Origin of the sequence: Methylomonas defluvii (genome assembly GCF_033949435.1) — a bacterium.
Classification (GTDB): domain Bacteria; phylum Pseudomonadota; class Gammaproteobacteria; order Methylococcales; family Methylomonadaceae; genus Methylomonas; species Methylomonas defluvii.
The window spans coordinates 1-57,671 of record NZ_JAXARY010000029.1 but is presented as its reverse complement, the minus strand read 5'-3'; the positions used below and the strand labels follow the sequence as shown (position 1 = coordinate 57,671).

50 protein-coding genes, 2 pseudogenes and 1 riboswitch (1 of these 53 running past the window's edge) are annotated in these 57,671 nt (G+C 49.5%); of the genes and pseudogenes, 30 read left to right on the top strand and 22 right to left on the bottom strand.

Annotation, left to right across the window (positions count from 1 at the left end; all coding sequences use genetic code 11):
• Nucleotides 1-1,016, bottom strand: partial view of a bifunctional diguanylate cyclase/phosphodiesterase gene (locus QLH52_RS22140; RefSeq protein WP_319962982.1) — the start only. The gene continues 2,005 nt to the left of window position 1, outside the view; 1,016 of the gene's 3,021 nt are visible here — the first part of the coding sequence; its start codon is at nt 1,014-1,016; the stop codon falls past the left edge of the window.
• A gap of 92 nt (nt 1,017-1,108) precedes the next feature.
• On the opposite strand from QLH52_RS22140, the gene QLH52_RS22135 reads away from it, so the two are divergent.
• Nucleotides 1,109-2,356 carry an IS256 family transposase gene (locus QLH52_RS22135; protein ID WP_319962979.1) on the top strand — a complete coding sequence of 416 codons (1,248 nt, stop codon included), beginning with the start codon at nt 1,109-1,111 and terminating at the stop codon, nt 2,354-2,356.
• Here the strand turns inward: QLH52_RS22135 and QLH52_RS22130 are convergent.
• The 3 genes from QLH52_RS22130 to QLH52_RS22120 all read right to left on the bottom strand — a co-directional run bounded on the left by QLH52_RS22130 (nt 2,310) and on the right by QLH52_RS22120 (nt 8,387).
• Complete coding sequence (locus QLH52_RS22130) at nt 2,310-3,401, bottom strand: MASE1 domain-containing protein (RefSeq protein ID WP_319962978.1); 1,092 nt, start codon at nt 3,399-3,401, stop codon at nt 2,310-2,312. The two genes, QLH52_RS22135 and QLH52_RS22130, sit on opposite strands and share 47 nt — an antisense overlap.
• Nucleotides 3,402-3,606: 205 nt before the next feature.
• Complete coding sequence (locus QLH52_RS22125) at nt 3,607-5,457, bottom strand: GGDEF domain-containing response regulator (protein WP_319962977.1); 1,851 nt, start codon at nt 5,455-5,457, stop codon at nt 3,607-3,609.
• Nucleotides 5,458-5,459: 2 nt separating this feature from the next.
• Nucleotides 5,460-8,387: a hybrid sensor histidine kinase/response regulator gene (locus QLH52_RS22120; RefSeq protein WP_319962976.1), complete on the bottom strand. Its 2,928-nt coding sequence runs from the start codon at nt 8,385-8,387 to the stop codon at nt 5,460-5,462.
• A gap of 239 nt (nt 8,388-8,626) precedes the next feature.
• Here QLH52_RS22120 and QLH52_RS22115 point away from each other — a divergent pair, with 239 nt between their 5' ends.
• Nucleotides 8,627-9,922 (top strand): methyl-accepting chemotaxis protein, encoded by a 1,296-nt coding sequence (locus QLH52_RS22115; RefSeq protein WP_319962975.1) that lies wholly within the window; start codon nt 8,627-8,629, stop codon nt 9,920-9,922.
• Between the two features lie 351 nt (nt 9,923-10,273).
• Nucleotides 10,274-13,588, top strand: coding sequence for a bifunctional diguanylate cyclase/phosphodiesterase (locus QLH52_RS22110; RefSeq protein ID WP_319962974.1), 3,315 nt, complete (start codon nt 10,274-10,276; stop codon nt 13,586-13,588).
• Between the two features lie 159 nt (nt 13,589-13,747).
• Here the strand turns inward: QLH52_RS22110 and QLH52_RS22105 are convergent, their stop codons facing one another.
• Both QLH52_RS22105 and QLH52_RS22100 read right to left on the bottom strand, forming a co-directional pair.
• On the bottom strand, nt 13,748-14,584 hold the full coding sequence (locus tag QLH52_RS22105; RefSeq protein ID WP_319962973.1) for an HDOD domain-containing protein: 837 nt from the start codon (nt 14,582-14,584) through the stop codon (nt 13,748-13,750).
• 16 nt (nt 14,585-14,600) lie between these two features.
• On the bottom strand, nt 14,601-16,496 hold the full coding sequence (locus QLH52_RS22100) for a GspE/PulE family protein (protein WP_319962972.1): 1,896 nt from the start codon (nt 16,494-16,496) through the stop codon (nt 14,601-14,603).
• 620 nt (nt 16,497-17,116) lie between these two features.
• Between QLH52_RS22100 and QLH52_RS22095 the strand changes: the two genes are divergently transcribed.
• On the top strand, nt 17,117-17,326 hold the full coding sequence (locus tag QLH52_RS22095; protein WP_313731092.1) for a cold-shock protein: 210 nt from the start codon (nt 17,117-17,119) through the stop codon (nt 17,324-17,326).
• 58 nt (nt 17,327-17,384) lie between these two features.
• Here QLH52_RS22095 and QLH52_RS22090 read toward each other — a convergent pair whose 3' ends face one another.
• Together QLH52_RS22090 and QLH52_RS22085 are read right to left on the bottom strand one after the other, a co-directional pair.
• On the bottom strand, nt 17,385-17,699 hold the full coding sequence (locus tag QLH52_RS22090; protein ID WP_313731090.1) for a type II toxin-antitoxin system RelE/ParE family toxin: 315 nt from the start codon (nt 17,697-17,699) through the stop codon (nt 17,385-17,387).
• Nucleotides 17,699-17,971 (bottom strand): ribbon-helix-helix domain-containing protein, encoded by a 273-nt coding sequence (locus QLH52_RS22085; RefSeq protein ID WP_313731089.1) that lies wholly within the window; start codon nt 17,969-17,971, stop codon nt 17,699-17,701. Before QLH52_RS22085 ends, QLH52_RS22090 begins: the two co-directional genes overlap by 1 nt.
• An 836-nt stretch (nt 17,972-18,807) precedes the next feature.
• Between QLH52_RS22085 and QLH52_RS22080 the strand changes: the two genes are divergently transcribed.
• The 5 genes from QLH52_RS22080 to QLH52_RS22060 all read left to right on the top strand — a co-directional run bounded on the left by QLH52_RS22080 (nt 18,808) and on the right by QLH52_RS22060 (nt 21,974).
• Entirely contained in the window at nt 18,808-19,428 is a 621-nt protein-coding gene (locus QLH52_RS22080) for a recombinase family protein (protein WP_319962971.1), read from the top strand.
• A gap of 3 nt (nt 19,429-19,431) precedes the next feature.
• Nucleotides 19,432-19,674: a WGR domain-containing protein gene (locus tag QLH52_RS22075; protein ID WP_319962970.1), complete on the top strand. Its 243-nt coding sequence runs from the start codon at nt 19,432-19,434 to the stop codon at nt 19,672-19,674.
• Between the two features lie 151 nt (nt 19,675-19,825).
• The gene (locus QLH52_RS22070) at nt 19,826-20,212 is read left to right on the top strand and encodes a type II toxin-antitoxin system RelE/ParE family toxin (RefSeq protein ID WP_319962969.1); all 387 of its coding nucleotides are present in this window, start codon (nt 19,826-19,828) and stop codon (nt 20,210-20,212) included.
• Nucleotides 20,193-20,510, top strand: a complete 318-nt coding sequence (locus QLH52_RS22065; protein ID WP_054761722.1) for a helix-turn-helix domain-containing protein — start codon at nt 20,193-20,195, stop codon at nt 20,508-20,510. The genes QLH52_RS22070 and QLH52_RS22065 overlap by 20 nt, the downstream gene beginning before the upstream one ends.
• A 78-nt stretch (nt 20,511-20,588) precedes the next feature.
• Nucleotides 20,589-21,974, top strand: a complete 1,386-nt coding sequence (locus QLH52_RS22060) for a hypothetical protein (RefSeq protein ID WP_319962968.1) — start codon at nt 20,589-20,591, stop codon at nt 21,972-21,974.
• Between the two features lies 1 nt (nt 21,975).
• Here the strand turns inward: QLH52_RS22060 and QLH52_RS22055 are convergent, their stop codons facing one another.
• The 4 genes from QLH52_RS22055 to QLH52_RS22040 form a co-directional block, all read right to left on the bottom strand.
• Nucleotides 21,976-24,657, bottom strand: a complete 2,682-nt coding sequence (locus QLH52_RS22055; RefSeq protein ID WP_319962967.1) for a DEAD/DEAH box helicase — start codon at nt 24,655-24,657, stop codon at nt 21,976-21,978.
• Nucleotides 24,658-24,675: 18 nt separating this feature from the next.
• Nucleotides 24,676-26,127, bottom strand: coding sequence for a site-specific DNA-methyltransferase (locus QLH52_RS22050; protein WP_319962966.1), 1,452 nt, complete (start codon nt 26,125-26,127; stop codon nt 24,676-24,678).
• Nucleotides 26,128-26,217: 90 nt separating this feature from the next.
• The gene (locus QLH52_RS22045) at nt 26,218-26,589 is read right to left on the bottom strand and encodes a type II toxin-antitoxin system VapC family toxin (protein ID WP_319962965.1); all 372 of its coding nucleotides are present in this window, start codon (nt 26,587-26,589) and stop codon (nt 26,218-26,220) included.
• Nucleotides 26,586-26,924, bottom strand: coding sequence for a CopG family ribbon-helix-helix protein (locus tag QLH52_RS22040; protein WP_319962964.1), 339 nt, complete (start codon nt 26,922-26,924; stop codon nt 26,586-26,588). Before QLH52_RS22040 ends, QLH52_RS22045 begins: the two co-directional genes overlap by 4 nt.
• Nucleotides 26,925-27,142: 218 nt before the next feature.
• Between QLH52_RS22040 and QLH52_RS22035 the strand changes: the two genes are divergently transcribed.
• Complete coding sequence (locus tag QLH52_RS22035; RefSeq protein WP_319962963.1) at nt 27,143-27,766, top strand: tyrosine-type recombinase/integrase; 624 nt, start codon at nt 27,143-27,145, stop codon at nt 27,764-27,766.
• Nucleotides 27,767-28,172: 406 nt separating this feature from the next.
• Here QLH52_RS22035 and QLH52_RS22030 read toward each other — a convergent pair whose 3' ends face one another.
• Together QLH52_RS22030 and QLH52_RS22025 are read right to left on the bottom strand one after the other, a co-directional pair.
• Nucleotides 28,173-28,919 carry an endonuclease NucS domain-containing protein gene (locus tag QLH52_RS22030; protein ID WP_319962962.1) on the bottom strand — a complete coding sequence of 249 codons (747 nt, stop codon included), beginning with the start codon at nt 28,917-28,919 and terminating at the stop codon, nt 28,173-28,175.
• Nucleotides 28,920-29,110: 191 nt separating this feature from the next.
• Nucleotides 29,111-29,476, bottom strand: coding sequence for a hypothetical protein (locus QLH52_RS22025; RefSeq protein WP_319962961.1), 366 nt, complete (start codon nt 29,474-29,476; stop codon nt 29,111-29,113).
• A gap of 340 nt (nt 29,477-29,816) precedes the next feature.
• Between QLH52_RS22025 and QLH52_RS22020 the strand changes: the two genes are divergently transcribed.
• Nucleotides 29,817-29,996 carry a hypothetical protein gene (locus QLH52_RS22020; protein WP_319962960.1) on the top strand — a complete coding sequence of 60 codons (180 nt, stop codon included), beginning with the start codon at nt 29,817-29,819 and terminating at the stop codon, nt 29,994-29,996.
• Here the strand turns inward: QLH52_RS22020 and QLH52_RS22015 are convergent.
• The gene (locus tag QLH52_RS22015) at nt 29,993-30,772 is read right to left on the bottom strand and encodes a hypothetical protein (RefSeq protein ID WP_319962959.1); all 780 of its coding nucleotides are present in this window, start codon (nt 30,770-30,772) and stop codon (nt 29,993-29,995) included. The two genes, QLH52_RS22020 and QLH52_RS22015, sit on opposite strands and share 4 nt — an antisense overlap.
• Nucleotides 30,773-30,871: 99 nt before the next feature.
• Nucleotides 30,872-31,459 carry a hypothetical protein gene (locus tag QLH52_RS22010; RefSeq protein ID WP_319962958.1) on the bottom strand — a complete coding sequence of 196 codons (588 nt, stop codon included), beginning with the start codon at nt 31,457-31,459 and terminating at the stop codon, nt 30,872-30,874.
• Between the two features lie 1,218 nt (nt 31,460-32,677).
• Here QLH52_RS22010 and QLH52_RS22005 point away from each other — a divergent pair.
• The 3 genes from QLH52_RS22005 to QLH52_RS21995 all read left to right on the top strand — a co-directional run bounded on the left by QLH52_RS22005 (nt 32,678) and on the right by QLH52_RS21995 (nt 35,662).
• Nucleotides 32,678-33,373: a DUF2231 domain-containing protein gene (locus tag QLH52_RS22005; protein ID WP_319962957.1), complete on the top strand. Its 696-nt coding sequence runs from the start codon at nt 32,678-32,680 to the stop codon at nt 33,371-33,373.
• Between the two features lie 229 nt (nt 33,374-33,602).
• On the top strand, nt 33,603-34,070 hold the full coding sequence (locus QLH52_RS22000) for a hypothetical protein (RefSeq protein WP_319962956.1): 468 nt from the start codon (nt 33,603-33,605) through the stop codon (nt 34,068-34,070).
• Entirely contained in the window at nt 34,067-35,662 is a 1,596-nt protein-coding gene (locus QLH52_RS21995) for a hypothetical protein (protein ID WP_319962955.1), read from the top strand. The genes QLH52_RS22000 and QLH52_RS21995 overlap by 4 nt, the downstream gene beginning before the upstream one ends.
• Before the next feature lie 785 nt (nt 35,663-36,447).
• Here the strand turns inward: QLH52_RS21995 and QLH52_RS21990 are convergent.
• From QLH52_RS21990 to QLH52_RS21970, 5 genes and pseudogenes are all read right to left on the bottom strand, one after another.
• Complete coding sequence (locus tag QLH52_RS21990) at nt 36,448-36,597, bottom strand: hypothetical protein (RefSeq protein ID WP_319962954.1); 150 nt, start codon at nt 36,595-36,597, stop codon at nt 36,448-36,450.
• Between the two features lie 379 nt (nt 36,598-36,976).
• The gene (locus QLH52_RS21985) at nt 36,977-37,468 is read right to left on the bottom strand and encodes a GNAT family N-acetyltransferase (protein ID WP_319962953.1); all 492 of its coding nucleotides are present in this window, start codon (nt 37,466-37,468) and stop codon (nt 36,977-36,979) included.
• Entirely contained in the window at nt 37,469-37,768 is a 300-nt protein-coding gene (locus tag QLH52_RS21980) for a type II toxin-antitoxin system TacA family antitoxin (protein ID WP_319962952.1), read from the bottom strand.
• A 136-nt stretch (nt 37,769-37,904) separates the two neighbouring features.
• Nucleotides 37,905-38,102: pseudogene (locus QLH52_RS21975) on the bottom strand (IS3 family transposase); the annotation flags it as partial.
• A gap of 236 nt (nt 38,103-38,338) precedes the next feature.
• On the bottom strand, nt 38,339-41,416 hold the full coding sequence (locus QLH52_RS21970; protein WP_319962951.1) for a Tn3 family transposase: 3,078 nt from the start codon (nt 41,414-41,416) through the stop codon (nt 38,339-38,341).
• Between the two features lie 152 nt (nt 41,417-41,568).
• Here QLH52_RS21970 and QLH52_RS21965 point away from each other — a divergent pair, with 152 nt between their 5' ends.
• The 16 genes from QLH52_RS21965 (at nt 41,569) to QLH52_RS21890 (ending at nt 54,779) form a co-directional block, all read left to right on the top strand.
• Nucleotides 41,569-42,174: a recombinase family protein gene (locus QLH52_RS21965; RefSeq protein WP_255187873.1), complete on the top strand. Its 606-nt coding sequence runs from the start codon at nt 41,569-41,571 to the stop codon at nt 42,172-42,174.
• A 109-nt stretch (nt 42,175-42,283) separates the two neighbouring features.
• Nucleotides 42,284-42,412, top strand: a riboswitch (cobalamin riboswitch).
• A gap of 84 nt (nt 42,413-42,496) precedes the next feature.
• A complete protein-coding gene (locus QLH52_RS21960; protein WP_255187874.1) occupies nt 42,497-42,673 on the top strand; it encodes a CbtB domain-containing protein in 177 nt (58 codons plus the stop codon).
• A gap of 1 nt (nt 42,674) precedes the next feature.
• On the top strand, nt 42,675-43,325 hold the full coding sequence (locus QLH52_RS21955) for a CbtA family protein (protein ID WP_255187875.1): 651 nt from the start codon (nt 42,675-42,677) through the stop codon (nt 43,323-43,325).
• A gap of 8 nt (nt 43,326-43,333) precedes the next feature.
• Nucleotides 43,334-44,638 carry a cobyrinic acid a,c-diamide synthase CobB gene (locus QLH52_RS21950; RefSeq protein WP_319962950.1) on the top strand — a complete coding sequence of 435 codons (1,305 nt, stop codon included), beginning with the start codon at nt 43,334-43,336 and terminating at the stop codon, nt 44,636-44,638.
• Nucleotides 44,622-45,431, top strand: coding sequence for a precorrin-4 C(11)-methyltransferase (gene cobM, locus QLH52_RS21945; RefSeq protein ID WP_255187877.1), 810 nt, complete (start codon nt 44,622-44,624; stop codon nt 45,429-45,431). The genes QLH52_RS21950 and cobM overlap by 17 nt, the downstream gene beginning before the upstream one ends.
• 2 nt (nt 45,432-45,433) lie before the next feature.
• Complete coding sequence (locus tag QLH52_RS21940; protein ID WP_255187878.1) at nt 45,434-46,255, top strand: sirohydrochlorin chelatase; 822 nt, start codon at nt 45,434-45,436, stop codon at nt 46,253-46,255.
• A 7-nt stretch (nt 46,256-46,262) separates the two neighbouring features.
• Complete coding sequence (locus tag QLH52_RS21935; RefSeq protein ID WP_255187879.1) at nt 46,263-46,931, top strand: precorrin-8X methylmutase; 669 nt, start codon at nt 46,263-46,265, stop codon at nt 46,929-46,931.
• A 4-nt stretch (nt 46,932-46,935) separates the two neighbouring features.
• Nucleotides 46,936-48,039: a cobalt-precorrin-5B (C(1))-methyltransferase gene (locus QLH52_RS21930; RefSeq protein WP_255187880.1), complete on the top strand. Its 1,104-nt coding sequence runs from the start codon at nt 46,936-46,938 to the stop codon at nt 48,037-48,039.
• 2 nt (nt 48,040-48,041) lie between these two features.
• Entirely contained in the window at nt 48,042-49,349 is a 1,308-nt protein-coding gene (gene cbiE / locus QLH52_RS21925) for a precorrin-6y C5,15-methyltransferase (decarboxylating) subunit CbiE (protein WP_319962949.1), read from the top strand.
• Nucleotides 49,339-50,115: a precorrin-2 C(20)-methyltransferase gene (cobI, locus tag QLH52_RS21920; protein WP_255187882.1), complete on the top strand. Its 777-nt coding sequence runs from the start codon at nt 49,339-49,341 to the stop codon at nt 50,113-50,115. Before cbiE ends, cobI begins: the two co-directional genes overlap by 11 nt.
• Entirely contained in the window at nt 50,108-50,842 is a 735-nt protein-coding gene (locus tag QLH52_RS21915; RefSeq protein ID WP_255187883.1) for a cobalamin biosynthesis central domain-containing protein, read from the top strand. Before cobI ends, QLH52_RS21915 begins: the two co-directional genes overlap by 8 nt.
• A complete protein-coding gene (locus QLH52_RS21910) occupies nt 50,839-51,231 on the top strand; it encodes a cobalamin biosynthesis protein (protein WP_255187884.1) in 393 nt (130 codons plus the stop codon). Before QLH52_RS21915 ends, QLH52_RS21910 begins: the two co-directional genes overlap by 4 nt.
• On the top strand, nt 51,228-52,589 hold the full coding sequence (gene cobJ / locus QLH52_RS21905; RefSeq protein WP_255187885.1) for a precorrin-3B C(17)-methyltransferase: 1,362 nt from the start codon (nt 51,228-51,230) through the stop codon (nt 52,587-52,589). Before QLH52_RS21910 ends, cobJ begins: the two co-directional genes overlap by 4 nt.
• On the top strand, nt 52,582-52,929 hold the full coding sequence (locus QLH52_RS21900; RefSeq protein WP_255187886.1) for a (2Fe-2S) ferredoxin domain-containing protein: 348 nt from the start codon (nt 52,582-52,584) through the stop codon (nt 52,927-52,929). Before cobJ ends, QLH52_RS21900 begins: the two co-directional genes overlap by 8 nt.
• Nucleotides 52,930-52,947: 18 nt before the next feature.
• Nucleotides 52,948-54,333 (top strand): siroheme synthase CysG, encoded by a 1,386-nt coding sequence (gene cysG / locus QLH52_RS21895; RefSeq protein WP_255187887.1) that lies wholly within the window; start codon nt 52,948-52,950, stop codon nt 54,331-54,333.
• 149 nt (nt 54,334-54,482) lie between these two features.
• On the top strand, nt 54,483-54,779 hold the full coding sequence (locus QLH52_RS21890) for a type II toxin-antitoxin system RelE/ParE family toxin (RefSeq protein ID WP_319962948.1): 297 nt from the start codon (nt 54,483-54,485) through the stop codon (nt 54,777-54,779).
• 36 nt (nt 54,780-54,815) lie between these two features.
• Here QLH52_RS21890 and QLH52_RS21885 read toward each other — a convergent pair.
• A pseudogene (locus QLH52_RS21885) lies at nt 54,816-57,548 on the bottom strand (Tn3 family transposase); the annotation flags it as partial.
• Nucleotides 57,549-57,671: the final 123 nt, after the last annotated feature.

Below are 57,671 nucleotides of genomic sequence, written 5' to 3'. Positions count from 1 at the left end.
GCTTCTCCAAACACCCTCGCCGCTAACCGTTGACTTTCTTCGGCTCGTTTTCGTTCAGTGATATCGCGCGTCACCGAAAGCATGGCAATAATATCGCCAGTGGTATTGCGCATGGGTACGGCATGGGATTCCAGCCATCGACGCCTGCCTTTTAGCGTGCTGATCTCAAACTCAGTAATCACGGACTGCCCAGAAAATACCCGTTGAAGCATACCGGCAAATGCGGTTCTATAGTTTGGGAGTACCCTCTCGGCAAGGCATGTCGCTTTTAGTTGCTGTAAATTGTCCGCTTCAAGCATATTAAGTCCTGCTTGATTCATTTGTAATAAAGAGCCGTCAAGCGCAACAACCTTGACACATTCTGGTTGAGATTCCACGACTGTGCGTAATTGTGCTGCTGATTCACGTGCTGATTTTTCGGCGACTCTTAATTCCGCGGTGCGGATATCGACCAATGCTTCGACATGCGCCCTTTTCCCACTGATAGTCAACAATAGTACGCTCAACAAACTGGAAAAAAATAGGCCACCCGATAAGGTCATCCACGGCAAAGCAGTGCCATGCACTGCCAGAAAATGATTGTCGGGACTGATTACTATTTTCCATGTCCGATCGCAAAACTTAAATTGGTGTTCCCAAATTTTTAAGCCATAGCTAGCATTCAAGTCACTCGTCGTGTTTTTATTGTATAGATTGGTTTCCTGGGTGGCTGGGTTAATATCGTCGATTCGAATAGAAAAATTCTGGCTATCAAGTCCTTTCAAAGCGGTTTCGACCAAATTAGCCGTTAATATAACAGCAGAAATGAAACCGGTAAGCTGCCGAGTCGGTGAACTTTGAAGGTGGGTGTACACCGGTATGGAGAGTAAAACGGCAATACTGGCATCCGTGCGCTGCATTAAAAATAATGCATTGGACAGGCTGGGTTTGTCGTATTTTTGAGCTAATAGTTTCGATTCACGACTGATAGGATTGGTTAACGAATCAAAGCCAAAGACTTTTTCATTCCGAGCTATAACTGAATCTGGTGTTTGGGGTTGAAGAGAAGCGGCGTATCTGGTTGATTATTTGTGACCAAACAAAACGATCAACCGAGGAATACGCCACGATGAAGAAGAGTAATGTAATCGACTTATCGAGTCGAGAAGAGAACACCGATCCATTGACCGATCTGATCCGACAAGGAGCTCGCAAGCTGATTGAACAAGCGATCGAGTCCGAGTTAGTGGCCTATCTGGAAGCCTTCCGAGAAAGGAAGCTGAGCGATGGACGGTCAGCAGTGGTTCGCAATGGATACCAACCGGAACGTGAGATACAAACAGGCATCGGCCCGGTATCGGTGAAAGTGCCAAAGGTCAGGGCGAAAGATGGGCAGGCGACGACATTCCGTTCCGCACTGGTACCTCCTTATGTGCGCAAAACCCGCTCCTTGGCAGCGGCCTTGCCCTGGCTGTACTTAAAGGGTATCTCGACCGGCGAAATGGACGCGGCGCTGGAAGTGTTGGTGGGCACGGAAGCCAAGGGTTTGTCGGCCAGCACCGTGGCGCGTTTAAAACAGGAATGGGCGGCAGAATATGACGTTTGGCGAACCAGTCGTCTGGACCGCGACCAATGGGTTTATATATGGGCCGACGGCATTTACAGCGGCCTGCGGGCGGAAGATGCCAAACTGTGTGCCTTGGTCATCATCGGTGTTAACGAACGCGGCGAAAAACGCTTTCTGGCCATCGAAGACGGCGTCCGTGAGTCCACCCAGAGTTGGCGGGAAGTGTTGCTGGGGTTGAAGGCGCGAGGCATGAACAGTCCCAAGTTGGCTATTGGCGATGGCGCGATGGGTTTCTGGGCGGCGCTGGACGAAGTCTACAGCGACACCCGGCAACAACGCTGCTGGGTGCATAAAATGAACAATGTGCTGAATCGCGTTCCGCAATCGGTACAACCCAAGATGAAACAGTCGTTGTACGATATTTGGCAGGCGGACAGCCAGAAGAACGCAGAACGCGCCTTCGACCAGTTTGCCACGCTGTATGAGGCCAAATATCCCAAGGCTGTTGAGTGTTTGAATAAAGATCGGTACGAACTGCTGGCGTTCTATGATTTTCCGGCCCAGCATTGGCAAAGTATCCGAACGACCAACCCCATTGAGTCGACCTTCGCCACTATCCGCCATCGGACGACGCGCGCCAAGGGCTGTTTGTCGCGGAATGGGATGCTGCACATGCTGTTCAAACTAGGACAAGCCGCTGAAAAAACCTGGCGACGCCAACGGGGATTCGATTATCTTGCCAAGGTGATTACTGGTGTCCCATTTAAGGATGGCATTGAAGTAGAAAACACAAACCGGATCGCCGCTTAATCAATGCTTGAACACCACTTTTGACAATAGCTCTTTCATTCCCTTTCATAGGTTCAACAAAAGTGATTGGAAAATATTCGGCGCGATTCTCTACCGCCCGGAGCGACCCATCAATAGTTTGCTCAACAACTTTAAAGTGAGGGTAACCTTCTGCCTGAACAGTTGATTCAAATTGTGAGAGTTGATCTTGGCGGACTCGTGGCAACCATTCCAATGCTTGGATCTCTGGATGGCGTTCGAGTATAGATTGCGTAAATAATCCGAATTGATGTCGAGTAACTTGATTCGAAGCCATGTAAAGCCCTTTAATTGTCAGGGCGTTATCGATGATATTATTGCCGTATTCAATCAGTAAACGATCAATTTTATCGGCCTGATTGTCGAAAATCATTTGTATTCTGATCTTTTCGGCTTGATAGACTTGTATAAAAACTAAAGCCAAAGCAAGTAGGGTTGCTAGAAGTGGTAATGCGACTTGAATCCGGCGCGCACGCCATATTTCTCGAGGGAGGGCGAACACACAAAAAACTAAGGGGCAGACGATCAATACGCCTAAGCTATCGCCTACCCACCAGTTCAACCAAGCGCTTGCGATCTGACTCTTGGGTAGCAAATCGACGGCAATAATGCTGCAGACACCAACACTAGCGGCTATTAGGCAAGATAGTGGACCCGTCAAACTAAAAAACAGTAGTGTTTGCCGCGCATTATCCAATTTAGGCACACCGGGGCCGATCAATGTTGCAGAAAGCCAGTGCCCCACACAGGCTTGCAGGGTTGAACCTAAAGAAATCAGGCAAAATGAGATTAGAACGGCAGGGGTGAAATTGGCATTGGCCAAATAACCGGCCAAAAATTCATTGGCCATTGATCCAATCAAAATTGCCGGCCATAATTTTCGCCCCCATAACATCATCGCCGCCAATGCGAAGCCAGCCGGAGGCCAAAGCGGGCTGGCGTAACCTGGAGGCACTGCCATTTTCAAACCCAACCAACCGGACAAAAAAATTACAATGACGAGCGCAATCAATCGTAAAACTATCACAGGTATATTATTGTAATTATTGAGGTATATAGAGTGCAGTGACTAATGACTCACGATCTATTCTATGGGAATAGTACCCCATTTAAACCACAGGTAATCGCCCTATTTTCAAGATTGGAAGAAAGCATTCATCTCATCTTTCTTGCCTGTTTTAAATGCTCAGTTCTGAAATTGTGGGGCTGACACTACATACTATTAAGTGTATTTAGTAGGACGCTAACTGGGTCGCGTTACGGCCACTCGACTTCACTTGGTATAAAGCCTGATCCGCGAATTTGATCAGTTCATTCCAGCCGGTTTTATGCCCCACGGAACAGGCAACACCAATACTGACGGTAATACGCCGGGGCAAGGCCAGGTTTTTAGGCTGACAGGTTTGAATGAGCTTGCGGATGCGTTCGGCTACCAGTACCGACGCATTTGCATCCGTATTTGTGGCGATCACCAAAAACTCTTCCCCGCCGAAACGACAGACAATATCCGAAGCCCGTGCAGCCGATTTCATGAGTTTGGCGGAATGAACCAATACTTCATCACCTGCATCATGCCCCAAAGTATCGTTAACCGTTTTGAAATAATCCAGATCCAGCACTAAAACGCTGATGGGGCGTTTGTAACGTTTTGCAGTCTCCCATTCCTGATTTAGACGTGATAGAGCATAGCGGCGATTGGGAATTCCGGTCAGTATGTCGGTGTTGGCCATGATATTCAAACGGCGATTGGCGGTTGCCAACTCGGCATTGGCGCGTTGAATATCTTCCTTGTCCTTTTCCAAGGCGAGTTGCATATTAGCAATACGTTGCCCCGCGCGAATCCGAGCTAATAGTATTTTGAGATTGACCGGTTTAGTGACATAGTCGTCAATGCCGTTGTCGAACGCTTCTACTAATTCATCTTCGGTTTCGGCAGACGTCAACATGATAATGTATAGGTTTGTACCTATTTCAGAACTACGCAGGATTTTGCAAAGCGCTAGTCCATCCATGGGTTTCATGCGCCAATCAGTAATTAGCAGCTGTGGTTTATGCTCAAGCACCTGTTTTAATGCCGACGCTCCGTCACGACAGGTTTCGACGCGATGCCCAGCCGAAACCAATTGCTTGGATAAACGGGTCAACATCAAGGGATCATCATCCACCAACAACAAATCTAACCCCTGCAAAACAGGCTCTTGCACAGCTTTGACTTTAGGAAAGGCTTTGCGTACGTCGGTTTTAATATCGATGAGCTTGCCCCATGCATGCCATTCCTGCAGGGTATCGTTTAGGAATTGGGTAAACGTTTCGCCTTCAAGGTTATGTGAAACTGCGGCCTGTTGTAGCGCGTCCATTAATTGAGTACGCGTGTCATCATCTGCCACGCAATAGTGTGTCAGTTGCCGCGCAAAACCCAATTGACTCGCAAAACGTGTGGTTCGGGTCACCTCGGCCAAAGCGGGACCAAAGCTCTGTTGCAAGGCATCAATAAATATACCCGGCAAGCCCCAATCTTTTAGTAGCATGATGGATAGCTGTTTGTGATTGACGGCAAACCGATCATACTCCAGCCTCAGTAACTCATCCCCATGCGCAGTCGTTAAGCATTCGGCGAACTCGACCGGCCAAACTGTGGCTAAAGCCAGTTCGCCAATATCCGCCAACAATCCCAAGGTAAAAGCTTCTTCGGGCGATACCGTGCGTTCACGGGCAGAAATCGCTGAAATGGCAACCGCCATGGCAAGTGACTTCATCCAATAAGAGGTATAATCAAACGCCGTGCATTGCCCTTTTTGATTCTTACTAACCAATGACAAACTGAGAGCGAAATTACGGACCGGTTGCATCCCCATCATTTGTACGGCGTCGGCAATATTGGCAATGGGGCGATGTGCACCGAAGGCAGCCGAATTGGCGAAACTCAATATTCTCGATGTTAAGGCGGGATCAGTTTTCACTGTTGCCGCGAGTTGCTGTAACGTGCAATCGTCTTTTTGGACCAATTGCATGATGGTTAACGCAACTCCGCTAGGAGACGGTAGACGTTCACCCGATTTGAGTTCATCAAACTTGAATTCCATGGTCACAGCAGGATCCCTTGTTTTTGTTGTAAAGCGTTCTGCAAACGATTAACCCCATCGATTAATTGTTGCGTCAGCGGTTGGATGTCGATCAACTCGCTTTGGCGTGCACACTCTTCCAAGGCGGCTGCGGCTAACATTATAGTGCTGGCAGAAAAATGCCCCGCCATGCCTTTAATCGCGTGGGCAGCATCGGCCAAGGCAGGCAAATCCTGTCGAGCTAAAGCGTCAGCCAATACTTCCAGCCTAGAAGGCATATCCTGCTGAAATAAGGTGATCAGCTCCTGGAGAAGCGCTTGATCATCATCCAGATTTCTCAACGCAGTCTCTTCATCCCATATTGAGGTAATCGTAACTGTACTCGTTGAAGGCGATGGGTCTATGTGCTGTAATTCATCCAATGTAGGCTCAACCAACCAGTGCGCCAACACTCTGGCTAGTTCATGCCTGGCAATTGGTTTAGTGAGAAAGTCGTCCATGCCGGCAGATAAACATTTGTCTTTCTCCTCGATAGAAGCGTGTGCGGTTAAGGCAATGACAGGGGTTCGCCTACTGGTCGCGGTAAATTCTTTGCCGCGCAAGGTACGAACCGCTTCATAACCGTCCATGACGGGCATTTGACAATCCATCAACACCAAATCGTAGGTTTTCCGGGCCAGCCTATCCAACGCTTGCTGTCCATTTTCTGTCAAATCGGGGGTGCAGTGAAATTTGCCCAGCATGGCTAGAATGACTTTTTGATTGACTATGTTGTCTTCGACTACTAACACCTTTTTATGACTGTAATCGGACAAATTTGAGGCGACCGTGAACGCTGCAGATGCCTGGTTTTGGTTAGTCATTTGCAAAGCGCTGGTAATGGCATCGAACAACTGTAGTTGCCTGACGGGTTTGACCAAGGTTTGGATAAAACCCAGTTCGAGGCGTTCGGCCTCGGAATTCAATCCGCCTGACGATAACAATATTCGTGGAATGCCGGCAATAGTGGGGTTTTGGCTAATGCTACGGGCTAATTCGCAACCATCCATGTTCGGCATATGCAAATCGGTTAGCACGACGTCGAATGGTGTCGAGACATTCTCAATGCCTGTCAGCAGTTCTAATGCTGCATGCGCACTTGCAGCTTCCGTAACGGCCATCCCCCAATGCACAAGATAATGCTGCAAAATTTTGCGGTTTGTCGCATTGTCATCCACAATTAATGCGCGTTTACTTGACAAATCGATTACCGGCAACAACTCGGTACCAGAGACGGCTTTTAACGGTACACTGAACCAGAAATTGGCACCTTCGCCTTCCGCGCTCTCTACACCCATACTGCCATCCATCATGTTGACTAGGTTTTTACTGATGGATAAACCCAGCCCGGTGCCACCAAAGCGGCGGGCGGTTGTACTGTCTGCCTGCGAAAAAGGTTGAAACAAACGGGCCTGAACCTCTGGACTGATCCCAATGCCGGTGTCTTTCACCTCAAAACGCACCAGGGTTTTGTCGTTCATTACTTCTTTGATGTAAACCTTCACGGCGACTTCGCCGTGCTCGGTAAACTTCACCGCATTTCCAATTAAATTGGTCAACACTTGCCGAATCCGATTGGGATCGCCTTGCCAGCGATGCGGTGAATCGGGCGGTAAAAAGCAATTAAGCTCTAGATGTTTGGTGTGCGCTGCCGATGCGATTAAGGCACATACCTCTTCGACCAGTAGCGGTAGATCGAATTCGATGCATTCCAATTCGATTTTACCCGCTTCCAATTTGGAAAAATCCAGAATGTCGTTGATGATGGCGAGCAAAGACTCTGCGGAATTGCTGGCCGTTTCGATCAAGTCGTGCTGCTCGCGCGTCAGTTCAGTATCTTTGATAATATCCAACATTCCCAACACCCCATTCATGGGGGTGCGAATCTCATGGCTCATGTTGGCTAAAAATTCAGCTTTCATTTTAGCAGCTTGCTCGGCCGCATCTCGCGCTGTTTCCAAGGATTTCTTAGCTTGTTCTTGCAGTATAGTCAATGCAAGCATGTCGCCCACCTGCTGAAGCATGTTCAGCCGGGATTCAAGTTTTACCGGATACGGATCAGTGTACAAAAACAAAATGCCTAACGTGGCACCCGCCGAGACTATCGGTACAATATAGTGGCCATGCGCCTGCATACCTTCAAAGGTATGGTCGTGACGTGGATCGCAAAAGCAATCATCGGAGACCGTTAATTCCTGGGAAATAGCGGCTCGACCACACAAACAAGCACCATAAGGAATACGCTGTTCTCTGCGTATAAACTCTTCACTAAACTGACCATGCAGGACAAACATATCCAGAAAATCCAACTCGGGGTCTTTTAGAAATACCCCCCCTTTGCGCTGTAAATCGAAGGCTTTTAGATCGAATAGGCAATTCAGCACTTGAGTGAAGCGCTGCTCTAACGGCAAGGACTGTTGCAAAATTTCCGATATCGAGAGGCGTGCCGCGGTGTCCGCATGCTCTATTAAAATAGCCTGTTCTTTATCCACCTGTTCGCTGACATCGTGTTGGATTTGCACATAGCCCAAGAGTTCGCCTAAATCATTACGGATGCTGGTAATGTTAATTTCCGCCCAAAAGTCGAGCGGGTCGGGTGGCGCGGTTTGTCCGGCTATTAGAAAGGGCTTGGGGCCACGCCGCCGATTTAGTAAGCGTCCACTCCAGGGCCTACCTTGACGCAAACACTGCTGCATTTCGGACAGCATGATCGGATTGGCATTGGCGCTATCGAATAAAGTGGGCGGCCTCCCTAGAATTTCCTCTTCTTTCCAACCGGTATAGACGCATAAAGCCGGATTGACATACTGAATGCAGCCATGCTCATCCGTGATAATAATCATTTCATTGCTGGCATCCAGCGCTCTTTTTAGCGTCAAGAGCTGATTTTCATTTTCTTTGCTTTTACTCATCGAATAGTCATCTGCTGTTCGAACTTACGAATATTTATTTCAATGGGCACCATTATTAGCGGCGCAGTTTCAGGTTTGGCGTTAGCATGCTTTCGTTTACTCGCCGAAACCGAACATTAATGTTAGTCGAATTTAACGTTTATGTTGCCAAAAGTCATGCTTATCATGCTCTATATAGTATTGTTGTTTTCGAGTTCTTGACTACTCTATTTGTTGCACATCATTTTTAGTGGGACATCATGGACAATACCCTGAATAAGCAACGTTCCAGCACATTGTTTTTTCCAATCGCAAGCATTTTCGTAGCTATTGCGCTGCAAGGATGGTTACTAAATACAGAGAACCAAACTCTATACGCCATCCCTAAACTAGACGTTTTTCTCTTTGGAGAATTAGTCCTTGTTGCAGGAACACATTATTTAACCAGGCGCTATTTTGTTAAACGATTAAGCTCTGGGGAAGATTATTTTCGAGCTATCTTCGATTCTGAACGTATCAATCTGTCTTTTCGGGTGCCCATCAATAAAAATGATGTGCTGATGCATTTTTGGTCAACTCTGAACGAAATCATGCAGCACAGCGAAGCAACGATCTCTGAAATGAGGCGTACTGTTTCGCGATTGATTCCAATGGCAGAAGAATTAACGGATACGTATAGTTCAAATACGCAAAAAGCGGCGTTGCAAGCGCAAATTAGTCGGTCAGTGATTGATGCAATCAATGAAGTTCATGAATCCAATCAATTGGTCAATCAGCGCGCCGACGAGATTGCCCGTTCGGCACGAACGGGATTGGAATGTCTCAATTTGAATCAAAGGTTGATTCATGAAATGGTTTCGAGCATCGATCATTTATCGAATCAACTCCACTGCGTTTCACAGCAAATCGAAGCATTACATCAAAGCAGTGAAAGAATTGGTCAGGTTGTTAAAATTATTAAAGATATAGCTGACCAAACCAATTTATTGGCACTGAATGCCGCCATTGAAGCAGCCCGCGCCGGCGAACAGGGACGTGGTTTTGCCGTCGTAGCCGATGAGGTCAGAACTCTGGCCGCACGGACAAGCGCATCAACTACCGAAATTCAGAAAACGATCGAACTCATTCAAAAAAGTACCACCTCTGTCGTCAACACCATGTCAGCCAGTCAATCGGCCATGCAGGAATCCATTACAAAATCGAAACTCGCCGAAACACAACTCGAAGAAATGCATCAGTCTACAGAACATATCAATGAAGCGGCTAATAATATTCGACTCTCTATTGCTGAACAAACAGTATCCGTAGAAAGAACACGCCATGCTTCTGACGGGTTGACTGAACTCAATGCTGAGGCATTAGAAGATTCGAAAATTCATACACTTTCCGGCAATGATTTGATTAAGTTAAATGGGGCGCTCAAACAAAATTTAGAAAAATTTATAGTTAGCGACTCATCGTGGTCTACACAAAAACGAAGTACAGCTCGACTGGTTCAAGAAGACAATACAATGTCAAACTCTACTGAAAGTACTGGGGATGTCGAGCTTTGGTAGATCGCTTTTAAGGCCTGGTGCCACAATATGCCACGCAGACGCAAAATTGGTTATGGCGTTGTTATATCAACCAGCACCACAGTAGACAGTAATGTTAAATTTTTAACTGGCTATATTTTGTGGTTTTTAAATTAAATCAATGGACTACAATTATTTTGAATGTAGTCGGCTGAGAGAGCGGAAAAACCCGCATTAGCTTCAGATTCTCCCTAATAGTGATAAGAAACGCACTTCACTACGGGTATTTCAATCGTGCTTAGGCTTCAACTTCCGAGAGGAAAGCATGAAAAAGTGTCGAAAATGCAAACGTAAAACTTGAAAAAACTCGCCATCAATAACCGGTAAGTTGTAATGGAATATACCTACAACATCAATTTAGTTGCTATTTCTGTAGCGACAGCATGGACTTCGTGTTTGATATGCTTTGAATATCTGCGGAACGGGCGACTGGTGGGGGGAGCGATAACCTTGGGCAGCGGTATCTGGTGTATGCATTTTCTTGGCATGCTTGCCATGCGTACGCCGGTTCCTTGTAGTTATGACATCAAACTCACACTACTCTCTTACGGCATGACTATCGTCGGCATCCATCTCGGACTGACAGTGGCGTTGAGGTCCGAAAACACAAGGCGCATTTATTATGCTGCGCTCCTCATGGGCAGTGCCTTGAGCGCCATGCAATTCCTTGGTATGGCATCTTTAAAAATGACGCCCCCAATTCTATATAACTTTGGTCTGATCGCCAGGTCGTTAGCCATTACTTTTAGCGTCGCTTATGCCGTCTTGTGGATATTTACTCGACTTGATCAACTGCATAAACTCAATAGTATCTTATCCCTCGTTATAGTTTCTCTGCTTATGAGCATTGCTATCAGCGGGATGCAATACTCAGCCATGGCTGCAGCTCAGTTTACTACAGACGCAACGTGTGAAGCGGGTGCCCTTAGTATGGGCGCCCAGTCGTTGACGACATTGGTTGGCGGGGGCGGTATGTTATTGCTTGTCTACTCTGTACTCATATTTCTGACACAGCCGGATACCAAAATCTGGATCATTTTACTGCTGATTTTCACTGGCGAAGTGTCGTTTATGGCGATACTAGAGCACTCCGGATTGCTGGTACAGTTGGGGGTTGGGGGCAGTGTCATTGATGGCTTGGTGGTGGTTGGGCTTGCATTGCCGGCTTTACGAAAATGTAAAAATATTACGTGTGCGCTGAATTTTGAACGACAACAATTACAAACTCTGATCAACACCTTGCCGGATCTGGTATGGCTGAAAGATATCAATGGCGTGTATCTTAATTGTAATCAACGTTTTGAACGATTTTTCGGCGCCAAAACAGCCGATATTCTCGGCAAGACCGACTATGACTTCGTCGAACAGGATCTGGCGGATTTCTTTAAGGCGAATGATGAGGCGGTTATCCGACAGGGTTGTGCGTTAGTCAATGAAGAAAGGATCACTTTTGCCGAGGATGGACACAGCGAATTGCTAGAAACCACAAAAGCACCGGTATTTGATCAGCAAGGCAAAATGGTGGGCGTGTTAGGTGTGGGGCACGACATCACTAAGCTTCGGCAGGATGCTGAATTACTTAAACAGCGCGAACAACAGCTACGTGCCATCATTGACCATGCCCCCATAGGTATCTGGATGACAAACGATGACGGTCGCTATTGTTTTGTGAATAAAACCTTTTGTGATGCGGTGGGTATCACGGAAAGCCAATTTCTGGCGGCCGAGCAGCTAAATGACTTATTGGGCGAAGAGGTTGCCCGCAACTGCATTCAATCTGACATCGAATGCATGGCGCAAGATACTCCTCACATCTCCTACGAAACTTTATCTTTTGCCAATGGCGAACCGCATATACTAGAAATTACCAAAGTCAATCTGTGCGCGGCGACTGGCAAAACGCGAGGTATCATCGGCATTGCCTCGGATATTACCGAGCGGCTAAAAAACCAGGAAAATTTGAAATTAGCGGGTAAGGTGTTTAACCATGCTCGGGAAGGTATTATGGTAACCGATATTAAAGGTATCATTATCGAAGTCAACGACGCCTTCACACGCATTACCGGTTATAGCCGAGAAGAAGCACTGGGGCAAAACGCCCGAATATTGCAATCCGGGCGACAGTCGCCGGTCTTCTACAAAGACTTGTGGCAAGCGCTTACAACCCATCAGTATTGGGAAGGTGAAATCTGGAACCGGCGTAAAAGCGGCGAAGTATACGCGGAATGGCTCACCATCAGTGCGGTCTGTAATGCCAGTAATGAAATACAGCACTTTGTTGGCTTATTCTCGGACATTACAGCGATGAAAGACTTTCAACAACAACTACAACACATCGCTCATTACGACGCGTTAACCCACCTGCCAAACCGCGTGTTGCTGGCCGAGCGTCTACAACAGGCCTTGATTCATAGTCAAAGGCATCACTCGATGGTCGCAATCGCTTTTCTGGATTTGGATGGATTCAAAGCCATTAATGACCTTCATGGACACGACGTCGGCGACCGGGTTCTAATCACTATTGCCGAACGATTGAAATCTGCACTGCGTGATGGAGACACCCTTGCACGCATTGGTGGTGATGAGTTTGTAGCTGTTATCACCAGCATGGAAAAATTAGCGAACATCGAACTCGTTTTACAGCGATTGGTGTCGGCTGCTGCCGAATACTTAAACCTGGATAATAGAGTACTGCAAGTAACGGCAAGTATTGGCGTAACACTCTTTCCGCAGGACGGTGTAGACGCTGAGCAACTGATACGTCATGCCGATCAAGCCATGTATATTGCCAAACAGGCAGGTAAGAACCGCTATCACCTATTCGATGTGCAGCACGATGCGGCCATCCAGGCGCAGCGCGAAAATCTGCAGGAAATTCAGCTTGGTTTAGAGCGAGGCGAATTCACACTGTATTACCAACCTCAGATCAATATGAAAACTGGCGAGATCGTCGGTGCTGAAGCGTTGATTCGCTGGCAACATCCGTCTCGGGGATTGCTAGCGCCGGGTTTTTTTCTGCCCACCATTGAGAGTCACCCACTGAGTATGGAACTGGGTGAATGGGTCATTGATACCGCATTGGCTCAATTAGCCCAATGGCATGCGGCAGGGCTAACCATCTCCGTAAGCGTCAATATCAGTGCGTACGAATTGCAGCAAGCGGAATTTATTACGCATATTTCAACGATACTGGGCAAGCATTCAGGCATTAACCCCAAGTTTTTGGAGTTGGAGGTATTGGAAACCAGTGCCATTGAAGACATGGCAGACGTATCCGTCACAATGAAACGCTGCCGTGAATTGGGCGTACGGTTTGCTTTAGATGATTTTGGTACCGGTTATTCGTCCCTTACGTATTTGAAACGCCTGCCCGTGGATTTACTAAAAATTGATCAGAGTTTTATTCGTGACATGCTCGATGATCCGGATGATTTAGCTATAGTTACGGGCGTCATTGGGTTGGCTACGGCATTTAACCGGCATGTGATTGCTGAAGGGGTGGAAACCATAGCGCATGGCACTCAACTCCTTTCAATGGGATGTGATTTGGCACAGGGGTATGGTATTGCTCGACCGATGCCGGGTGGGCAGATACCCGATTGGGCGGTTAGCTGGTGCCCCAATGAGGCCTGGATAGCCGACAGTTAATTATGCTGAGTGTCCGCATGGAAAACCGGTTTATAAAAAAGAGCACCTATCAAATTCACGTGTTTTCATCTGGCACCATCGACCTTGCAGGGTGAACTCTAGGGTTGCGAAATGTCCAAAAGGACTTTATTGGTGAATGAACAACTCCCTGTTTTTCACCTAACTCGACAAAGCGGCAGCGTCTTCCAAAGCAATTTCCAGTTCGGCTAGAGTGATCTCCGAGAGTCCAAGGCGAGACGCCTCTTCACTACTCGAAACGACCAGATCGGGTTGCGCTATCGGCGCTATGCCCAGCTTGTACGATACCATATCAGCCACCCTGACGATCAGCTCGACAGTACCGGTTTCCTCGGTTACCGGATGATGATGAGATCCTGCGACGGCGCAATAGCCGTCTGGAAGGTTCCATGATTTTAGCAACCAGGCGCCCTTTGCCTCATGCTGACGCAAAATTACCTCGCGTATCAGATCTTTCGGTAAATTGATGTCAGGCTTATTTACGCGTAGCTCCTCAAGGCACTTGAGGAGCAACAGCTCCCCGATGTCGTGAAATAACCCCGCCATAAAGGCCTCTTCCGCCAGCGATCCGAACGCTAGTCTTTTTGCCAACCACTCGCTGCCCAGCGCAACCGCTACACTATGTTGCCACAGCTTGATCATGTATTGGTTCGCCGCAGGATCTTTAGAGGCAAAAAGGCCTTTTTGCATCACTAGCGTGGCAATCTGTACGATGCGAGCTAAACCGAGCCGCACGATGGCTTCCTTGACGGTGTTGACCGTACTCAAACCGCCATAAAACGATGAGTTGGCAACCCTTAATACCTGACTGGCCAAGCTGGCATCCATCGCGATTTGTTTGGCAACGTCATCTATCGTTCGATGCTCGTCTTTTAAGGCGTGGCGTAGATCGGTGACGGCGCGTGGAAACACCGGCAATGCGATGGTTCCGGACGCGATAGCTTCATCGATCAATTCCGTAAGTGACTTTTCGCTCATGTTGATAGTGTTCCAATCATCGGTTGCCCAGCAGGCGGCGCAGTTCGTAAAGAGGGCGAGGTTTACCAAAACGGGGTAAATTATGGATGACCTCTTGCAATGAGGTAGTTCCAGCAGCAGCCTTGACCAACCCATCTTCTAGCAATGTTACCAAACCGGCGCTTTCCAAGCTGATACGGCGGATTTCGTAGGAAGACTGTCGGCGCAATATCGCATCCTTCACCATTTCGTTCATTGTTAAGAGTTCGAAAACGCATACCCGGCCTTGGTAGCCCGTATAACGACACTTGTCGCAGCCTTTGCCCAACATAAAGGTGCCGCCAGTCAAGTCGTCGAGTGTGATGCCCAGACGACGAAGTAAAGCCGTATCTGGCTGGATAGGTTCGGCGCAGTTACGGCATACCCGGCGTATCAGGCGTTGAGCAACTACGGAAACCACCGTTGACGAAATCAGAAAAGCTTCGACTTCCATGTTGAGAAGCCGCAAAAGGCCGCCAATACTGTCTTCGGTATGAAATGTGGTCAACACTTTGTGGCCGGTTAAGGCTGCTTGAATCGCTGTTTCGGCGGAAAACCGGTCGCGTATTTCACCTAGGACAATGATATCGGGGTCTTGCCTGACGATATGTCGCAGAGTCTCTTCAAAGGTCAAATTGATCTTTGGATTAATCGAACATTGAGCTACTCCATCGATCACATATTCAACCGGATCTTCAGCCGTGACGATGCTAACTTCCGGGGCATTGAGATAATCAACTGCGCTGTAAAGCGTGGTGGTTTTGCCTGAGCCAGTGGGGCCGGTGATGATAACGACACCGGTCGGAACGTCCAACGAATCTTGAACAAATCGCTCTAACATCAAAGGAGCCATGCCGACTTCCTGTATATCCAGTAATTCCGTTTTACGGTTCAACAAGCGCAAGACGATTTTTTCACCGTTGATGGTGGTAAAAAATGAGGCACGCATATCAAAAACACGATTGGTGGCCGCTTGTTCGTATAATACGCGCCCATCCTGATGCCGCCGTTTCTCGGCGATGTCGGCTCCCGCGATGACTTTAATACGGCTAATTAAACCCTGTACGAATTCCAACGAAAAATCTTGATAATGCGCCATGAGGCCGTCAATACGAAAACGGACGCGCAGTTTAAGTTCTAAAGGCTCAATGTGGATATCACTGGCTTCCTGACGTATGGCGTCGTCAAATATTTGGTTGACGATGTTTACTATGGATTGTTCTGCGAGCGATTTCTTGTCCTGGCTAGTGTTACGCTCGTAATTCAGCAAGAACCTGAGAATTTGCGAATGTCGCCCTGCGGCTGGAATAATTTCGGCGCCGAGAACACGGTGTGCAATTCCAGTCGCTTCACTGTCCAACGGATCGCCAAATGCTACTAAGATCCCGTTCTGTTGTTTTTCGATCGGTACAAAACAGTGTTTGTTGGCCGATTTCAGTATTTGTTTCGACATCAATGTCATATCAACTCGGGCTACACTGAGATCGATGACTGAAATTCCCACCAAATCCGCCAATGCTTCCAGCATTTTGGATTCGGAAATCAGGTTGCGTTCGATTAAAATTTCTCCCAGCCGCTTGCGTCCGGGCAATTGCTGTTGGGCTGCTAACGCTTGATGAAGATCGGTTGAGCTAATGTAGCCGAATTCCACCAAAAAGCAACCCAGCTTGACCTTAATAGGATGGCTACGGAAAGCCTGAACGAGTTGGTTGTTGGTGATGTACCCTAAGTCACACAGCACAATCAATATGGGCTTGGCTAATTCCAGTTTTGTCTGTACACGTTGCGCATATTTTAATTGCACCTCATCAATCAAGCCTTGCTCAAGTAATATGTGCAAAAAAGCCTCAGGGAACGCGGCTTCGGAATCGTGGGAGTTGGGCTCGTTTGACACTACGGCATTTCTAAGTTGGACATCTTTAGTTTGTTAAGAAGTGTTGTCGGGAGGTGGCTATAGGTATGCAGTTCAATCGAGATGGTTGAACATTTTTAACAAAAAAAACTGCCATGGCACCCATTCGCCTCGATTCTCTCAAAAAAGTATCGTCGTCGAAATAAAGTCGCCCCCTCAATACCCTAAGAAAGGTAGATGTTGCAAATTAGCTCAATCAAACCGGAGTTTTAGTCACTCGCTCATGGCATCCTGATTAATATAGCTCAAAATCTGAAATAGAGCAGATTATCAAAAATGAAACAAAGTCCTCATCTTTGTAAAGACGGCTTAATAATCGATAGCGGTCCTTCAAAACAGAGATTTTTAAAAAACGGATTGTCAGCTATTGGCCGGGTGTCGACCGTCAGTCTGCTTGAGGCAAGCTTGTTTGCGAATTAGATTAGACGCTAACGTACGTTATCGGGCCCTTGGACTTCAACCGCCTTATAGCCTTATAGCCTTATAGCCTTATAGCCTTATAGCCTTATAGCCTTATAGGCTTTCCCGACTTAAATAAGGGATAATAAGCTTTCCGTTAGTAATAGCACACCAGCAATGGTTTTTTTTAACAAGAGAGATTTATGGCAGCGCAAGTACAAGGCAAGGTAAAGTGGTTCAACGATGAAAAAGGCTTCGGATTCATTGAACAAGATGGCGGTAAAGATGTATTCGTACACTTCAGCGCTATCCAAGGCAGTGGTCGCAAGACTTTGAAAGAAGGTCAACGGGTCACCATGGAAGTAACCAGTGGCCCCAAAGGCCCACAAGCCGAGAACGTCACTCCTTTGTAATCAGATTACATTTTCCGCATAAATCTACGGACGATGCTTACTATCTGTTGAGGAATAATTAACTGTCCAGATCGAACTGGAGAGTGGATTCGTAATCTTGGCCGCCATAGAACACGCCGATAATCGATACCTGATTGGAGTCTACTGTGTAAGCGATAACGGTTCTTTTTTTATAGTTGGTGACTCGTAGCCCTGGTCGAATGTCTTCATGTAGGGTGCTACGTTCTGGAAAGGTCGCTAGCCCTTCGCAGTACGAGACGATGGCACTCGTATAGCGTTCTGCAATTATCGGGGAAGCGGCTGCCGCAATATAGTGGTAAATTGCGACTAGTTGCTCTTCGGCTTCTGGCGTAAAAACAACGGTATAAGCCATTATTCGGTCGCGGCTTTGTGTTCGGCTCTTAGCCTGGCTTTCACCTGATCGACACTCACGGCACGCGTGGGCTCGGCCTTGAGCGCGTCATACGCTGGCCCAACCCGATCATTTAACCAGTTTTCTACTGCTCGATCACGCGCAAGCAAGGCGCGAATCCCATCCCTGATCACCTCGCTTTCGGTGGCGTATTCGCCGGCCTCGACTTTCGATTTAACAATAGCCGCCATTTCGTTTGGCAGCGTGATGCTGAATTGCTGAGTTGTGCGCATAACTCACTCCAAATTTATTGAATAGGATTTAATCCTACGCTTTTTGCGACTCAAAATCATCCTAATATTCGACTTTAAAACTTGGGCTATCTTTCGGCCGGCTATGCCGGGCGGAACTGATCGAAGCGATTCGCAACGGCTCGGTCGCCACCTGGAAGCATTTCAACCTGCACGGGGAGTTCGATTTCTCGGATGAACGAATGGTCGATTCGATGAACTTGGCAGTTCCCAAAAATCCGGACTGGAAGTCAGACTAAAATTGGGAAGCCTTAAATCGGTTCAAAGCCACACCAGCTATGGCATTGAAAAAAATCCTATGGGACTTTGGTGTCGTTTGTTTAAATGCACCCATATATAAGGTGTAAATCCAAATTTTACATCTGGTCAGTCGTGTACTCGCCTTCTGACATTGGTGTCCTAAATCGACCTGTCAATGTCAGAAGATGGCTGCACCATCTTATTGGGCTAGAACCACTTAGTGAAGTCAACTATTGAGCAAAAAAATATCAATAGACATCTGCACAGTGCGTCATTTTGCTCAGCACTTCTCTTCATAAGAATAGGGTTTGGGGCGCTAAATAGCTTTTTGGCGTTGTCCGATGAACCATGAAAGGTTTTCTTAGTGTGTGAAGCCGGCTTCTGAAAATGACACCACCAATATTAATGGTATCTAAAGTCGTGCAGTCAACTTCTGATATTCGTGCAGTCGTCTTCTGATATTAATGACCGAAATCGACCGGTTTCGGACAGTCTGTAAAAGCTATGTACTAAAGTAGGCTTATTGAATTACGGACATGTGTTATAATTCGTACATCCTTTTCGGACGGAATTAGCGCATGTCACGCGTCTTTGCTTACTGTCGAGTGTCCACCACGGACCAGACTACCCAAAATCAAAGCTTGGAAATTCAATCTGCCGGTTTTGCTATCCCGCCACATCGTTTGATTGAAGAAAGCATCAGCGGTTCAGTCGCGGCTAACGAACGCCCAGGTTTTAATAAACTGATCGAACGGCTGGAAGCGGGCGATGTGTTGGTGGTGACCAAACTGGATCGACTCGGTCGTAACGCTATGGATGTCAGAGCCACGGTCGAGCATCTTTCTGATTCCGGAGTGCGGGTCCATTGTCTGGCGTTAGGCGGCGTTGATCTCACCAGCTCTGCCGGCAAGATGACCATGCAGGTTATTGCAGCGGTCGCCGAGTTTGAGCGTGACTTGCTGATTGAGCGAACCCAAGCGGGGATTAGTCGGGCGAAGGCAGCGGGGAAACAGTTTGGGAGGCCGCCGGCACTCAATGCCGAAGCGCGGGCTGACGTTGTCAAACGCTTGGCCGCTGGCAGCAACGTTTCGGAGTTGGCTCGGGCATTCAAAACAACTCGGCAAACCATTATTCGGATTCGGGAAGCGGCGTCGAAATCACCGCGAACTGACAACACGGCCCACTCGTCGGGGGAGTAACTGATGAATCATTTATATATGGAACGACACGATGACAAAGACAACATGCATCGTTTTTATCAGATGTTTGTGACGCCGGGTCTATTTGATGATTGGTCGCTGATCAAGGAGTGGGGCAGGGTAGGGTCACCCGGTACCGTCAGAAAGGAGTGGTTCGATACCCAGGAAGAAGCCATCGTCGCCGGGACTAAGTTGTGCAAGGCCAAATGTAAAAAAGGCTATCAAGCTATTCGCACAGAAACATGATGCAGAGCATTGAAATGCCCTAGTCTGTTTCATATACGCCGCAAAATGGATGGTGGGATAGCGGTCAATAATCAGGTCTTTTTATTGCAAACTGTAGCACTAAGCGCTATATTTAAAAGATAAGAATGGTGAAACAAACCAACTGGACTGTGTGCGGATATTCAAAAACAAGGCATTCACACGATTTGCTAAAAAATCAGGAATAGACGATGCCAGCCTCTGCAAGGCCGTCAGTGATGCCGAAAGGGGATTACTGGATGCTGATTTGGGCGGTGGCGTCATTAAGCAACGTGTCGCCCGCAGTGGTGGCGGCAAATCTGGCGGGTTCCGCACCCTGATCTTGTTCCGCATTGGTTCACTCGCGTTTTTTGTGCATGGTTTCGCCAAAAATGAACAGGCCAACATAGATGATGATGAGTTGGTCGCTTTGCGGAAATTAGCGGCTGTCATGCTGGAGTATGACGAAGCAGCACTGAATAGCGCATTGGCCAACAAGACATTGATAGAGGTGATCTGCAATGAAAAAACAATACCGTAGCCGTTTGATGGCCTCCGTTCATGAAACCGCCGAAGGCTTGCATGAGGCGGGCGTCATGGATAAGCGCACTATGCGCAAATTCGATGAATTGTGCCTAACGCCAATCAATCCCTTGCAGCCGGAAGAAATCCGGGCACTTCGTCTGCGTGAACGAGCAAGCCAAGCCGTTTTTGCGCGGCATTTGAATGTCACGACCGGCCTGGTAAGCCAATGGGAGCGCGGCGAGAAGCACCCCAAAGGCGCATCATTGAAGCTTCTGTCCCTGGTCGCCAAAAACGGACTGGAAGCGATTGCATAAATCCAAAGCCAGGCTTAACCAAGAGGATAGCGCCCCTTAACTCGCGATGCCCTTGCTGGTGTGCGCCCCCTTATCACCATGACTTTAACGGCTTACACTCGCGAACACCATTTCTACGTCGCAATCGCAAAACACGTTTTTCTACATGCCGATAAAGGTATTGTTTTTGTTAGCGATCCGATTCGATTAAAAGATGCGGAAAAATTTGATTTGAAACCGCTGGTTCTTTATGGGCTTACTGTCCCTGGGACCCAAATTGAATGGCTAACATTTTCTCTACTCGATGAGCCGAGATCATTATCTGGCGTTTTGCTGGAAGGCTGGGAAAAGGCGTCTGGCCTCCGTGGATACCCCGATAAGCTGAAGATCAATCGTCACATTGCCAATGCATGCCCTCAATTGCTAAGTTCGCTCGACCATATTGGTGGCATATCGCTTGAAATCGCTGATGGCAAGGATAAGCAATTCTCGGCCTCATTGCGTGTTGCTCAACAACGCGGACTGGAACTTGGTTGGTACAACCGTGATGGCCATGCCATCAACGATGTAAAAGAGTTGAATGATCATGCCTTGAATATTCACAACGGACACGTCAATGGTCGCAGGTGGGAATGGATCGGAAACAACGCAGTCAAAGAACAGGCCTCAAAATGGATGGCGTTGCCTTTTAAGACCAGTAATACGGTTTTGAGCCCCTCAAAATTGGATTGGGTTAGCGGCTCCTGGCTTTCCTCATGGGAAACAACTGTCCCACAAAATCAAAAAATGCATTTCTGGCGGCATGAGACAAAACCTGGCTGTTACTGGCTGCTGAGTGGCGAGGATGAAAATATTGATGACATAACCGACGAGGATTGGGACCGACGTTGTGCGCTCAAAGCAAAAATACTGGTGGATTGTTGGCCTAATAAACCGGGCGACATTGCTAAGGCTATCGGCATTACAGTAAAACAACTGCTTTGGTTCCTTAATGGCCAGATGGCGTTACCTGAGACTGAAAGGGAAGATTTGTCAAAACTGCTAGGCATTGAAGCAAGTGCAAGATTTGTTGATTACGATGTAATCGGCCCCTGTGTGTTAATTGCAGAAGGCCCGAAAAAGTGCTCTATTGCTTATGAAGAACTGAGTAATGGTGGGGACCTGGAGTATTCGGTGGAGGTACTTCCTGAAAAGGGAACTCCAGACCCGAGTTGGCGTTATGTTGTTTTTTCTGCCTATGGCAGACTCCCCAATATATTCATGTTCCAAAGGGGAAGTAAAACAACTGATCAATTAGGCAAAAAGCTTTTAATGAATTATCAGGGAGAAAGAAAGGTTCCGGCATCAACCTATAGAGATGTTGTTTCTACATGCGCACAATGCAGCACACATCCGTTGTTAAACCGAAAGCTAATGACTGAATTCGGCGAACGGCATAAACAATACTTCCAGGAAACGGGAACGAAGTTCTACACATGGCGATAAATTACACCATATCCTGTATTTGCTGCCTAACGTCTCGGCCTTGACCATCCTGCTCAACTGCCATAATAAACAAGCATCGTCCTTTACTAGACTTGGCCCACAATTCACCCACCGCACGCTTTTCGGCTGAATCGTCGTTACTGGAGTAGGCTTCACCCTTGTACTCGACGACCAGCATCCGCCCGTCCGTCAGTTCGCAGATAAAGTCCGGGTAAAAGCGGTTATGAGCCAACGGCAGCCAAAATGAGGCATGATCCCGACGCACCAGGTTCCGAATCCAATATTTCACTTCTGGCAGGCTATCAATCGCCTTGGCGCATTCGTACTCTTCGCCTTGAGCTTTCAAGTCCTCAATAATCGGATAAAAGTGTTTTTGAAATTTGTAGCGACCAGCGTAATACGGCGGACGCGCTGGGTAGTGGTCTGGCGAGAAGCGATGGACAAACTCATCCGTCAATACCACTTGCGCCGCATTGCCGAACAAGGTTTGCTGGTAACCGGCTTTTTGCGCACGTTTGCGGTATAGGCCAATCAAATCTCTAACCGCCCGTAGCAAGGGGTATTTGTTGCGTACCAATGAGGTCAAATTGATATTGGGTGTTTGCAGCAAATCGTTGATCAGCAGGGCGCTAAATTTAATCAGGTCGCGCTGCATGACATCGGCTTGCTTGCATTCCCGATCCAGCCAGCCAATCAAGTCCTGCTCGGTGACATCCAATAAATCTTCATTGAGGTTAATCACCTCATTTTGCTGGGCAATGTGGTAACTGATTTCCTTGCCATCCAGATCGATGGAAAAACTGTTGCTGGTTTCCTGTATGCGGAAGTTATTCAGTTTGGCCGGGTAATCGAGCAAGTTCAACTGACCGTTTTCCAGAATAGTTTCCGGTTCGATCAGTTCCAATTCGTCTTGAATGTAAGCGCATAGCAACGGCAAACGACCAAACTTCTCGCCGCGTTCGGACGGTGATTTTTGTGCCTGGATACTTTGATTGTGGATGCGCAAATCGCGGGCGATGGCTTCTTGAGCAGGCTTTTTACCCACCGCTTTCAGCAAGGCTTGCTGCAACGGTTCGGACACTTCACCGCTGATGCGCACGACATAAGCGCCGTTATCCTCACTGATAGCCAATTGGCGTTTGTCGGCGTCGTCCAAATGCTCCAGATCCGGCATGGCAGGCAATTCAATCACCAAAGAAGCCAGCACTGGTTTGGAATCCTCTCCGGCGTTAGGTCCAAACAAATCGATTTGCCGATCACCAACCGGCGCTTGCTGCCGCAAAAACGCCGCAACTTCCATTTCCTCAAAACCCATGGCAATCAACTTGTCAGTCAATTCCTTCGCGGCATTGGCAAAGCCCTTGGTGGCTAGATGCGCGTAAGCCCGGTTTAAATCTTCAATCAGCCGCCGGCGGGCGAACGGCATGCGCAACACCCGGCCCAGCAATTGTTCGGCATCCTTGCTGGAACTGACTTGCTTGACTGAGCAAAACACATAGGCAAATGAACAATCCCAACCTTCCTTCAAGGCCTCGATGGTGATGATGTATTCAATCGGACAAGCAGGATCGAACAAATTCAGGCCATCCAGTTCGCGCTGGTTGCCGGTGGCAATGGCGATGCTGTCGGCTTCGATATGCAAATCATCGGTCAGATAGGCTTTCAACACCTCAACGGTCACTTCGCCGTTTTTGGCTTCGGCTTGCAGCAAGGCAATCGGGCGGATATACGCCTCATCTTTCTGGGCATCCTGAGCTAATTTGTTGCGGGTGATGACGGTATCGCGTACCGCATCCTGCCAGTTTTGGTGCTCAGTTAAGATAATCGGCAACTTGATCATCTCTTCGGCCTTCAATTCCGCCGCTGAAACGTGGTAAAGAATGTTGCTGCCGTTGGTGGTTGAGGTGTTGGGTGTAGCGGTAAATTCGATAATCGCGGCCGGATGCACCCGCTGCAAAGTATCGAAGGTCAATGAGGTTCTGGCGTTATGCGCCTCGTCGACAATCAATAGCGGTCGGTGTAAGGCCAACAAGTTGGCAAACGAGTATTTGATTTTGCCGAGCTCGTTCGCACTCAACCCCACTTCCTGAATATCGGCTTCGCTGACTTTTTCCAGCCTATCCAGATAAGGATGATTCGACGGCAACTTGGCGAAATGCGGCTCGAAATTTTCGTGATAGGCGTAGACCTTGCGTCCGGAGGTATCGTTAACGCGCAAATTGGCCAAGGTCGATACCACCACAATGGCTTTCTGTCCGATGTCTTGTGGCCGGATTTGCGTGACCTCATCAATGTCCAACACTAGCACTTGATGATTAAAGGCAAAATCCAGTTTTTCCCGGTACGGATGACCGGGCTTTTTCAAAGCCTCAACGGTTTGTTGCCGTATGGTGTTGCTGGGAACCAGCCACAAAGTAATCGGAAAATCCGTATCCAGATAACTTTTGGCGACTGTGACAATGGCATGAGATGCCAGCAGGGTTTTACCGCCGCCGGTGGGAATGCGGAAACACACATAAGGCACCTCGGCAAAGCCGTAATCCCGGTAGGCCAATGCTGGCAAGCCTTGCTCTTGCAACGCTTCGGCATAAGCGTCCGTGACATTTTGCCGGTCGCGGGCCTTGGACAGAAAACCGTCCAAAGTGTCGATGGCGCGTTGTTGGTAGCCTTTTAAGGTCAGCATGGCAATCCTTGCTTCGAGTTACAACGCTTTCACGTCGTAAGGAATTTGTTTGAAGGTGATGTTGTGCTCAGCCAGGCGTGACGGCCCTAAACGGCAGCTTTCACCGTAGATTGTGACCGGGCCGGCGTGGTCGCCAAGGCCGGGCAATTCGGCCAGCACGCGCGAGGTTAGCACGTTGCCGCCTTGCGGGCGGCGGTCGCCGAGGATGCCGTTGTATAGCAGGTAATAGGCGGTGCCGTCATACATGCCCAGCAACGGCGAATCGGCGGATTTTGCCAGCGGCGTTTTGGTTTCCGCGTACCAAATGTGAGCGGCTAGCGCGGCGAATTTGATGTCGTGATTGAGTTTGCCGTAAGCATCGAACACCGGTTCGCCCAGCTTGCAGAAGCGAAAGCCGCCGCCGCCCTGCCAATCGACCGCTTTGGAAATGCCACCCTGTTCGCCATCAACGACTTTGCATAAACGGGTCTGGCAATGTGTTTGCGCGTGGTCGCCCATTTCGATGCCGATGTAACGGCGGTTCATTTTGTGGGCCACGGCAGCAGTTGTACCGGAGCCGAGGAAACTGTCGAGGATGAGGTCGCCATTGTCAGTAGCAATCTCGAAAACGCGACTTAACAGCCTTTCTGGCTTCGGTGTATCAAAAGCATCATCAGCGCCAAACAAAACGTTGATTTCTTTTTTTGCTTCCTGGTTATGGCCAACTTCGGAATTGGTCCACCACGACCAAGAGCTGATTCCTTCAGTTTCAGAAAGATAATTTTTTACACGAGGCCTAGCTGTACCATCCTTGCCAAACCACATCCGACCTTCATGAAGTAGGCGTTTATATTCACTTTCAACATTTCCCCAGCAGCGTCCTGGAGGCGGTTCAAATTCATGTCCACTAGGTGAACGCAATTTATACATTTGATTTGGTCGCCATCCCTGCGCAGTAAAGTCGGCAGAAGCCCAAGGTCCCCGTGGATCATCATCAGGGTTTTTAAAGTTTTTAGCTTGTTCAGGTGAGATGGTTAATTTCCTAAACACGACTTTTTCAGCTGACTTCGCATACACCATTATATGGTCGTGGGCTCCGCCAAGCTGAATCCGAGCATCAGGTGATGTTCGCTTCTGCCAGAGAACATTCGCAACAAAATTCCCCCGCCCAAACACCTCATCCATCATCACCTTCAAATAATGGGCTTCGTTGTCGTCGATGGATACCCAGATGCTACCATCTTCGCTCAATAATTCCCGCAGCAGTTCCAGACGCGGGTACATCATGCTCAACCAAATCGAGTGTTCCAGATTGTCGTCGTAATGGCTGAAAGCCGAGCGTGTGTTGTACGGCGGGTCGATGTAGATACATTTGACCTGGCCGGCGTAGAACGGAATCAGCGCTTTCAAGGCTTCCAGGTTGTCGCCTTGGATCAGCATATTCCGGTTATCTGGATCGCCATACGACAAGGCCGGCACTTCTTCCAACAAACGGTAAGCGCATTGGCTAACGGTTTTGACGGCTTGGTTTTTGTTGAGCCAGTGCAGAATGGGCACGGTAGGTTCCTTTCGTAGAGTCCGTTAAAGGTACAAATTCAAGTCAGGAATGAATTTGAAATCCTTGGTATTCAGGGTGTACAGCGCCACATCATGGCTAATCGCGGTCGCTGTAATCAACATATCGGGGACCGAGGCTTTATGGCTGAGCGAATAGCGCCGCATCAAGTCGATAAACAAGCTGGAAATGGCCGGATTCAGGCCGTAGCAATGGCACTGTCCAAGATGGCGTTCAATTTTGGCCAGTTCTTGCTTGTCTCTAGCGCCGTAAAACAGTTCGGCTTTGGTGATGACGCTGACCGCTATATTAGTTGGTCCAATGGTTCTGAGGGTTTGGATGATCTCCGGATTGCCTTTGTAAAATTCAATCAGGATATTGGTATCACAGAGAATCATCCGCGCCGATCCGGCCAGGCTTTGGCACGAATGGACGTTTGGTCGATGTCTTGATGTTCCCAAATGCCCGCATAGTTAAAGAAATCGTCTCCGGCTGCAGGCTGAGCGATGGCTTCCATTTCCTTTATCACTTCGTCATTCTCGATGACTTCGCCACGGTCAGCGGCGGCTATGCCTTGGTTGATTTTTTCAATTTGCCGGGCATGGGTTTTCAGATATTCGCGCAAGGCTTGGTTGACTAAGTAATTGCGGGAGCGGTCCAAAGCGCCTGCCATGCTATCGAGTTGATGCACGATGTCTGATTCGGTTCTAACGGTAAAAGCTTCAGTGGCCATGGTTACGCTCTGTTTATTTGTGGTTCACATGTAATCATAAAGGAGATTGAGAATTTGGAATAGCGTCTAAATCGGGAGTAACAGATATTTCATCAAGGGATTGCTGAAGATTGTTATATCTGTTAACAATTTATATCGGGTTCTTACCTTATTCTGCGGCTAGTAAAAGTAATCCAAGGTTTCATGGCCTCTCCTCAAACAATCGTTAGGAGTCTGTCATGGACCAAGAAATCCAAACCAAGCAACGCATGCCGTGGAACAAAGGTAAACTGATTGGTCAAAAATCGCCACTAAAACTGAAAGAAATCTGGGCCATCCGCATTCGTTTGCAGATGGCAAAAAACACCCGTGAACTAGCGTTATTCAATCTTGCTATTGATAGCAAGCTTCGGGGATGCGATTTGGTCAAGCTTAAAGTCTGCGATGTGGCGCAAGGTGGTCGAGTGTCATCACGCGCAATCATCATGCAGCAGAAAACGCATAGACCGGTTCAATTTGAGATAACTGAACAAACCCGCGACGCATTGGCAAATTGGATAAGCCAAGCGCAACTGAAATCCGATGAGTACCTTTTTCCAAGTCGGATTCATGATTCGCCACACCTTTCGACGCGGCAATATGCTCGCATAGTTGAGCATTGGGTGACCTCGATTGGTCTTGATCCGGCTGCTTACGGAACCCATACAATGCGCAGGACAAAAGCGACTTTGATTTACCGTCGAACCAAAAACTTACGGGCTGTTCAGCTATTGCTGGGTCATACAAAGCTCGAAAGTACTGTTCGCTATCTAGGCATAGAAGTTGACGACGCCCTGGAGATTTCAGAGCAGACAGAAATATAGCCACTCAAAAAGGTAGCGGCTTATTTTTTGGCTGCTACCGATTTTGAACGGGTAAATCATGATTCCTATCGGCCCCAAAGGGAAAGAGAACCGCCAGGTGGACCGCTCTTCAGATTCATCGTCGGAAAGCTGTCATGAATTACGATACCTGGAACCGGCCGTTCGTCACTGAGTTCAAACGACCCATTTTTGACGGTCACGCTTCTCTAAAGCAGCCAGTCAGGCAAATCTAGATTCTTAGAACTGACGCACTGCAAAGCAGTCGTTCGCGACCTCAACCAACCGGCCATAACACGACATTCGAAAATTTTTGCGTATGGCGGCAGTAAATCCGAAAACAGTCACTTAATGTTTAAGATGAGAAGTCAGGTTAACAGTAACGCACTTTCGAGTGAAGGATTGGGCATCATTCGCTCTCCAGTACCACTTGCTTGACTGTAACTGACAGTGCGTACTCGTAAAGTGACACCGAAGGCACCTCCGAACATGCTAGGCGAAGGTCTTCACTGATCTGCTTAGCGATAATGATGCCTCGCACCTGCTGACCGAATTCCGCATGGTTCTTCTTGATCCAGCTTACATAGCGAAGTAGCTGCCCGACAACACGGTCGTACCCCTTTGACACTTTGAGTTCAATGACAACATAGCCTCCAGCACCGTCGACCGCCAATATGTCGATGTAACGCCCACCGACGGGAAACTCCACACCAGTAATGCCTTCATCGGTGTAGAGCTTCAGCGACGGCTCAATGATGTGAAGATTGCGTGCCAAGTAGTCACGTAAATCATGCTCGTATGCGAACTCGCTTGAAGTTTCAGGGGATACGTCTGAAAGCTCTTCGACTTCAGGAGTTAGTTCCGAGACTGGAGTGGGGTCGCGTCCTGGTTCGTATAGCCGAAAGTGTGAGCTATCGATTTTGTAGAACTTGTCGTCTGATCCGTCTGCGCGTGGGCTATATTGAAGGCGTGTTGGAACGTTAGTTGATAGACGAATGAGGTGTGCGGCTACCGTTCCTTGTTTTACGTTTGGATAGTTCGCGGCAAACCACTGAACGGCTTGTTCCCGCGAGAAGCTCTGGCCGGCCACTAGTCCCATGGACGCCACCATATCGTGCATCAGTAAGCGGACTGGTTTTTCGTTCAAAGTAGCCATGGGTTCCTTCTATTACACGCCAATTGAATAAAGCTAACAGGCCGGCACGATATCGCCGGTGATGTTGAGCGACTTAGGTTTGTTCGGTCAACGCCGTGAAACCGCTTAAGTTCGCATATGCGTAAAATTTGCCATTTTTGGCGACGCGTTTTTGTTACAAAACTTACGCTTGGTGATACCTTCTGGCTAATTTACAAATACGTTATCTTTAAACCATCAATTTTAATTACTTTTCCTTTTTGTAACTCATTAATTATTTTTTCGGCATCAGCATCTGAAAGTGCCCCCTTAAATTGATACATTGCTTTGATAAAGTTTAGCAGTGCAGCTTTTTTTTGTGGCTTAGACTTTAAAAGCCTCTCTACTACATAAGCCAAGGTATCGTTATTTTGTTCTTTGCTATTAGTATTTTCAGATTTTTTCGGTTCTTGTACTCTTTTTTCTGGATGAAGCTCTTCTTCCTCTTTTCTTGCTAACTGTATTAGCAACTGGGCAAGACGCAGCTTGTCTCGATAAGGTAATTGCTCGCAAGCCAACGCTAATACTTGGTAACTCATTTGTTATCCTTATCCTAACTGAATTAAATTTTCGAAATACTATTGCATAAAACCATTGTTAACTGTGATCCTCGTCATACTCCAACCCAGTTAGTTATGAAAGCTTTTGAAGCTGAGCATGGGGTGCGAGGATGGTATGGGTTGGCTGATTGCGGATGAATTGCAGTCATTAACTTTGGCTAAGTCACGGGCAGTTTAGGATCGTAAAGTTCATTAACTATCAACTGTCAACTCTCTGAGCACATCAAATAAAGCTCAACTGGCTAGTGCAAGACGCTAGCACAGTTGCAAACAATCCTTTTATTCAGGTTCTAAGAACCAAATCCACTCGGATCTTTTCATGTCGAACGACACAAAAAATGAAAAATTTCGAACCATGCGTATTCCGATTAAATCCGTCAAGGATTCCATTTTCAAAACTGCCAATGGCCCCGACCGGCCAAAAGCCGCCTTAGCCTTAGCCCGTTTAATTCGAATTACGGCAATTGAATTTATAACAGCCAACCAACAAAGTTGTTAGAAATTACGGCTCTCTAGTAACGTTCCGAAGAGCCATATTCCGGCGGCGGGAAATATCCACAGCATAACCACGACTCCCCATGAAACTGGGGAATAAAACAATGCTGCACCCAATAGTAGTTCAAGCAATGCAATAAAAAATGCATTGCCGTGTTCTCTCAAATGTCGATAAGACTCAACATATTCAATGCCCGCAGATTTTGCATCGGCACGTTTCTTCACGAGTTGATCGTAGTATTCGAAGGAATGTTGTTCTCGCCCTGACATGGCCATCCATAGCAAAAAAAGCTGGCCCACAAATATCAAGGAAACCAGGGATAAAAATGCCGTGCCGGCGTAAAATTCTTGTGAGTACCACGGATTTACTATGACATTCAAGGCGCTCCATAGAGTCCAAGTTAGTGCTCCAGATACTGTTAATACTAGTGATGTAAAGATGATAATTAGCGTCCAGTTCATAATATCGCGAACTTTTAGCAGCGACCCTCTTATCGCATGAAGCACTAAGATTGGTGCGCTAGCGACATAGCAGAATGTCAAGCCCATCGTCGCCAAAACCGCAATGTACCCCGATTCAAATTTCACAGGCTTGAGCGTCTTTAGGATTGAGGCTAGCTCGCCTTGACTGGTAAATACAGGGCTATCTGCTGTCGCAAGAAACAAAACAACAATCGCACCAATTGCGGTACCTACGAAATACCGGACAAAGTAGAACTCCCACCAACGGTTATCGTGATTTTTCATTTCGGGGTCTTTTTTATCAGGAATTTGTGTCATTAGGAATGAATAGGTCTAAGTTACAGTTCAACCGTCTACTTTGTGCTTAGCGGAAATCGGTCTAACGAAGCGCATTGTTGGCTTTTGAGTTTTACTCGATCAAACAATCGTTTGTTTTCTAAAATGGGAGTTCAGAAAGCTAAAAAACATTAGCCCCGCCGAGAAGAGCAAAATTGTGCTAGGCAAAGGTATTGCGGATACATTAGTAAATTCAGGAAAAATACCGCCTTGTAGGTTATGTGTTGATTGGTATATGTTCCAAGTGCCAGAAGGAGCGCTTCCCCAGTAAGCTCCAACAATTGAATAAGCCACAAAGTCATTTAGTGGGCGGTATGGCATGCTAAAGCCGTTGGAAAAAAGCACTGTTGACCATGAACCGCTGTCTTCCCCCATATAAATAATTCCATTTGCCGATAGGACTGCGATTATTGACTCGGTCATTTGTGTTGCACCCATTGGGTCTCCCCAGAACAAATAATCCGAGGGATTTGGGTAGATTTTATAGAATTCGTTATTCGTGAAAGAAACGTCGTAAACCTTTCCTTGAAATTCGAGATTTTTGATGTCGGTTGCACAGATTGGCTCGTTATAACACGGCACGCCTAGGACGGTGCTGGCTAGGGCCACATTGCTTAACAGAGGTACCGCGAATGCTGCTGCAATAAATAACATTCGTACTAAGATCATGAAGATGCCTATAGATGCTGATTTAACATAGTGAATCGTGTCTTTGAAGAACTACATTTTGAACGACAGCTTATTTGCCTTTTCCTGCCACTGCAAATTAATCCTATTTGGCAGTTAAGGGTCGGGTGTTGACCGTCCGCTCTTCAGATTCATCGCCGGAAAGCCGTCATTGAATTCCGATTCCTGAAAGCGGCCGTTCGTCACTGTACCCAACCGACCCTTTTCAGACACCAGAGGTAGGAGCTTTATTGGCTGCAATAGAATACATACCTGTCATTCAAGGTAAGAAGGTTGCTTGATTGCAATACTTGATCGCGTTTTTTGCGCTGGCAAATGAACGCCAGCGAAATAACCGAAATCACAACTCAACGTCAACGATTACGGCAACAAGCCATGGAATACACCTATCGGCGGGCCGAAGTGTTGTTTAGGTGAATTTCACAAAGAACTAAGTATTGGCGCAGCAACGTAACCATAATGCCTGCATAAAATAAGAGCCACCCCAGTCGATTAATTAAAACTCTCGATGTAGATCCAATTTTCTTGTACTTCAGCAGACCAACTGGAAAATCGCTGCTGATTCAAATGAATAAAAGGATTACGGGTCACCGCGAAATCTGCTTTGGTCAACGCTTGAAACATGCCCGATGCCTAATTCTCATTCATGGAATGGATTAGAACAGGGATCTCATAAGAAAAATTCTGAATTAGTACAGCTGTGAGTTGTGTTCCTGAAAATGACTCCTCGCTTTCGCATACCTGTTGCTCCTGCAAATCATGATCTAGACACACCCCTCCATAAGCTAAGCCCTTATCACGTTTGATCAAGCCCAGGCTGAACCAGGGCTAGTTGCAAAAACGAAGTGTATAAGAAAAGGTCTCCAGGAATTGAATTTAGCAATACTCTCAAGATTATCTTTAATAAAAAGTAATCGCATGCTATGGCACAACTTTGCTCTTAATTGCTCTTTTTTGTCGCTAATTCAAAGATAGCTTTTGGCAATAATTTCCTGTCTCATTAGGTCATATGTTTGTCGCACGGATAGTGACCGTAAGCTAATTTTGCCAAATCTAGCGTTTTACACAGTCTGGATCCATCGCGGACTCCGCTTTAAGCAATATTGGTATGACAGGAAGTTGGCATCAAACAGGCTTTCAGGCTAACGTAGTTACTCCATTGAAAGGTTTAGCTAACGAAATTTGACAAGGACAAGGAACATGAGCGAATCTACAGGAAACAAAAAAGATGACGAGGAAAAACACATGAGTGAGTCGAGAAAAAAAGACAGCATCTTAGGCGAAAAATACACTGAACATGTCGATGATTCAGGTGAAAAAATTGGAGAATCGAGGAATCGTGAGGGTTGGTTCGGGGATAAATATATTGAACATACTGATCACGATGGCAATAAAACAGGTGAATCACGAGCCAGTGAAGGGTTGCTTGGTGATAAATATACCGAAAACTTAGACAATGAGGGGAATAAGGTTGGTGAATCACGAGCTCGCGAAGGGTTGTTTGGCGACAAATATATCGAACACTTAGATAACGATGGGAATAAGGTAGGTGAATCACGAGCCCGCGAAGGGTTGTTTGGCGATAAGTACGTCGAACATACTGGTAGTCCGCCTCATCAAAAGCAAAATAACAATGAGCTCTCTCCAGAAAACGATGATTTTTGGGAAACCATAAAGGAAAAAGCGGCACTAATCGGTGGGGTGCTAGGAGCTATTGCGGGGCTTGTAGACGCAATCGGCTCTGATTCGGTTACAAGTTTTTCCGACTATTTAATCCATATTGTCATTGGAGCTGTTGCCGGCGGAGTAATGGTAGGATTGATGGTGACAATGTTGCCTTGGGCAATTGTTTTGGGTGTTATTGTTCTTGTTCTTAAAGCCTGTGGTGTAGCATAAACATATTAGTTTGGTATCAAATCCACACCTGTTTTGGTTTGATAGAATCTCGAGGAATATGTTACATCGATAGTCTTTGTAAAATTGTTCTCGATCGTTTCACTCGACCCACTAAGATTTGATTTAGACTACGATGATCGATATAAACAACTTATTGACCAGTGTGGCAGCAAGCTACGCGAATCGCTTACTAGGCTCGACTGTGTATGACCCCGTCATGCACAGCTCGTTGGCCGAGCAACTAGGTAATTTACCGACAAATGCGCGATATGGAGCAGAGGGAGCTCTTTATTTCCTGTCTGCTTTCCTTGAACAGCGCCTAGCCGAAGACACCACGATTCACAAAATACTCAAGAACGTGGTGATTAATGCAGCTCCTGAACTTGCACAACGCATACTTGAAAAAGCATCGACCCACGAAGAACGCCTACTTGCATACGAGTTGGCTAAACTTCCTAGCGAAGATTTGCGACATTTACTGGATTGGTTGTGTCGAACCGACCCAGCAACACGGCACGGATTATTCAAAGCTGCCCGCGCGCAAAAGCCAGAGTTAGACAAGCAAGATGTCTTCGAATCAAAAACTCATGAAGACCATGAATCTTCATTTTGTAAAGTTTTAGATAGCGAAATATCTGCGCTAGCTAATGCTATAAGAGGTCTACGTTTGCGAATAATCAAAGGAAAGACAAATTGACCATTGACGACACCCGAAAGCCTCTCCTTGTCGAAATCTTTAAGCTTATTGGTGTCATCGTCGAAGGTGGTACCGCCTGGACTACTGAAACAATTGCAAGTTATTTAGCTAGCCTTAAACGGCTCGCTTTTGCTTTGTTAATTGCATCTTTGTGCGATGCAATAGTTTTCTGGGTTGCATCAGCGCTCAACTCTCAGATGGTCATGACAATAAGCCTGATGGCCTTCAGCATTATGCTAATGGCTTTGCTAATGTTTGCAGCCCCGTTACTGGTCGGCATTACTGCCTTTGCAGAAAAATATCCGTCCCTACGATTTTTTATCAATTTACAAGCATCGGTAGCATTATTCTTCCTGATCATCGGTTTAGTCATTAATATTCATCCAGTCAGTGGAAAAAATGTGATGGTGATTATCGTTGGCTCAATGAGCTTGTCATTAATCTGGTTTTTGACTGGAACAAAGCCAGATCTAACGTTTCTCAAAACGAAGATAATTTTCCTGATTGCTTTTACGATCATTGGACCTGGATTAACCCAACAGTTTCCTCAGATTAACATCACACTGAAAAATCTATTGAGAGACTTAGATGAGGTAGGGGCAATATTCTTTCAAATAAAACCAGAAAGAATCCCAATAGATAGCCTTACACAATTCCGGGCGATGAATTTCTTCAATCCGGATGGTACAGCAAAGGTCTATTACACTGTCAACGAGAACAATGGCGAATACGAAGTCTTTGATCGGAAAGGGGCGCACCCCATATATAGCTCCAAGTTGAAACCCGTTACTCCAGAAATTGTCAAGGCAATCGAAAAGCGGTTAAAGAGTTCGGAAATCCTTCTGAGAAACCCTGAAAGGATCCCTATAGATAGCCTTGCGCAGTTTCGCTCGATAAGGTTTTTCAATTCGGATGGAACAGCAAAAATCTATTATGCCTTCAATGAAAACAATAGCGAATACGAAGTCTTTGATCGGATGGGGGTGCACCCAACTTACAACATGAAATTGAAGCCTGTGACCCCAGAAATAGTCAAGTCAATAGAAAATCGGTTGATTAATGTAGGGAAGCGAAATGTCTCAGTCGATCCTGTACCGCCTTCTTTGGAAACGCCTATTCCTGTTACTTCGATTTCAAACTCAGGCACCCTGCCTAATATCGGGATTGGAAAAGTCAGTGCTCCGCCCCTAGCCATCGAAAGTACTGAAACTGAACCAGTAAAATTAACCATATACAATCAAAATTATCGTGCCCAAGATTTTTACGTTGAAGATACAAAAATGGGTACTATTCCAGCCGAAAAATCAAAATTTTATACTTTCCAACCTGGCAACTACTCTGTTCATTTCTGTATGTCTGGTACCTCCGAATGTGGTGATACAAGCAAAGTTCATTGGCATTCTGGTGTCAATACTCTATGGTTACAAAAAATTCCCCAGAGTAGTGGGGGCGCAGACATGAAGTTTAACGAGCGACCAAACGGAATTGATAACGAAAAAATTGTAACCGCCGGTCGTTATCTTGATAGTAATGGCTGCCTAAGGGAGGCGAATGGCAGCTTTGTTATAGGTTTTAAGTCTGACTGCAAGTAAAGGTAGAGCTAGATTGGATAGGCAAATCAATATTCTTTTACTAATGTCAATATTACTTTTCGTAAAGGGGTGTGCGTACAAAGAGATGACCTATTTCCGGAAGCACGGCGCAACAGTTACTGACGAACGTACCGATTGGGGGCTTTGTGGCGGCAATTATCTACCAGACGGTCAACTTGAGTCCTTGGTTAACACTGACATCCTCAAGTGTATGTCGGAAAAAGGTTATCAGTCGCTCAACGACTATTATTTCGAACAACAAATATCGTTCGTGAATAGGATGGCTCCTACTTCTGTTTATATCCCCTTCGAAATCCTTGACAATTGTGGTTTCAACTATCTTCACAAAGGTGTATGTAGCCAGGAGCGATATATACTTAAACATAAGGTATCGCAAGTCATACAGTGTATGTCACATCACGGTTACGAGGCCACACTGCCGCGATATAAATTAGCCTACAGAATTATAGAGGAGCGACGAGGACCCAGTCCAAACTTTTGCCTAGCTCTTACCCCGAAAAATGGAAAGGGAGGTATCTCAATAGGGGGAAGGCGATTCGAGTAGATTACCTAAAATGTTAATCTTTTTTTAAACGGAGATTGGGCTCAGGTCTTTCAAGCAAGTATATTGCTAATTTGGAAGGCAATTACCCATCCAATTGCTGTCACTCAAAATCATAGACAGCAGTCCGCTTGTGGCCGGGTCGAGCCAAAGAGGATGCAAGGTTGCTTGCCGAAAAGCTGCCATTCGTTAAAATTAGGGGCGAAAATTTTCGATAATATCCTCACTGGCCGGTTTTGGCCGGGTCGAGCCGAATACAGCCCAAGGTTGCTTGGCATAAAGCCGCCATTCGTTGTAGATAGAGATTAAAAATTTCGCCGGCATCACCACCGGCAGGTTTTAGCCGTTCGCTACATTTAGAAGGCGTAAACATCGGTCTGAATTCCATTAAATGCAGCATACCTGATGAAGATGTTACTCATTTACGAAGGAATCCTTACGGTCCCCCAGTATACGACGGTGTCAGTATATGGCCGCTTGGTTGAGGTCGCCAGTGACCGCTTTTTAGCCCTCCAGTTCGCAAAATCTGGATTTGCGCGACTTTACGGAGAAACACGATAGGCAAAATGGGCTCGAAATCGAGCATTCAGAACCAAGATCACCCAACCAAGTTATCTTTTTACAGCACGACGTTCATGCAGCAATGCTTCTCGCTGCTCTGCCCAAAAAATACTGGCCGCATGCTCCGATATACTACCATCTGCCACCAATTGGATTTTGGCAAGCCTATGATTGAACGCGTAACCCATCCCTCACACCTCCGATAACGGCAAAAACAGCGTGCGCGGATGGGTCGGGGATGGATGAAAGCCGTGCGAAGCATAAAAATTCACGGCTTGCTCGGATAGGGCATGAACCAGCAGCGCACGGACGCCGACAACCTCGGAAACTTGAACCGTGCGCAAGATCGCATCACGCAATAAGGATTTGCCGAGTCCATGCCGCTGCCAAGCGACATCAACCGCCAACCGGCCAAGGATCATTACGGGAATAGGGTCTGGCATGTTACGGCGGACGCGGCCCGGCGTAAGCTGGCTGTCAACGGAACCTGTCGAGAGACAGTAATACGCGGCCACTTGTTGATCGGTACAGAGCACATAGGTGCGCGACGCCCCGCGCCCTTCGTTGCGCAAGGCGCGGTGTTTCAACCAATGGTCAAGGGTTGGCTCGCCACAATCGAAGCCTGCTACATCATGCGCGGCAGTCAGTGGGGCAGGGGCGTTCCATTTTTGAAGTTCCGACAATCACGGCTCCCATGGGGCTTTGGTCGCCATCAATTTTCGCAGCTTAGGGTTCTCGCTTGGCGGTGCGTCCAGCAAGGCTTGAAATTTCTGGAACGCCGCCGCGTCAAGGGTAAAAACGCGCTGGTCAAGCAATACGTCTTCAGCCTCGCGGCAAGCCGTTTCCAGCATAAAATCGGTGCGTGATTTCCCTAACAACTCGGCGGCTTGGTCGATCAGGTCTCGTTGCCTACGCTGAGCGCGAATATTGATATTGATGTCACGGATTGGACTACCGCTTTCAGTCGGCTCGATTGGTTGCATGGGTTTGCCCTCAGCAAAAGGTTCATTTGTCTATATAGCCGAAACGTGCGCACGTTGTCAATACGTTTAACAGTCACACTGTCTAACAAACGAAGGTTTTTTTGACTGATCTTGCCCCAATTTCCCAGACGGTTCACTAAGCGACAAATTTAAGTTCATAGGCTTCAGGGGACATATAGTCCAATGTTGAATGGAGCTGTTTGCGATTGTAGTACGCCTCGATATATTCGAAGACGTGTTGTTTGGCTGCATGGCGAGTGACAAACCGTTCACCATGAATCGCTTCCACTTTTAAGCTGTGATTCCAGCTTTCCGTGGCCGCATTGTCATAGCAATCGTGTCGGAATCGATGGCCTGAGTGGAATCGGAACTGGTTGCTGGAATACGCAAAATAGGTTCATTCAGTGTGACAAAATTTTCTGGGGTTCCGGCTTACAACCACAGTAGGGGAGAATAGCGCAATTGACACTATAGCAAAAATGCTATAATTTGAATCAATGACATGGGCCATTGAAACCCGGCTATTTTTGCCCATCCCCTCGAAAAGGTAAAAATTAGTAGTAGCTAATATTAAGGGTCGCTACCTTCTCCCACAGACTTACGCCAGAAATCTGGATCGTTATAGCGTGCCGCCAAGGCATCGATGTCAACCTTGGCGTTTTCTTCCGTAAATTCGAACTTACCGATCAGATTCACATTTTGCCATGCGACGGGCGACGTGCCTTTGATGATCTCGATAGCATCCTGGTCACCGGCAGCCAGTTTTTGCTCATACACCCGCGACAAGATCAGCGTGTTGTAGTGGATGATGGCGTTGGCAATCAGCCGGGAACAATCGTTCCAGATTTGCTGCTCCGCTTCGGTTTTTACCCGGAATTTGCCGGCATTGACATAGGAAATGGCTCGTCGCATACGGTGATACGCCTCGCCGCGATTAAGCGCCTTTTGAATGCGCTGCCTGAGTATCGGGTCATCGATGAAATCAAGGATATGAAGTGACCGATAAATATTGTCCAATTCCCATAGTGCCTTTTTGGTCTGGTTCTGCCGCTTATAACTGGCGAGCTTACGCACGATGGTTGCTTGAGTTACATCTTTTTGAGCCAGCGAAGCCAGAATGCGCTGGATATTCGGCCACTCCTTGCATATTAAAGTATCAAAGGCCTTACGCGATGGCTTAAACAAGGCATCGCCATAACGGCTTGGGTGCTGGAACCCAACTAGGCTATCGATTTTTTTATGCAGGTCACGATATCGTGGCGAAAATTGGTAGCCGAAGACGCGCAAGATAAAGAAATTCACTTGATTGGTGCCATGCGTGTCCGTCGAATGCCTTTCCGGCTTGATCTCCGTGGTATTGTTGTACAGGATGTCGAACACGAAATGTGATTCATGTTCGTGCGCACCGATAATCTTGGCATTAATCGGGACATGATTCATGGCCAAGGTAATGGCGTTTACGCCTTTCTTTAGCGCGAAAAACTTGCTGGAGTGTCGGGCATTGATCGTGTCGATCTGCGTGACTATATGCTGGCCATCACTGCTAGAATGTTTCTGATGGTGGATGTCGTACGCTTGGAAAACAGGTAACGCAGCCGTAGCGTTGGAAACGGCGTCATTCGCTGCATGTAGCGTTTCCGCCCGCAGGAAATTGCGAGCCGTCGTCAGCAACGCAGAATGACTAAGACCTGATACTTCCGCCATTTTCCATAAGCCCATATTGGTACCCATGGCAACAATACACGCCAGGATGAGTCTCGGATCGGCATCTTGTTTAACGTAGCGCTCCAAAACGTGGGCAAATGCTTTCAAGAATCCTGTTCTTTCAGCGACGAACCAAAGCAGGTCAGCCACGCCGATACTTGGCAATCGACCATAGAACGGACTGTTGGTTGGTTCTTCCTCGGAGGGATAAACCAACGTCCAGCGAAGTTTTTCCCCGGTACCGGTAATTTTGATATGTTTATTGTCGCCGCTTTCAATACGCTGGTTCACTGATTTGTACTTGGCTTCCAGTTCCCGCTTGAGCGCGGCTAACGTATCCTGGATTGGTGTCAACAGAATCGGTGCGCCGATTTCTTGCAATATCGCCTCTTTATCCTTATTCCAACGCGCGGCGTTGATCAGGTCGTCATCAAAGCTGCGAAATTCGTTGCTATCCCGAACAAATACGTCACAGGCTTCAAGCGCCTTCCGTAGCTCGCGGTACACCAGGAACTCATAACGATCAACCTCTAGGGTTTTCTTTTTATGTTCTTCCGACTTGGTATACAAATACCGCTGCAAATTCTTTGCAATGATTCCGGTCGGGAAGTTGGCCGGGTTCATCTGTCGTGGTGTCTTGCCCTGGCGCAGCAACTCCTGTAGAAAAAGGATAGATTCCAGCAGGGGCTCATCCGACACCAGGCAAACGAAATCGAGGTTACAGAACAAATGCCGTAAATTGAGCTTGAATTTGTGCCGCAGCGTACCGTAATACGACCATTCAAAAGCGGTTTTATCGAATTCGATGTTGCGCATAAAATCGGATACGACTGGAAAGCTCTCGATGTTGAGCAGATCGAAAGCCTTTTCCTTGATGGCCGCAAACGGTGTTTCATCAGGAATTGAAGCGTCGATGAACAATTCCAGAACTTGGCCTGCCGCCTGGAGATTCGCGCCGGCCTCGTTGATGGCTTGCTGCATGGCCTCGTCGGCGGCAAGTTTGGCTTGTTTCTCGTATTGGCCAATGAGACAAATCAGGGCTTCGATCAAATTATCGTTGATTTGCCGAAAGCGATGAAAGGCGAAACACAGCAAATACAGGCGTGTTGTGGGTTCCGCCATGCGCCGCAGCTTGTAGACGGAGTAGAACGGAACCAATGAGGCATAGTATTTTATACTCTCATTGGACAGGCCGGCAGTACCCAGAAAGCTTTGCCCGAATTCATACAGCGGCTGAAAAAATTTGCGGCGGTCAACCTCCTGGCGTAACTCGCGGTAACTGAAATCCTTAGGCTCGTGTTTGAGTAGGCTGATGCGATACATGCCTTCCTCGGACTCAAGCAAGGCTTCGAGCTGCTTGTCGACATCCGGCGTCACGGCTTTTTTCAGTAAGTCCGTAATCCGCCGACGTTCGCCTGTCACTACTCGGCTCACCATGTCCTGTAGATAAGTGTAGCCAGGAGCAATTAGGCGTTGGTTCGTAAGGTATTGTAAGGTTTCGCGTAGGATGTAAATCGGCTGTGTCGACAGCATGGCGACCCGCTGCGCTTTCTGTTCCAGTGCCGCCTTGGCCTCGCCGTCGCATAGGCGATAGTCGAATAACTGGAGGATGATCTGTTGCTGTTCGAGCCGGGTCGGCTTGGAAAGGGTTTTGATCTTATCTAATGCCTGGTCGGGGAAATACCGCTGGAGAATATAGTGTAGGTCGTCGAGCACGGCCTCCCGCCCGTAAACAAAAAACTGTTGCTTGGCCTTGAAATACCCGATTTGAAGGATTAAGTGGACTGCCGATGAGCGGGCATAAACGGCGTCGACAGCTTTCTGTTCAATCACGCTTAAATCGAAGAAGAGACTGCGGTCGTGATCGCTGAAACGAGGCAACCCGTATAGATCATCGATTTCACTTTTCGTCAGGATAGACAGGCGGCGCGAATTGACGTTCATTCGGCGCCGCTTTTCGGCGAGTGCAGAAAGTACACTTTTTGCACCCTACGTTCACCGATCCTTTCCAATTTCAATTCCTTTAATTTTGAGTGCAGAAACCTTTGCCAAAATCATAATGCATTTAACTGTGCTATGTGTTAACTTTTTGCACTATGCAAACCAATACTACCTCTACCACCACGCCACTTCATCGAATCGGCTATGCCCGAGTCAGCAGTATCGGCCAAAATCTGGATTCTCAAATTGATGCGCTGCAAAAAGCGGGGTGCGGCAAAATATTTTCCGACAAGATGACCGGCTCGCACATGGATCGACCTGGCTGGGATCAGCTTTTAGAATATGCTCGCCCTGGCGATACCTTGGTTGTCAGCGAATTAAGCCGCATGACGCGCTCTTTGATGGATTTACTGACAACGGCAAAGGTGCTGGAACAGCGGCAAATTAATTTAGTGTCATTGCGCGAAAATATCGATACCACCACGGCGACTGGCCGTTGTTTCTTGTCGATGATGGGCGCTATTCACCAAATGGAGCGGGAACTTCGCGCAGAGCGGGCGGCAGCGGGACGTTCATCCGCTAAAGCGCGGGGCAAAACGGGTGGAAGACCTAAAACTGACCCAGAAAAATTGGAGAATGCCAGAATCCTCTATGAAAACTCGGACAAAACTGCCGCCGAGGTTTGTGAGATTACCGGCGTAGGGAGACGAAAATTCTTCTCCTACGTGGCCGAGAAACGGAATGGCTCTGGTAAAACGTAAAATTGCATTTGAATTGGGGCTGACAAATGCACGAATTCTAGAGTGCCAATTGTTCTCTCGGGGGCTTCGGTGGATTGATCCAAATTAGCTCGGTCAAACTTAATCGAGTATAATTACTCTAGGTCTAGGTTCCCGCTTTGGCGGGTGAAACTGGAAGTCGGTTCAAGGCCGACGCTGCCCCCGCAACGGTAGGTGATTCGTCACGAGCCCGGAGACAGGCCTGAAACTTTAGCAACAGTCGCGGAGGGCGAGCTGTCAAATCGGTTTTTTTGGTTTGCCGTTCCCGCTGTTTTTCCGTCCACCTCATTCGGAACAGCCAACCATGAAAACGCTCACTGCCTCAACTGCCATCGTTTCCTCCAAACTCCTGCCCGGCCTGAGTGCCATTGTATTGGGCCTGAGCGTCGTTTTGGGTCTGGGTTTCTTGCAGGACGCCAATAACACACTGCACAACGCCGTCCACGACGGCCGTCATAGCGCAGCCTTTCCTTGCCATTGACATGGCGGATTTTCGCAAACTGGTCGCAGTCTCGCTGCTGGCCGGCGTATTGGGCGGCTTGTTGCTCAGCGTATTGCAACATTATCAAACCCTGCCGTTGATTTTGGCCGCCGAACAGTTCGAAACGCCATCGGCCGAACAGGCGCATGACTGGCAGCCGAGCTATGGCTGGCAGCGTAACGGCTTTACCTGGCTGTTCAACAGCCTGACCGGCTTCGGCTTTGCCTTGTTGATCAGTGCCGCCATGTACTGGCGCGATCAACGCGGCTATCTGTATGGGCTGGGCTGGGGTTTGGCCGGTTACTGGGTGTTTTTTGTCGCGCCGTCATTGGGACTGCCGCCAGAACTGCCCGGTACCGACAGCGCCGAGTTGCATAGCCGTCAGGCCTGGTGGCTGTTTACCGCAGCGGTGACGGCAGGAGGTTTGTTTGGCCTGTTTTTGAGCAGACAGCGCTGGCTGCAAATCGGTGGCGTCGGTTTGCTGGTATTACCGCATATCATCGGAGCGCCCCATCCGGAAGTTGCCCACGCCTTGGCTCCCGAAGCATTACAACAGCAATTCGTCATTGGTACGGCCATCAACAACGCCGTTTTCTGGCTGGCGTTGGGTGCTTTATCGGGCATGGCGTTACGCAAAGTGACATTTTCATGATGCAGACCATGGCAACGCACCATTGCCCGGCAATGTTGATTAGCGCCCCCGCCTCCGGCCAAGGCAAAACCACCATCACCGCAGCCCTGACCTACTACCATCGCCAACAAAACCGCAAGGTGCGAGTGTTCAAGACCGGGCCGGATTTTATCGATCCGCAAATCCTGAGCTTTGCTTGCGGACACCCCGTTTATCAGCTGGATTTATGGATGATGGGCGAAGCGCATTGCTGCGAGCTGCTGTATCAAGCGGCAGCCGATGCCGACGTCATTCTGATCGAAGGCGTGATGGGCTTGTTCGACGGTGACAGCAGCAGCGCCGATTTGGCGCAAACACTCGACGTGCCGGTGGCGGCGGTCATCGATGCCGGCGGCATGGCGCAAACCTTTGCCGCCGTGGCTTATGGTTTGGCCCACTACCGGGCTGATTTGCCGTTTGCCGGTGTCATTGCCAACAAAGTGGGCAGCCCTGGCCATGCCAAATTGCTGTTAGAGGCCTTGCCGGAAAACCTGCCTTTGCTGGCGGCAATGGCGAAAGACGATGGCGTAGGCTTGCCGTCCCGGCACTTGGGCTTGTTGCAGGCCGACGAAATCGGCGACCTCGATCTGCGCCTGGCGCGCGCTGCCGATTTGCTCAATAGCCTGGCGCTGTGCCGATTGCCGGAACCTGTTGCCTTCGCGCCGATCACGGCCTCACCGCCGCCACGTTTACTGGCCGGTAAACGTATCGCCGTGGCTCGCGATGCCGCGTTTTCCTTTATTTATCAGGCCAATCTGGATTGTTTGCTTGCGATGGGTGCCGAGCTGGCGTTTTTCTCGCCGCTGACCGATAGCGCATTGCCGGAGGCCGACAGCATCTATTTGCCCGGCGGCTACCCGGAACTGCACCTGCAAACATTGGCGGACAATGTTGCCATGAAACAAGTCTTGCAGGCGCATCATCAAGCCGGCAAGCCGATTTACGCCGAATGCGGCGGTTTTTTATATTTGCTGGAGCGATTGACCGACCATGATGGCCATTGCGCCAATATGGCCGGCCTGTTACCCGGCAGCGCGCAGATGCAGAAACGGCTGGTGAATCTGGGCATGCACAGCTTGCAGCTGGAACAAGGCGAAATTCGCGGTCACAGCTTTCATCATTCGCAACTGACAACGACTATGCAGCCATTCACGATGTCCAACCCGCAACGCCAGCGTAGCCATAGCGAAAACTTTTTCCGGGTCGGTTCGTTGCAGGCATCTTATCTGCACCTTTTTATTTTCCGTTCAATCCGCAGGTTGCGGCTGGGTTTTTTCTATGAACACGCAGCCTGATCCGGCGAAAGTCTGGTTCGTCGGCGCCGGCCCCGGCGACCCGGATTTGATCACCGTCAAAGGCCGAGACTTGATCGCCAAGGCAGATGCCATTTTATTCGCCGGCTCGTTGGTACAGGCCGCCGCGACCCAATGGGCGCCCAGCACTTGCGTGATCAAAGACTCCAAAGACATGACCCTGGAGCAGATTACCGACTGGCTGATCGAACAAGCCGGGCCGGGCAAAACCGTGATTCGCCTGCAAACCGGCGATCCGGGTTTGTACGGCGCCTTGATCGAAATGGTGCAACGGCTGGATGCAGCCCAGATTGCCGTCGAAGTGGTGCCAGGCGTGTCCTCCGCATTTGCCGCGATGGCCTGCGCTGTGGAAAGCCTGACCTTGCCCGAAGTGACGCAAACCGTGATTCTGACCCGGGTCGAAGGCCGCACGCCGATGCCGGACGGCGAATCCTTGCAGGAACTGGCCAGCCATCACACCACGCTGTGCCTGTTTTTATCGATTACCTTGCTGCCCACCATCGAGCGCGAATTGAAAGCCGCTGGTTGGGCGGATGATGCCCCGGTATTGGTGGTGCACAAAGCCAGTTGGCCGGACGAGCAGCAAATCATTCGCGGCACACTGGCCGATATCCGCGAACGCTGCCGGGCCGCCAAAATCAACAGCCAGGCCATGATTGTGGTCAGCCCCACTCTGGGCGCGCGGCAGTGGCCTACGTTAAAAAAATCCAAACTCTACGATGCCGGTTTTACCCATCGCTTCCGCCGTGCCGAGCGGCCAACTTCTCAGGAATAAGCATGACAACCACCGTCCTTCTGGTTGGCCACGGTTCACGTAATCAGGCCGGTAACGATGAAATTCAGCAATTTCAGCAACAATGGCAAGCCCAACACCCCGACTGGCGCATAGAGTTGTGCTATATCGAACTGGCCGATGTACTGTTGCCGGAGGGTTTGAGCCGCGCCGCGCAGGACTCCGAGCGGGTGATTGTGGTGCCATTGATCATCAGCGCCGCTGGCCATGTGAAGATGGAGATTCCCGAGCATATCGAAGCAGCCCGCGCGAAATTCCCAGGCGTCGAATTCATCTACGCACCGCATCTGGGCAGCAACGAAACCTTGCTGGCCATTCTGCAAAAACAACTGAAAGGCGCACTCAAATCCCTGGCCATGCCGGACCCAAAAACCACCGGCGTGATCATATTAGGCCGTGGTTCCTCCGACAAAGTCGCCAACGGCGAACTGGCCAAACTGGCGCGTTGGCTGTTCGAAGTCACCGAGCATGAATTGATCGACATCGCCTTTACCGGCATTACCCATCCCCGTCTGGAAACCGCCGTGCAACGCCAAGTGCGGCTGGGCATGACGCAGATTGCGATTTTGCCTTACTACCTGTTCACCGGTCTGCTGATCGAGCGCATCGGCCAACAAGTCGAGCGCTTGCAATGGCAATACCCTCAGGTTGCCTTCGCTGCCGGCAGTTATTTCGGTTTCGATCCGGCGATTTTTAAATTGCTCGATCAACGGGTGAGCGAAGCCTGCGACCCGACCGCACCAAACATGCTGGAATGCGACGGTTGTCAGTATCGCGAACAGGCCGAACATCACCACCATCATTGATTACGCCATGAGTCAAAATACACAGACTGAACAACTTACTCAAGCTGGACAGCAGATCGAGCATGACTCCTTTGCCATCGTCGACCGCGAAGTGGGCGAGCACTATTATTCAGATGGCCAATGGCAAGTGGTACGACGCATGATCCACGCCACCGCCGATTTTGAATTCAACGGCCTGACCGAGTTTTCCGCGCATGCGGTTGAAGGCGGCATACAAGCCATTCTAAATGGTGCGCCGATTGTCGCCGACGTGGAAATGATTTGCGTCGGTCTGTCGCAGCCGCGTCTGGCCCACTTCGGTATTAGTACCCGCCAGTTCATCGCCGATGACGATGTCATCGACGCGGCCAAACGAGTCAATAGCACTCGCGCGGTGCAAGCTATGCGCAAAGCGCACAACTTAGGTTTGCTCGATGGCGGCATCATCGCGGTCGGCAATGCACCGACCGCCTTGCTGGAAGTGTTGCGGATGATCCGCGAAGAAGGCATCAAACCGGCGCTCATCGTCGGCATGCCGGTCGGCTTTGTCTCGGCAGCGGAATCCAAGGATTTACTCGCCGAATTACACGATGTGCCCTGGATCATCACCCGTGGCCGCAAAGGTGGTTCGACACTGGTGGTCGCGGCGATTCATGCCTTGCTAAGTCTGGCGGAAAACCGGCAGAAAAACGGCTGACCGCATGGCGATGCCGGAACGCAAACCCAAGGGCACCCGCAAGGGTTACACCACCGGCGCCTGTTCGGCGGCGGCGGCGCGGGCGGCCGTACAAGGTTTGCTGGAAGGGTGTGTGCCGGAAACCATAGACTGTGAGCTGCCCAACGGCCAAGTGGTGGCGTTCAACGTCAAAGAAGGCTGGATAGACAACGATTGTGCGCATGCTGTGATCGAAAAAGACGCGGGCGACGATCCGGATTGCACTAACCACGCCTGGCTGACCGCGGATGTAGTTTGGATTGAACAACCCGATACCATTATCTTGCAAGGCGGCGCAGGCATCGGCCAGATCACCCGTCCTGGTTTAGGACTTGCCATTGGCGGCCCGGCTATCAATCCGGTTCCGCGCAAAAATATCGAAGATAACATCCGCTTGATCGCCGGTGAAGCCCTAAAAACCAGAGGCTTACAGGTGACCATCTCCGTGCCGGGCGGCGAAGAGATGGCGAAAAAAACCCTGAATTACCGCTTGGGCATAATCGGCGGTATTTCGATTTTGGGTACCACGGGCATCGTCCATCCGTATTCCACGGCGGCATTTCGGGCTAGCGTGGTGCAAGGCGTGGAAGTGGCGGCTAATCAAGGTCAAGCCAGCGTGGTACTGACCACCGGTGGCCGCACCGAGAAATTCGTGATGCGCGAGTTGCCCGAGCTGGATGAAAGCTGTTTCGTGCAAATGGGCGATTTCCTGACTCCGGCACTGGATGCCGCCGAGCGTTGCGGCATTCAAAACATCATCATCGGCGGCATGGTCGGCAAGCTGACCAAAATGGCGCAAGGCGAAACCATTACCCATGCCGGTCGCGCACCGGTCGATGTGGAACTGGTGGCCGACATCGCCCGCAGCATTGGCGCGCCGAACGATGTATGCGACGCTATCGCCGGGCAGGAAACCGCCCGTTACGCTTCGGAATGCATGGCGGAACTGGGGCTGGAACACGCCTTTCATGTCGAACTGGCTAGGCGGGTAATCGCCACGCTGGAAAACCGGTATCCCGGCCGTTTTCACATCAGTGTGCTGGTGTGTGACTTTGACGGCAACAAACTGGCCGAAGCCGGAAGGAATTGATCATGCAAGCGATGTGCAGTTTTATCGGCGTACTCGATAACGGTGTCGCCAGCCTGAGCCAGGAGGCCTTGCAGGTATTACGCGAAGCCAAACATGTCATCGCCGGTAGCCGTCTGCTGGCAACGCTGGCTAAAGACATTACCCAGGCCAGACACTACGACTTAACCGGGCAACTCAAACAAGTGCCGGATTGGATCAATGCCGCATTGGCACAAAATGAAGCAGTAGCAGTACTGGCGACCGGCGATCCCTTGTGTCACGGCATCGCCGGTTTTCTGGCAGGCAAACTGGAGCCAAACCGTTTGCGCATCTTGCCCAATCTAAGCACCCTACAATTAGCTTTTGCCGAGTTGAAATTGTCTTGGCAAACCGCCGACATCGTTTCGGTGCACAGCAAGGATGCCGGCGAATGGCGTTGCGGGGCCACGCCCGAGCATGGCTTGTACGAATTGGCTCAGCGCTGTCGCCAACATGACTTGTTGGCGATATTGACCAGCCCGGACAACACGCCGGCCCGTATTGCCCGGATGCTGCAAATTGAAGGTATGGCCGATAGGTTTCAGGTGGCTATTGCCGCATTGCTGACTCAACCGGAACAGCAGGTCAGTGGCTGGTTGAGTTGCGCCGAGGCGGCGAAAAGCGACTATCCCGATCCCAATGTTGTCATCCTGAAACGCACTACGCCACAGCCGTTTCCAGTATTATTCGGCCTGCCTGACGACAGTTTCAGCCAGCGCAAACCGGAAAAAGGCCTGATCACCAAACGCGAAGTGCGTGCGGTATCTTTGGCGAGGATGCAATTGACGCGTCGAAGCATTGTCTGGGACATCGGCGCGGGTTCCGGCTCGGTCGGGCTAGAGGCTGCGCGGCTGTGTTCGGAGGGTCATGTCTTTGCCATCGAAAAAAACACCGATGACATTGCTAATGTCGAACAGAATCAGGCCGCCTGGGGTATCAGCAACTACAGCTTCATGCACGGCAAAGCCCCGCAGTTTCTCGATACCTGGCCCGACCCGGACGCGGTATTTATCGGCGGTTCCGGCGGCGAACTGGTGGAACTGATCGCCTTGTGTTTAGGGCGTTTGCGCCCGGCGGGTTGGCTGGTAATGAACTTCGTCACGCTGGAAAACCTGTCCACCGCCGTCGAAACCCTGAAACAACTCGGCGCAGACTGGGACGTCTGCCAAATTCAGGCCTCGCGCAGCAGCCCGATTCTGGCCATGCATCGCATGCAGGCCGAGAATCCGGTGTGGATCGTGTCGGCCACCCATTCTTTACAGCCCATATCAAGCGGTCACGATGAACACTAAACTCGGCACCCTCTACGGCATCTCACTCGGCCCCGGCGACCCCGGCCTGATCACTCGTCGCGCTTGGGAATTACTCTCCAGCGCCGGTCATTGGACCTATCCGGTGCGCAAGAAAAATAGCGACAGTTATGCCTTGGACATTGCCTTGCGCGCCGGTCTTGAATGTCCCCAAGCCCATACTGCGCTGCATTTTCCAATGACTCACGATGCGGATATTCTGGCTCGCTATTGGTTGGAAGCCGCACAGACCGTGCTGGCCCTACTGCAAGGCGGTGAGGATGTGTTGTTTTTGGTGGAAGGCGACGCGTCAACGTATTCCACCTTTGGCCACTTACAACGTAGCGTTCGCGCTTTGCAAGCCGATGTCACGGTCGAGGTGGTGCCCGGCGTATCATCGTTTCATGCGGCGGCCGCGTGCGCGGGCGAAGCCTTGGCCGATGTCGACGATACTATCGCCATTGTGCCGGCCGGTTACGGCATCGCGCAGATAGAACGGATGTTGAACGACTTCGATACCTTGGTATTACTCAAGGTCAAACCATTGTTGGATGACATTATCGATCTGTTGCGCCGCCGCGATTTACTGGCCCACGGTTGGTTCGTCGAGAAAGCCGGTGCCCCGGAAGAGCGCATGGTGCATGACCTCGCCAGCCTATATGGGCAAAAGGTCAATTACCTGTCTTTACTGATTATCAAAAACCCAGGCCGCCAGCGCGGCGAAATGCAGCGCGGTTGCCGTAAAAAGCAGGATGAAATCCATGAATGATGTGCGTGTCGCCATCGTGGCGATTACCAAACACGGGGCCGCAATTGCCAGCCGCCTGGCGCCACAAATCCCGGAAGCCGAGGTGGTGGTATCGGAGAAGCAAGCCGAACATTTGGCTGAATTTGCCAATCCGCGGCGGGTGTATCAAGGCGCCTTGAGCGCGCAAATCGGCGATCTGTTCTCGGCTTACGACCAGATCATCTTTCTGGTGTCGCTGGGCGCGGTGGTGCGCTTGATTGCGCCGCATCTCAAATCCAAGGACGAAGACCCCGGCGTGCTGGTAATCGACGATGCCGCCGAATTCGTAATCCCGGTATTGTCCGGTCACGTCGGCGGCGCCAATGCCTATGCGGAAAAAGTCGCCGTCTTGTTGAAGTCCACGCCGGTACTGACTACGGCCTCGGATGTCGGCAAAACCATACCGGTGGATATTTTGGGACGCGAGCTGGGCTGGCAAGTGGAAGCTCCCAAGATCAACATCACCCGCGTGTCGGCGGACGTGGTCAATCAGCAGCCAGTTGCCTTCGTGCAGGAAGCCGGCAGTGCCAACTGGTGGACGCGGCCCACACCGTTACCGACCAATATTCATTTGTTCCAGCGCTTCGAGGACGTGGATACCGCGAAATACCACTCGATTTTATGGGTGACCCAGCGGGAAATAGCGCCGGCTATCTGGGAACAGCTTGCGGAAAGATTGGTGGTGTATAGGCCGCCGCTCGAGCAATGAAAGTAATGGTCGGCATGGGCTGCGACCGCAACGCCAGCCTGGAAACCTTGCGGCAGGCGTTGGCTCAGGCCTTGTGGCATTGCGGGCTGGATAAATCGGCGGTCGTTGGTCTGGCCAGTATCGACAAAAAAAACGACGAGGCGGCCTTATTAGAACTGGCGGCTGCGTACAGCTGGCCGCTGATGTTTTATTCCGCCGAGGAACTGGCCGCCATCGCTGTGCCGAATCCTTCCAAGGTGGTCATGAAATATATGGGCACGCCAGCCGTGGCGGAAGCGGCGGCGTTGAAGGCCGCCAATGTTGGTTGGGCACAGTTGCTGGTCGAAAAACATAAATATTGTGGCGCGGATGGCAAGAACGCCACCGTTTCAATTGCGAGAATTCAATGACGAAAGCGGGAAAAATTTTACTGGTCGGTATCGGCCCCGGCAATCACGAGCACATGACGGCTCGCGCACGACAAGCGATTGCGGAAGCAGACGTGGTAATTGGTTACAGCACCTACATCAAGCTGGTGCAAGACTTGCTCGATGGTAAGGAGGTCATCAAAAAAGGCATGACCGAAGAGCTGGATCGCAGCATCGAAGCCTACGAACACGCCAAGCAAGGCAAAATCGTCGCCATGGTGTCGTCCGGCGACATCGGTGTTTACGGCATGGCGGGGCCAACTTACGAGCTGCTGCTGGACAGCGGCTGGACGCCGGACGATCCGATTGAGGTGGAAGTGGTGCCCGGTAGCACCGCGTTGTCCAGTTGCGCCTCCCTGGTCGGCGCGCCGCTGACCCATGATTTCTGCTCGATCTCCCTATCCGATTTATTGACGCCGTGGCCGGTGATTGCCCGCCGCCTGGAAAGCGCTGCGCGTGGCGATTTCGTGGTGGCGCTCTATAACCCGAAAAGCGGCCGACGCACCCAGCATATCGTCGAAGCACAAACGATCTTACTGCACCATCGTAGCCCGGATACGCCGGTGGCCATCGTCAAATCGGGCTACCGCGCCCGGCAACACATCCAGTTGGTGCGTTTGGCGGAGATGGCCGATTGCGACATCGGCATGTTGACCACGGTCTTGGTCGGCAACAGCAGCACCTTTGTTCGGGAAGGTTTGATGGTGACGCCACGCGGCTATGCCAATAAATACAATGCCATGACCGGCGAAACCCGGGCAGGCGAACAGGCGGGGCGCTCGTTGAGCATGGGCCTGGAGGGCTGGAAAAGTTGTGTTCGGCAATATCTGCGCGACACGCCCAAGGTGACATTACAACAGGCGGCGGAATATTTTGGGCAACCGTTGTCGGAAGTTCTCGATGCGGTCGGCCATGCCACATTGGACGATCAGGCCGGCATTTTCTGTGCGCAACGGGCAGCGCCGGACAGTCATGAACGTTTACTCACCGCACTCCAGGAGTGGGGTAAATTACGTGCCGTGGTTCGTAGCGAAGGCGGAGCGGTGGCGGAATTGTTGATCAACGCCGCCGATTTGCAGGAAAAAAACGGCTGGCTGAGTATCGTCAACGACAGCTTTCATTTACACATCGACTGGCGTAAGGCGCAGCAGATCTGGTTTGTCAGCCGACAGGACCAAGCCCATGGCATTCAGGTGCTGGACAGCCAAGGTGAGGCCTTGTTCAATTTATGGTTGGTTGCCGGGGAAACAGGTTTCGACAGCGCAGCTCTGCAGCATTACCGCGACGACCGCACACAATTTGGCGTCTCAACGCCTGAGGAGTCCTGTCACCATGACTGATATGCCAGAAAAACCAAAAATGGGTGAATACAAACGCCACCTGCTGGTTTGTACCGGCCCACGCTGCACCGAAAATGGTGAAGCCCAAGCCTTATTCGAAACCCTGGGCGAGAAGTTTAAAGCGGCGGGCATCGACAAAGGCGAACTCAGGGTCAAACGTACCCGCACCCACTGTTTCGCCACCTGCAAATCCGGCCCCATTATGTGCGTACAACCCGATGGCGTCTGGTATTACAACGTCAATGAAGCCAATTTACAGCGTATCATCAATGAGCATTTGCTGGACGGCAAGCCGGTCGAGGATTTGATTTATCATCGAAGCGCTTGCCCGGTTCCATAGCAGTAACACCCAGTCGTCATGGATTATTTCCCGCTTTTCTTGAAAGTTAAAGGCCAAACGTGCCTGGTGGTAGGCGCTGGCGAAATCGCGGCGCGAAAAATTGAATTACTGATCCGCGCTGGAGGCAACATCGTCGTGGTTGCTACAGAAATTGGTAACACGGTAGCCGCTATGCAGCATTCAAACCCGATCGTTATCCGCCAAAAAGCATTTTCGCATGAGGATGTCGACGGTATGGGACTTGTGGTCTCCGCTACCAATTGCAGAACCACTAACATCGAGGTCTCCAACGTGGCGCATCAGCGAAGAATCCCGGTTAATGTGGTGGATGATCCGGCGTTGTGTTCTTTTATATTCCCGGCCATTATTGATCGCTCCCCTTTGCTTGTTGCCATTTCTTCGAGTGGTGTATCTCCCGTATTGACGCGGTTATTACGGGCCAGGATAGAAAGTGCCATCCCAGCGTCGTTTGGCCTGTTGGTTCAATTGGCAGAAAAATTCAAGTTATTGGTCAAACAACGCATTCCACAACCGAGTCAGCGGAGAATTTTCTGGGAAAAAATTTTACAAGGATCGGTCGCCGAATTAGTTTTTGTAGGCAAGCAGGACGAAGCGGAACAACTGCTGCTATCGCAACTGCAACAGGCCGATCCTGCTGTAAGTCAGGGTGAAGTGTATTTAATAGGTGCCGGCCCTGGCGACCCTGATTTATTAACGTTTAAAGCGTTGCGGTTGCTGCAGCAGGCTGATGTTGTCGTTTATGATCGACTGGTTTCCAACGAAATTCTTGATATGGCTAGGCGGGACGCCGAAAAAATCTATGTCGGTAAGCAGCGAGATAATCATAGCCTGCCGCAGGAGTCGATTAATCGATTGTTAACTGATTTAGCCCTGGCCGGCAAACGGGTCGCCCGATTAAAGGGTGGCGATCCTTTTGTCTTTGGTCGAGGGGGTGAAGAAATTGAGTCTATTATGCCACACGGGATCAGCTATCAGGTCGTGCCCGGCATTACGGCGGCGGCAGGCTGTGCCAGCTATGCGGGCATTCCCTTAACCCATCGAGATCATGCGCAATCCTGCACATTTGTCACCGGGCACTTAAAAGACGGCAGTATTAATCTCGATTGGCAGCATTTATCTCGTCCTAATCAAACGGTTGTGATTTTTATGGGACTGGCAGGATTGGCCACTATCTGCCGATCACTGATGGAACACGGTTGCCCGGCCAATCACCCCATTGCTGTCATTCAGTCAGGAACAACCAGAAACCAACGGGTATTAACAGGAACACTAGCCGATATGCCAGACCGTGTGGAACAGGCCGATATGGAGCCTCCGACACTGATTATTGTTGGTTCGGTAGTTACGCTCCATCAAAAATTGGACTGGTTTCAGACGTCATAGTAAAAATAAACTCTTACCATTGGGTGAGTTGATAAGCGATCTGTCATTTCCAATGTTAGTCACTACATCCATCAGCCTAATCCATTAGTTATTGCTAATTTTTACCTTTTCGAGGGGATGGGCAAAAATAGCCAACCCTCAATGCAACCGTGGACGAAGAAATTGAGGCTCTCCCTGTTGATATGCGCGCACGGTTAGTCCGTATCGCGGAACTGATCGCAACCGTTGGCCTTGAAAATGTCCGCGAACCGCACATCAAGCATCTTGAAGGCCCGTTATGGGAGATGCGGCTGAAAGGCAAGGACGGGATTTCACGGGCACTGTATGTGACGGCCAGAAAAAAACGGGTGGTGATCGTGCGGGTTTTTATCAAGAAAACTGAAAAAACACCACGCCGAGAGATAGAAATCGCTTTAACACGGGCGAAAGAGGTTGAAAATGACTAAGATGGGATAGCCGCAGAATTCGTAAAAAATAGTACGCTAAGACTTTTCAGTAGTTCGCAGCGGTCTGAATTGCCCGTCTTCAATCTTTCGGTTCTGCCGCCAAATGTAATCGCCTGTCAGATTGATGTGCTCCCAACCCAACGGCGACAGGTATTGCAGCAACGAATCATCAATGGGCTTGTCTAGTTCCCGCAGTTTTTCGACAGCCCTTTCCAGATAGACCGTGTTCCATAACACGATGGCCGCCGTTACCAAGTTGAGGCCGCTGGCACGATAACGCTGTTGCTCGAAGCTGCGGTCGCGGATTTCGCCCAAGCGATTAAAGAATACCGCTCTGGCTAAGGCGTTCCTGGCCTCGCCCTTATTCAGTCCCGCGTGGACACGCCGGCGCAGTTCTACGTTTTGCAACCAATCCAGAATGAACAAGGTGCGCTCGATACGGCCCAGTTCGCGCAAAGCCACAGCCAGTCCATTCTGCCGTGGGTAACTGCCGAGTTTCCGCAGCATCAACGACGCGGTGACAGTGCCTTGTTTGATCGACGCCGCAAGCCGTAGTATGTCGTCCCAATGCGCCTGGATGCTGTTGATGTTCAGGTTACCGCCGATCATGCTCTGCAACGCCGGGTAGTCTTGGCCGTTTTTCGGCACATACAGCTTGGTATCCTTCAAATCGCGGATGCGGGGTGCAAAGCGAAATCCCAGCAAATGCATGAGCGCGAAGACATGATCGGTAAAGCCAGCGGTATCGGTGTAATGCTCTTCGATACGCAAATCCGATTCGTGATACAGCAAGCCATCAAGCACATAGGTCGAATCGCGGATACCGACATTCACGACTTTGGTGTGAAAAGGGGCGTACTGGTCGGAAATGTGGGTATAGAACAATCGGCCCGGTTCGCTGCCATACTTCGGATTGACATGCCCCGAACTTTCGCCCTTGCCGCCCGCCCGAAAACGCTGGCCGTCAGAAGACGAGGTCGAGCCATCGCCCCAGTTTTCGGCAAACGCATGATTGAACTGGGCATTCACTAACTCGGCTAATCCGGCAGAATAGGTTTCATCCCGGATATGCCAGGCTTGCAGCCATGACAGTTTGGCGTAGGTCGTGCCGGGGCAAGACTCGGCCATTTTAGTGAGCCCCAGATTAATGGCGTCGGCCAAGATGGCCGATAGCAACAAAGCCCGGTCTTTAGTCGGTTCTCCATCCTTCAAATGCACAAAATGCCGGCTAAAGCCGGTCCAGTCGTCCACATCCATCAATAATTCGGTGATCTTGATGCGGGGCAGCAACATGCCTGCGTGGTTGATCAATTGTTGCGCGGCTTCAGGGACAACGGCATCCAATGGGGTGATCTTCAGGCCGGAATCGGTGATGATGGCATCGGGCAGTTCATTGGCCAATGCTAAACGGTTTACCGTGCTCAGTTGTTGTTCGAGCAACTGCAACCGATCATGTAGATATTGTTCGCAATCCGGATTAACGGCAACCGGCAATGCCTTTGCCTGTTTGAGCGCCCGAAATTTCTCAGAAGGCAACAGGTATTCATCGAAGTCGCGAAATTGCCTGGAACCCTGTACCCAGATGTCGCCGGAACGGAGTGCGTTTTTCAGTTCAGTGAGCGCACAGATTTCATAGAAGCGACGGTCAAGCCCTGGCTCGGCATGTACCAGCGACTTCCAGCGCGGTTTGATAAAAGCCGTCGGCGCATCAATCGGCACTTTGCGTGTGCCGGTACTGTTCATAATGCGAATTACCGCAATGGCATCCAACACATTTTGCGCCGCTGGTGCCGCTCGTAATGTCAGCACGTCCAGAAAATCCGGCGTATAGCGGCGGAGGGTGCTGAATTGCTCAGCAAGCAAGTGTAAGTGATCGAATGCGGCGGGTTTGGCCAGTTGATCCGCTTCGATGATGGTTTGCTGGAAGTCGTCCCAGGAAATAACGGACTCGATTGCGACGTAAGGATCGCTCTCCGATTGCTTGGCGTCCAACAAGGCATGACCGATTTTTGAAAGTAATCGTACCTTGTCGTTGATCGCCTTGCCCTGTTGTTGGAACTGATGTTGATGCTTGTGCTTGGCTGCACTGAATAACTTCAACAGGATACGGTCGTGCAAATCAATAATTTCGTCGACAATGGTCGCCGTGCTTTCCAAGGATACAGCCACGAGCGTGGCGTATCGGCGCTCGCTTTCAAACTTGCCGAGGTCCTGCGGCGTCATTTGCCCACCTTCACGCGCGATTTTTAATAGCCGGTTCTGGTGAATGTGCCGACCAATGCCATCCGGCAAGGCAATGGCCTGAATGGTTTTCAGTCGCTCGATGTGCTCCAGCATATAACGGGAATTGGGCTTCAAAGGCGACTGGCGTAGCCAAATCAACCAAGTCGTGTTGGAATCCGGCTTGATTTTCAGCAGTTCGTCGAGCCGTTGTCGATGCAACGCCGTGAGCGGCTGGGCCAATGTCCGGTAGAGGCTGCGATTCGCGCGAGTGATGGCTTCGGCACAGGCTCGCTCGACCACATTAATCGTCGGTAGAATAACCTTGCGTTGGCGAAGCGCTTCCAAGGCATAGGCCGCTAACACCACACCCTTATCGGTTTGCATGGCGAGATCGGCCAGCGTTTTCACCAGAAACCGAAAATCGGACAAACCGAAGGTCGATAAGCCAAGATAGCCGCGCAGTTCCTGGAAATGTTCGCGCCGCGTTTCGTCGCGCTCGCCGTATTTTCGCCAAGCGCCGGGATCGGATTGGATTTGGCCGGCGATCCGGCCCAGTGGGAGCGAAGCTACAATTTGACGACATATTAGGTTAAGCTAATTGAACGAGGGGACAAAAACTAGCGAGGCACCTCAATCTCTCCCGATTGAATGCCAATCGCGATTTGCTCC

Bases quoted from the DNA above. Each gene is read 5' to 3' on its own strand.
- QLH52_RS22010 (WP_319962958.1), bottom strand. From the start codon at position 31,459: ATGATCTTAGTACGAATGTTATTTATTGCAGCAGCATTCGCGGTACCT.
- QLH52_RS22115 (WP_319962975.1), top strand. From the start codon at position 8,627: ATGGACAATACCCTGAATAAGCAACGTTCCAGCACATTGTTTTTTCCA.
- QLH52_RS22015 (WP_319962959.1), bottom strand. From the start codon at position 30,772: ATGACACAAATTCCTGATAAAAAAGACCCCGAAATGAAAAATCACGAT.
- QLH52_RS22020 (WP_319962960.1), top strand. From the start codon at position 29,817: ATGTCGAACGACACAAAAAATGAAAAATTTCGAACCATGCGTATTCCG.
- QLH52_RS21935 (WP_255187879.1), top strand. From the start codon at position 46,263: ATGAGTCAAAATACACAGACTGAACAACTTACTCAAGCTGGACAGCAG.
- QLH52_RS21965 (WP_255187873.1), top strand. From the start codon at position 41,569: ATGCAAACCAATACTACCTCTACCACCACGCCACTTCATCGAATCGGC.
- QLH52_RS22040 (WP_319962964.1), bottom strand. From the start codon at position 26,924: ATGGCCACTGAAGCTTTTACCGTTAGAACCGAATCAGACATCGTGCAT.
- QLH52_RS21910 (WP_255187884.1), top strand. From the start codon at position 50,839: ATGAAAGTAATGGTCGGCATGGGCTGCGACCGCAACGCCAGCCTGGAA.
- QLH52_RS22055 (WP_319962967.1), bottom strand. From the start codon at position 24,657: ATGCTGACCTTAAAAGGCTACCAACAACGCGCCATCGACACTTTGGAC.
- cbiE (WP_319962949.1), top strand. From the start codon at position 48,042: ATGCAAGCGATGTGCAGTTTTATCGGCGTACTCGATAACGGTGTCGCC.
- QLH52_RS21930 (WP_255187880.1), top strand. From the start codon at position 46,936: ATGGCGATGCCGGAACGCAAACCCAAGGGCACCCGCAAGGGTTACACC.
- QLH52_RS22105 (WP_319962973.1), bottom strand. From the start codon at position 14,584: ATGAGCGAAAAGTCACTTACGGAATTGATCGATGAAGCTATCGCGTCC.
- QLH52_RS22125 (WP_319962977.1), bottom strand. From the start codon at position 5,457: ATGGAATTCAAGTTTGATGAACTCAAATCGGGTGAACGTCTACCGTCT.
- QLH52_RS21960 (WP_255187874.1), top strand. From the start codon at position 42,497: ATGAAAACGCTCACTGCCTCAACTGCCATCGTTTCCTCCAAACTCCTG.
- QLH52_RS22060 (WP_319962968.1), top strand. From the start codon at position 20,589: ATGACTTTAACGGCTTACACTCGCGAACACCATTTCTACGTCGCAATC.
- QLH52_RS22025 (WP_319962961.1), bottom strand. From the start codon at position 29,476: ATGAGTTACCAAGTATTAGCGTTGGCTTGCGAGCAATTACCTTATCGA.
- QLH52_RS22120 (WP_319962976.1), bottom strand. From the start codon at position 8,387: ATGAGTAAAAGCAAAGAAAATGAAAATCAGCTCTTGACGCTAAAAAGA.
- QLH52_RS22035 (WP_319962963.1), top strand. From the start codon at position 27,143: ATGGACCAAGAAATCCAAACCAAGCAACGCATGCCGTGGAACAAAGGT.
- cobM (WP_255187877.1), top strand. From the start codon at position 44,622: ATGAACACGCAGCCTGATCCGGCGAAAGTCTGGTTCGTCGGCGCCGGC.
- QLH52_RS21900 (WP_255187886.1), top strand. From the start codon at position 52,582: ATGACTGATATGCCAGAAAAACCAAAAATGGGTGAATACAAACGCCAC.
- QLH52_RS22005 (WP_319962957.1), top strand. From the start codon at position 32,678: ATGAGCGAATCTACAGGAAACAAAAAAGATGACGAGGAAAAACACATG.
- QLH52_RS21970 (WP_319962951.1), bottom strand. From the start codon at position 41,416: ATGAACGTCAATTCGCGCCGCCTGTCTATCCTGACGAAAAGTGAAATC.
- cobJ (WP_255187885.1), top strand. From the start codon at position 51,228: ATGACGAAAGCGGGAAAAATTTTACTGGTCGGTATCGGCCCCGGCAAT.
- QLH52_RS22110 (WP_319962974.1), top strand. From the start codon at position 10,274: ATGGAATATACCTACAACATCAATTTAGTTGCTATTTCTGTAGCGACA.
- QLH52_RS21990 (WP_319962954.1), bottom strand. From the start codon at position 36,597: ATGTTTACGCCTTCTAAATGTAGCGAACGGCTAAAACCTGCCGGTGGT.
- QLH52_RS22080 (WP_319962971.1), top strand. From the start codon at position 18,808: ATGTCACGCGTCTTTGCTTACTGTCGAGTGTCCACCACGGACCAGACT.
- QLH52_RS22075 (WP_319962970.1), top strand. From the start codon at position 19,432: ATGAATCATTTATATATGGAACGACACGATGACAAAGACAACATGCAT.
- QLH52_RS22065 (WP_054761722.1), top strand. From the start codon at position 20,193: ATGAAAAAACAATACCGTAGCCGTTTGATGGCCTCCGTTCATGAAACC.
- QLH52_RS22135 (WP_319962979.1), top strand. From the start codon at position 1,109: ATGAAGAAGAGTAATGTAATCGACTTATCGAGTCGAGAAGAGAACACC.
- cobI (WP_255187882.1), top strand. From the start codon at position 49,339: ATGAACACTAAACTCGGCACCCTCTACGGCATCTCACTCGGCCCCGGC.
- QLH52_RS21915 (WP_255187883.1), top strand. From the start codon at position 50,108: ATGAATGATGTGCGTGTCGCCATCGTGGCGATTACCAAACACGGGGCC.
- QLH52_RS21940 (WP_255187878.1), top strand. From the start codon at position 45,434: ATGACAACCACCGTCCTTCTGGTTGGCCACGGTTCACGTAATCAGGCC.
- QLH52_RS21950 (WP_319962950.1), top strand. From the start codon at position 43,334: ATGGCAACGCACCATTGCCCGGCAATGTTGATTAGCGCCCCCGCCTCC.
- QLH52_RS21980 (WP_319962952.1), bottom strand. From the start codon at position 37,768: ATGCAACCAATCGAGCCGACTGAAAGCGGTAGTCCAATCCGTGACATC.
- QLH52_RS22095 (WP_313731092.1), top strand. From the start codon at position 17,117: ATGGCAGCGCAAGTACAAGGCAAGGTAAAGTGGTTCAACGATGAAAAA.
- QLH52_RS22090 (WP_313731090.1), bottom strand. From the start codon at position 17,699: ATGGCTTATACCGTTGTTTTTACGCCAGAAGCCGAAGAGCAACTAGTC.
- QLH52_RS22045 (WP_319962965.1), bottom strand. From the start codon at position 26,589: ATGATTCTCTGTGATACCAATATCCTGATTGAATTTTACAAAGGCAAT.
- QLH52_RS22085 (WP_313731089.1), bottom strand. From the start codon at position 17,971: ATGCGCACAACTCAGCAATTCAGCATCACGCTGCCAAACGAAATGGCG.
- QLH52_RS22030 (WP_319962962.1), bottom strand. From the start codon at position 28,919: ATGGCTACTTTGAACGAAAAACCAGTCCGCTTACTGATGCACGATATG.
- QLH52_RS21955 (WP_255187875.1), top strand. From the start codon at position 42,675: ATGGCGGATTTTCGCAAACTGGTCGCAGTCTCGCTGCTGGCCGGCGTA.
- cysG (WP_255187887.1), top strand. From the start codon at position 52,948: ATGGATTATTTCCCGCTTTTCTTGAAAGTTAAAGGCCAAACGTGCCTG.